This window comes from Sorangium sp. So ce145, assembly GCF_051525985.1.
GTDB lineage: Bacteria > Myxococcota_A > Polyangia > Polyangiales > Polyangiaceae > Sorangium > Sorangium cellulosum_B.
Map to the genome: position 1 here is coordinate 3552672 of NZ_CP150315.1, position 57671 is coordinate 3610342.

Annotated in this window: 39 protein-coding genes and 1 pseudogene (2 of these 40 cut by a window edge); 19 read left to right on the forward strand and 21 right to left on the reverse strand. The window is 71.1% G+C overall.

Annotated features, from left to right (window positions below; genetic code table 11):
* From WMF34_RS13655 to WMF34_RS13665, 3 genes are all read left to right on the forward strand, one after another.
* Positions 1–406, forward strand: partial view of a YifB family Mg chelatase-like AAA ATPase gene (locus WMF34_RS13655; protein WP_437993538.1) — the 3' end only. Its footprint begins 1187 nt before the window's first position; 406 of the gene's 1593 nt are visible here — the last part of the coding sequence; its start codon lies off the left edge, out of view; the stop codon is at positions 404–406.
* A 170-nt stretch (positions 407–576) separates the two neighbouring features.
* Positions 577–1605 (forward strand): recombinase RecA, encoded by a 1029-nt coding sequence (recA, locus tag WMF34_RS13660; RefSeq protein ID WP_012235256.1) that lies wholly within the window; start codon positions 577–579, stop codon positions 1603–1605.
* Between the two features lie 229 nt (positions 1606–1834).
* Positions 1835–2311: a single-stranded DNA-binding protein gene (locus WMF34_RS13665; protein WP_012235257.1), complete on the forward strand. Its 477-nt coding sequence runs from the start codon at positions 1835–1837 to the stop codon at positions 2309–2311.
* 151 nt (positions 2312–2462) lie between these two features.
* Here the strand turns inward: WMF34_RS13665 and WMF34_RS13670 are convergent.
* Positions 2463–2654 (reverse strand): annotated as a pseudogene (locus WMF34_RS13670) (transposase); the annotation flags it as partial.
* Between the two features lie 18 nt (positions 2655–2672).
* Positions 2673–3419 carry a DUF5050 domain-containing protein gene (locus WMF34_RS13675; RefSeq protein WP_157906658.1) on the reverse strand — a complete coding sequence of 249 codons (747 nt, stop codon included), beginning with the start codon at positions 3417–3419 and terminating at the stop codon, positions 2673–2675.
* Positions 3420–4181: 762 nt separating this feature from the next.
* Between WMF34_RS13675 and WMF34_RS13680 the strand changes: the two genes are divergently transcribed.
* Positions 4182–4553, forward strand: a complete 372-nt coding sequence (locus WMF34_RS13680; RefSeq protein ID WP_437994633.1) for a single-stranded DNA-binding protein — start codon at positions 4182–4184, stop codon at positions 4551–4553.
* A gap of 525 nt (positions 4554–5078) precedes the next feature.
* Positions 5079–5834 carry a hypothetical protein gene (locus WMF34_RS13685; RefSeq protein WP_437993539.1) on the forward strand — a complete coding sequence of 252 codons (756 nt, stop codon included), beginning with the start codon at positions 5079–5081 and terminating at the stop codon, positions 5832–5834.
* 88 nt (positions 5835–5922) lie between these two features.
* On the opposite strand, the gene WMF34_RS13690 is transcribed toward WMF34_RS13685, so the two are convergent.
* Positions 5923–6735: a hypothetical protein gene (locus WMF34_RS13690; RefSeq protein WP_437993540.1), complete on the reverse strand. Its 813-nt coding sequence runs from the start codon at positions 6733–6735 to the stop codon at positions 5923–5925.
* A gap of 63 nt (positions 6736–6798) precedes the next feature.
* A complete protein-coding gene (locus tag WMF34_RS13695) occupies positions 6799–7242 on the reverse strand; it encodes a ferritin-like domain-containing protein (protein ID WP_012235262.1) in 444 nt (147 codons plus the stop codon).
* Between the two features lie 317 nt (positions 7243–7559).
* Between WMF34_RS13695 and WMF34_RS13700 the strand changes: the two genes are divergently transcribed.
* Positions 7560–7826, forward strand: a complete 267-nt coding sequence (locus WMF34_RS13700) for a hypothetical protein (RefSeq protein ID WP_437993541.1) — start codon at positions 7560–7562, stop codon at positions 7824–7826.
* A gap of 225 nt (positions 7827–8051) precedes the next feature.
* Here WMF34_RS13700 and WMF34_RS13705 read toward each other — a convergent pair whose 3' ends face one another.
* The 6 genes from WMF34_RS13705 to WMF34_RS13730 form a co-directional block, all read right to left on the reverse strand.
* Positions 8052–9827, reverse strand: a complete 1776-nt coding sequence (locus WMF34_RS13705) for a metallophosphoesterase (protein ID WP_012235264.1) — start codon at positions 9825–9827, stop codon at positions 8052–8054.
* A 96-nt stretch (positions 9828–9923) separates the two neighbouring features.
* On the reverse strand, positions 9924–13739 hold the full coding sequence (mfd, locus tag WMF34_RS13710; protein WP_437993542.1) for a transcription-repair coupling factor: 3816 nt from the start codon (positions 13737–13739) through the stop codon (positions 9924–9926).
* Between the two features lie 486 nt (positions 13740–14225).
* The gene (locus WMF34_RS13715) at positions 14226–15149 is read right to left on the reverse strand and encodes a transposase (protein ID WP_157907603.1); all 924 of its coding nucleotides are present in this window, start codon (positions 15147–15149) and stop codon (positions 14226–14228) included.
* 276 nt (positions 15150–15425) lie between these two features.
* A complete protein-coding gene (locus WMF34_RS13720) occupies positions 15426–16133 on the reverse strand; it encodes a hypothetical protein (RefSeq protein WP_437993543.1) in 708 nt (235 codons plus the stop codon).
* Between the two features lie 161 nt (positions 16134–16294).
* A complete protein-coding gene (locus WMF34_RS13725) occupies positions 16295–16894 on the reverse strand; it encodes a 6-bladed beta-propeller (RefSeq protein ID WP_437993544.1) in 600 nt (199 codons plus the stop codon).
* Entirely contained in the window at positions 16891–17139 is a 249-nt protein-coding gene (locus tag WMF34_RS13730; protein WP_437993545.1) for a hypothetical protein, read from the reverse strand. The genes WMF34_RS13725 and WMF34_RS13730 overlap by 4 nt, the downstream gene beginning before the upstream one ends.
* Positions 17140–17417: 278 nt before the next feature.
* Between WMF34_RS13730 and WMF34_RS13735 the strand changes: the two genes are divergently transcribed.
* Together WMF34_RS13735 and WMF34_RS13740 are read left to right on the forward strand one after the other, a co-directional pair.
* Positions 17418–18281 (forward strand): TetR/AcrR family transcriptional regulator, encoded by an 864-nt coding sequence (locus WMF34_RS13735; protein WP_437993546.1) that lies wholly within the window; start codon positions 17418–17420, stop codon positions 18279–18281.
* Positions 18282–18558: 277 nt separating this feature from the next.
* Positions 18559–22710, forward strand: coding sequence for a hypothetical protein (locus WMF34_RS13740; RefSeq protein ID WP_437993547.1), 4152 nt, complete (start codon positions 18559–18561; stop codon positions 22708–22710).
* A gap of 24 nt (positions 22711–22734) precedes the next feature.
* Here WMF34_RS13740 and WMF34_RS13745 read toward each other — a convergent pair whose 3' ends face one another.
* The 6 genes from WMF34_RS13745 to WMF34_RS13770 form a co-directional block, all read right to left on the reverse strand.
* Positions 22735–24081, reverse strand: a complete 1347-nt coding sequence (locus tag WMF34_RS13745) for a hypothetical protein (protein WP_437993548.1) — start codon at positions 24079–24081, stop codon at positions 22735–22737.
* Positions 24082–24323: 242 nt separating this feature from the next.
* Positions 24324–25385 (reverse strand): hypothetical protein, encoded by a 1062-nt coding sequence (locus WMF34_RS13750; RefSeq protein ID WP_437993549.1) that lies wholly within the window; start codon positions 25383–25385, stop codon positions 24324–24326.
* Between the two features lie 290 nt (positions 25386–25675).
* The gene (locus tag WMF34_RS13755) at positions 25676–27301 is read right to left on the reverse strand and encodes a thrombospondin type 3 repeat-containing protein (RefSeq protein WP_437993550.1); all 1626 of its coding nucleotides are present in this window, start codon (positions 27299–27301) and stop codon (positions 25676–25678) included.
* Positions 27298–28737: an SBBP repeat-containing protein gene (locus WMF34_RS13760; RefSeq protein WP_437993551.1), complete on the reverse strand. Its 1440-nt coding sequence runs from the start codon at positions 28735–28737 to the stop codon at positions 27298–27300. Before WMF34_RS13760 ends, WMF34_RS13755 begins: the two co-directional genes overlap by 4 nt.
* Positions 28737–29804, reverse strand: a complete 1068-nt coding sequence (locus WMF34_RS13765) for a PEGA domain-containing protein (protein ID WP_437993552.1) — start codon at positions 29802–29804, stop codon at positions 28737–28739. The genes WMF34_RS13760 and WMF34_RS13765 overlap by 1 nt, the downstream gene beginning before the upstream one ends.
* Positions 29805–30020: 216 nt before the next feature.
* Positions 30021–31673, reverse strand: a complete 1653-nt coding sequence (locus WMF34_RS13770) for an FAD-dependent oxidoreductase (RefSeq protein ID WP_437993553.1) — start codon at positions 31671–31673, stop codon at positions 30021–30023.
* Between the two features lie 857 nt (positions 31674–32530).
* Between WMF34_RS13770 and WMF34_RS13775 the strand changes: the two genes are divergently transcribed.
* Positions 32531–34372, forward strand: coding sequence for a PE-PGRS family protein (locus tag WMF34_RS13775; protein ID WP_437993554.1), 1842 nt, complete (start codon positions 32531–32533; stop codon positions 34370–34372).
* A 66-nt stretch (positions 34373–34438) separates the two neighbouring features.
* On the opposite strand, the gene WMF34_RS13780 is transcribed toward WMF34_RS13775, so the two are convergent.
* Entirely contained in the window at positions 34439–34825 is a 387-nt protein-coding gene (locus tag WMF34_RS13780; RefSeq protein WP_437993555.1) for a KGG domain-containing protein, read from the reverse strand.
* A gap of 983 nt (positions 34826–35808) precedes the next feature.
* Here WMF34_RS13780 and WMF34_RS13785 point away from each other — a divergent pair.
* Positions 35809–36834: a phosphatase PAP2 family protein gene (locus WMF34_RS13785; RefSeq protein WP_437993556.1), complete on the forward strand. Its 1026-nt coding sequence runs from the start codon at positions 35809–35811 to the stop codon at positions 36832–36834.
* Positions 36835–36966: 132 nt separating this feature from the next.
* On the opposite strand, the gene WMF34_RS13790 is transcribed toward WMF34_RS13785, so the two are convergent.
* Positions 36967–38940 carry an ABC transporter ATP-binding protein gene (locus WMF34_RS13790; RefSeq protein ID WP_437993557.1) on the reverse strand — a complete coding sequence of 658 codons (1974 nt, stop codon included), beginning with the start codon at positions 38938–38940 and terminating at the stop codon, positions 36967–36969.
* Between the two features lie 329 nt (positions 38941–39269).
* Between WMF34_RS13790 and WMF34_RS13795 the strand changes: the two genes are divergently transcribed.
* Positions 39270–42425 carry an ATP-binding protein gene (locus WMF34_RS13795; RefSeq protein WP_012235285.1) on the forward strand — a complete coding sequence of 1052 codons (3156 nt, stop codon included), beginning with the start codon at positions 39270–39272 and terminating at the stop codon, positions 42423–42425.
* A gap of 85 nt (positions 42426–42510) precedes the next feature.
* The gene (locus tag WMF34_RS13800) at positions 42511–42891 is read left to right on the forward strand and encodes a response regulator (RefSeq protein ID WP_012235286.1); all 381 of its coding nucleotides are present in this window, start codon (positions 42511–42513) and stop codon (positions 42889–42891) included.
* Between the two features lie 69 nt (positions 42892–42960).
* On the opposite strand, the gene WMF34_RS13805 is transcribed toward WMF34_RS13800, so the two are convergent.
* The gene (locus WMF34_RS13805) at positions 42961–45489 is read right to left on the reverse strand and encodes a hybrid sensor histidine kinase/response regulator (RefSeq protein ID WP_437993558.1); all 2529 of its coding nucleotides are present in this window, start codon (positions 45487–45489) and stop codon (positions 42961–42963) included.
* 493 nt (positions 45490–45982) lie between these two features.
* Here WMF34_RS13805 and WMF34_RS13810 point away from each other — a divergent pair, with 493 nt between their 5' ends.
* The 7 genes from WMF34_RS13810 to cheB are packed head-to-tail and all read left to right on the forward strand — an operon-like array spanning position 45983 to position 55678.
* Positions 45983–46366, forward strand: coding sequence for a response regulator transcription factor (locus WMF34_RS13810; RefSeq protein ID WP_044964815.1), 384 nt, complete (start codon positions 45983–45985; stop codon positions 46364–46366).
* A gap of 4 nt (positions 46367–46370) precedes the next feature.
* Positions 46371–48473, forward strand: coding sequence for a chemotaxis protein CheA (locus tag WMF34_RS13815; RefSeq protein WP_437993559.1), 2103 nt, complete (start codon positions 46371–46373; stop codon positions 48471–48473).
* Complete coding sequence (locus WMF34_RS13820; protein ID WP_012235290.1) at positions 48470–48907, forward strand: chemotaxis protein CheW; 438 nt, start codon at positions 48470–48472, stop codon at positions 48905–48907. Before WMF34_RS13815 ends, WMF34_RS13820 begins: the two co-directional genes overlap by 4 nt.
* Positions 48897–51446, forward strand: a complete 2550-nt coding sequence (locus WMF34_RS13825) for a methyl-accepting chemotaxis protein (protein ID WP_437993560.1) — start codon at positions 48897–48899, stop codon at positions 51444–51446. The genes WMF34_RS13820 and WMF34_RS13825 overlap by 11 nt, the downstream gene beginning before the upstream one ends.
* Entirely contained in the window at positions 51443–53806 is a 2364-nt protein-coding gene (locus tag WMF34_RS13830) for a HEAT repeat domain-containing protein (protein WP_437993561.1), read from the forward strand. Before WMF34_RS13825 ends, WMF34_RS13830 begins: the two co-directional genes overlap by 4 nt.
* A gap of 10 nt (positions 53807–53816) precedes the next feature.
* The gene (locus WMF34_RS13835) at positions 53817–54647 is read left to right on the forward strand and encodes a CheR family methyltransferase (protein WP_437993562.1); all 831 of its coding nucleotides are present in this window, start codon (positions 53817–53819) and stop codon (positions 54645–54647) included.
* A complete protein-coding gene (gene cheB, locus WMF34_RS13840; protein WP_012235294.1) occupies positions 54644–55678 on the forward strand; it encodes a chemotaxis-specific protein-glutamate methyltransferase CheB in 1035 nt (344 codons plus the stop codon). The genes WMF34_RS13835 and cheB overlap by 4 nt, the downstream gene beginning before the upstream one ends.
* Positions 55679–55711: 33 nt before the next feature.
* Here the strand turns inward: cheB and WMF34_RS13845 are convergent, their stop codons facing one another.
* On the reverse strand, positions 55712–56914 hold the full coding sequence (locus WMF34_RS13845) for a putative sensor domain DACNV-containing protein (RefSeq protein ID WP_012235295.1): 1203 nt from the start codon (positions 56912–56914) through the stop codon (positions 55712–55714).
* A gap of 72 nt (positions 56915–56986) precedes the next feature.
* On the reverse strand, positions 56987–57671 hold the 3' portion of the coding sequence (locus WMF34_RS13850) for a Ku protein (protein WP_012235296.1). It continues 278 nt past the right edge of the window; only the last 685 of its 963 coding nucleotides appear in the window; its start codon lies beyond the right edge, outside the window — the gene reads right to left on this strand; its stop codon occupies positions 56987–56989.

Sequence of the window (57671 nt, forward strand, 5' to 3'; positions counted from 1 at the left end):
CGCTCACCTGTGCGCGCCGCTCGCCGACGGCCGGTCGTCGCTCGACGCGCCCGAGAGCTCCGCGGCGGTGCGGGCGCGCGTGGTCGAGGCCCGGGCCGCGCAGCGGGCGCGCTTCGAGGCGGGGGAGGTGGCGGCGACGCACAACGCCGAGCTCGGCCCGCGCGATCTCGCGCGCGTCGCCATGCCGGACGCGACCGGCGCGCGCGTGCTCGCGTCGGCCGTGGAGCGGCTCGGCCTCTCGGCGCGGGCGTATACCAAGGTGCTGCGGGTCGCCCGCACGCTCGCCGACATGGACAGGAGCTCTGCCGTGCGGGCAGCGCACGTGGCCGAGGCGATCGGCGCGCGACTGTTCGATCGCGAGGCCGCCTGCGGGCCGGCCCCCGCCACCACCGCCGCGGGCGCCTGAGCTCGCCGCAGGGCCAAGGAGCACCGCGCCCGCAGAGATGCGGGCGCGATCGCGGCCGCCCCGACGGCCGCGCTGGATCGTCTGTCTGCGCGCTCGGGGGCGCGCACGTTCAACACGCAACCGTTGAACCGCGACAAGCAACGAACGCACGTCGAAGAGGAGAGACCGAGATGATGACCGAGATCGCTGAGAAGCTCCGCACCGTGAAGACCGTCGTCGGCACCATCGAGAAGCAGTTCGGGAAGGGGGCGATCATGTCATTGAACGACGAGAACGAGACCCGGGACATCGGCCTGATCCGGACCGGATCCCTGTCGCTCGACGCGGCGCTGGGGATCGGGGGATACCCGCGCGGGCGCATCGTGGAGATCTATGGCCCGGAGTCGTCGGGGAAGACGACGCTCACCTTGCACGCGATGCGGGAGGCGCAGCGCGCGGGCGGCGTCGCCGCGTTCATCGACGCCGAGCACGCGTTCGACGTCACGTACGCGCGCTCGGTCGGCGTCGACATCGACAGGCTGCTCGTCTCGCAGCCGGACAACGGCGAGCAGGCGCTCGAGATCGTCGAGATGCTCGCGCGCTCGAGCGCCGTTGACGTGATCGTCGTCGACTCGGTGGCTGCGCTCACGCCGAAGGCCGAGATCGAGGGGGACATGGGCGATTCGCACATGGGGCTCCAGGCGCGGCTGATGAGCCAGGCGCTGCGGAAGCTCACGGGCATATGCCACCGCACCGACACCACGCTCATCTTCATCAACCAGCTCCGGCAGAAGATCGGCGTCGTCTTCGGTAATCCCGAGGTGACGACCGGCGGCAATGCGCTCAAGTTCTACGCGAGCGTACGGCTCGACGTGCGCCGGGTGGGGCCGGTGAAGGTGAGCGACGAGGCCATTGGAAGCAGGACGCGCGTCAAGGTGGTCAAGAACAAGATGGCTCCTCCGTTCAGAGAAGCCGAGTTCGACATCCGGTGGGGAGCGGGCATCGACGGCGCGGCGGATCTCATCGACTTCGCCTGCCAGCTCGGCGTGGTGGAGAAGAGCGGCGCGCACCTGTCGTTCGCGGGCGAGCACATCGGGCAGGGGAGGGAGCGCGCCCGCGAGGCGCTGATCGGCAAGCCGACGCTCGCCACGTCGCTCCGCGCCGCCGTCGACGCGGCGGCGCCGGGGCGGCCCGGAGGCGGCGCGGCGATGGATTCCTGAGGAGACCGGTGAGAGGGCGAGTCCGGCGAACGGGCGCCGCCGGACCCGCTCCTCGTATTCCACGACGACACGGCGCCTCACGAGGAGCGACGCAGCACGGTAGGCAAGGTGACAAGGAAGTCAACGAGAGAAGACGGCAGAGACGACCGAGACGACGGCAAACGATAGTAGACGATAGTTGGCGACGGCAAACGACAGCAGACGACGACACCAAGCACAGGAGCACATCATGAACGAAGGGCTGAACAAGGTGATTCTCATGGGCAACCTCGGCGCGGATCCGGAGCTGCGCTACACCGGCAACGGCACGCCGGTGCTCCAGCTCCGCATGGCGACGAACGAGTCGTTCGTCGACAAGAACAAGGAGCCCAAGGAGCGCACCGAGTGGCACAACATCGTGTTCTGGGGGCAGCGCGCCGAGGCGCTCGCGAAGGTGCTGACCAAGGGCGACGGCGTGCTGATCGAGGGCGGGCTGCGCACGTCGAGCTACGAGAAAGACGGGATCCGCCGCTACCGCACCGAGGTGATCGCGCGGGACCTCCGCTTCACCGGCCGCCGGGCCCTGGCGCAGCCGCCGCCGGGGCTGGAGGACGACGGCGAGGCGACGCAGCCCGGGACGGGGGTGCCGACCACCGCGCGGCTCGGCAAGAACGGCGCGCGGGGGCGGCCGCCGGAGGGGCCCGCGCTGGATGAGCTGCCGTACTGAGGCGGTCAGGCGGGGAGCTCTCGCGAGGCGGCTGTGCGAGCCGCCTCGCGGCGCTTCGTAAGAGCCCTGCTGCGCGCGCTCGCGGGCGCGTGGTGGGTCTGGCGTGCTCTGCCTCGACATGTGCGCCTCGTCGTCGCGCTCGCGGTGCGCGGCGGCGCGACGGGAGGATGAGCGCGGCCAGCCTGGCCATGAACGCGATGGGCTCGAGCGCGAGGTGTGTGGCGCCGTTGCGGCGTGGCCTCCGGCGCCGATATGCGATGCGGCCGTCGGGCAGCAGAGCGAGGCGCCCCACACTGAACGGCGGGCGCGCGCCGTAGCGGGAAAAACCTGCCGAACAGCCCACCAGCGCAGTTCGCCCGGACTACTTCGCCACCTTCATCACCGTGCCGGAATCATCGTAATTCGTCCAGTAGACGTAGGTCGCGTCGACGGCAATGCTAGTCGGATACTTCTGGCCTGCCGCGAGCGTGATGGGGGTTCCCCCGTCCTTCGCCACCTTCATCACCAGGCCCGTATCATCATCGTAGTTCGTCCAGTAGACATTGACGTCGTCGACGGCGACAGCGGACGGGTATTGCCTCTCCGCCAGGATGGTGTGGCCACCGCCGTCCTTCGACACTCTCCGCACCGTACCATCGTCGCTTGCCCAATAGACGTTGTCAGCGTCGAGCGCGATACCCGTCGGGCCAACTTGCCCCTCAGCGAGGGAGGTGGGGATACCCCCTCCAATAGACACCTTCATCACCCTGCCCATGGTGATATCATCATCGTAATGCGTCCAGTAGACGCTGGTAGAATCGACCGCGATGTCCACCGGGTTTTGCTGTTCCGCAAGCGTGGTGGGAGCGCCACCGGCGATCGGTACCTTTTTCACCTGACCGGACGATGTCCAGTAGATACTGGTGGCGCTGACCGCGATTCTGCTGGGGTAATTCCCCCCGTTGGCGAGAGACATGGAGGTACCGCCGCCGACCGGCACCTTCATCACATCCCCCATCTGAGCGTAGTTCACCCAGTAGACACTGCTGGCATCGACCGCGATGTCAATGGGGTGATTCTGCTCCTGCACGAGACTGACGGGGGTACCGCCGCCGATCGGCAGCTTCATCACCTTGCCTTCGTAGACGCGATTCGTCCAGTAGACACTGTCCGCGTCGACCGCGATGGCAGAGGCGTCAGGCTGGCCTGTTGCGAGGACGATGGGTTCGCAGAGGGCCTCTGTGCACGGCTGTTCCAGGCAGCTGCGACCACACACTCCGCAGTTCTCAGGATCGGAGCTCGTGTCAACGCAGGAGCCGGAGCAATCAACCAGACCATCTGGACAGTCAGGCCGGTCCACTCCGCCGGTCCCGGACGGCGCTCCGCCGGACGACGCTCCGCCGGACGACGCTTCTCCACCGTCGCCCGGCGGAGCGTCGTCCGTGAACTCGTCCAGGCCGATTACCGCAGCACACCCACAGATGCCCAATACAGAGCAAGAGAGAGCGACGGCGGCACGTAAGAACATCTGGAATCTGCACGAGGCATACACGAACGCAACTCATATCACGATGAAGGCGCAAAGTCGAGCCGCTGCCCAGCGGGCGTGGGGGCCGGAGAGCGCGGCACGAGCCCCTCATCCCGCGGGCCTCGAGCACGGCAAACACGGCGCGCGCATCGGCCTTATCTCGCACGACGTACCAGGATCACGCTGCGATCAGGTGGCCGGTCGGGCGCGGAGCCCGAGCTTCGACGCGATCCATGAGATCTGCCAGAAGCCGAGATCCGCGGTGTGACCCGGACCCAGAGGATTCGGGGCTGCTGACCGGGCATCCGGCCGCGGCGGCGGCCACCGTGCTAGATCCGCGCGCCGAGCCCGCAGGGGCACGGCATTGGTCACCGGAGACGATCAGGTACCGGTCGCAAGGAGCGCACCGAGTCGCGCTGCATCGTGTTCTGGGGGCTGCGCGCCGAGGCGCTGGCCAAGGTGCTGACGAAGGGGGACGGCGTGCTCATCGAGGGCGGGCTGCGCACGTCGAGCTACGAGAAGGACTGGATCGAGCGCTACCGCACCGAGGTGATCGCGCGGGATCTCCGCTTCGCGGGGCGGCGGGTCGCGTTGACGGAGCCCGTGCCGGGTCCGGAAGACGCCGGCGAGCCGACGCGGCCTGGGGCGGGCGTGCCGACCACGGCGCGGCTCGGGAAGAACGGCGCGCTGGGGCGGCCCCCGGAGGTGCCTGCGCTGGATGAGATGCCGTACTGAGGGGCTCCGTCCGGACGGGCGCGCGGGGCGAGGCGGCTTGTATCGAGCCGCCTCGCGGCGTCCCCCAGCATGCGCCGTCTCACCCTGTTCGCGACATTCCCCTCCTGCGGTCGCCGTCGCGACCCCATCGAGCCCCCCCGCGCTCAGCGCTTGGCGTGTTGCTGGATTCCACTCAGGCCAGTTTCCAGGGCGATGTGTCACGAGGTAGCCCTTCGTGGACGCTGGCGCGCAGCGTCAGCCGCGAGATGACTGATTCGATGACTTCAGGTCACCATCACACGGTGGACAGTATCCGGCAGTGCCGTCTGAAGAACTCTCGTGTCCTACATGAACACAGAAAAGTGATTGAATCGATGGATAACGTGCTCGAAGTGTGTTGACGAATGCCGTGCTTTGGAAGTAAACACTGGATGCTAGGCTCGACGCGACCAGGTGCGATTCTCTTGCTGTACACGATCGACCTCCTCAACCGAATCTGCTCGGCCTGCGGAACGGCAACGTGGTAACCGTCAACCGAGGTACTTCATGCTCAGCAATGCGGTTCGCTTTCTGATGGTGTCTGCTGCTGCTTCTGTCGTCGCGCTCGGCGCTGCGCCGGCCGACGCGTGCTCCCAGCTGTCCAGCGGAGCGCTCAACTTCATCTCTGCCGGTACGCCATCGGCGGCCGGGGCTGTCTTCCTCACGAGCGTTCAGAAAGAGGAGTTCTGGTCCGATCCAGACCCGATCGTGGATGCGGTGAACGACGCGGCCAATATGTCCTACTACTGGGGTTCGACGAGCCCGAGCTCGGAGAAGTACTATACCGAGTTCACCAAGCCCGGGGCCATCGTCTCGCTGATCTCGAACATCTCCAACGTCGCTGCCGGTGACGTGCTCGTCATCAACAAGACGGTGGCATCCGGCGTGCAGACCGCATACGGCGGGCACACCGTGATCGTCACGGGCCCGGCGCAGCAGCTCACGACGGCCCTCAACCCGATCTACTCGGGCACGGTGCAGTGGGCGCTGCCGATCGCCGACTCCACCAGTTCGGTCCATGGATGCAGCACGATCTGGCGTGACAGCCGGTGGACGAACACGTGCAGCGACTTCGTCGCAGGGCCGGGGACGGGCTACATGCGCATCTATACCGACACCTCGGGAGTCCCCGTGGGCCACACCTGGAGCGTCACCTCGGTTTCGGCCGGCAATTATTTCCCGATCACGAGCACGACTGTCCCGGCGCGGCCCTTCGTCATCGGTAGGCTGAACTCCTGCCCGCTGCCCACGCCGACCCCCTGAGCCGGCGCGCCTCCGGCGCAGCGACGCGTTCGCCGGGCGATCCTGAGGGCGCGCGCCCTCAGGATCGCCCTCTCCCCCCCTTCGGCGGTTACGGCGCGCCGCCCTTCTCGGCCGCCGCGGGCACGCGGCAGAGCTGGGCGATGCCCTTTCCGCTCAGCTTCTCGCGCGTCAGCTCGAACTGCGGCACGTACATGCAGAAGCGGCCGCCCTTCTCGGTCGCGATGCTCGTTCGACGCGAGATCATCTCCTCGAGCTCCGAGCGGCTGATGGGCTTGTCCGTCTTCAGCGTGTCCGAGATCTTGAGATCGACCGCGTTCGGGCAGCTGACGCTGGCGGCGACGGTGAGGTTGGGCTTCACCTTCTCCTGACCTTCGCGATAGTCAGCTCCTGGCCCCGTCTGGCCGCCCGCTTGCGCCCTGCCGGCCTGGGCGCCTTCGTGGGGCTGCCTGCCGCCTTGAGCGCCGCCGGCATGGGCCTGGGCCTGGCTGCCGTCGGTCTGGCCCTGCATACCCGCGCCGCCGCTCCGTCCCTGGTTGCCGCTGCCGGTCTGGCCGGGCCGGCCGCCCGACGGCTGCTGCGACTTGCCCGCCGCGACGGGATCGATCCGACCGTTGACGGAGGCCGTGTAGGTGCACCCTTCCTCGACCGGGAACGAGATCTGCTCCTGGAGATTGATCGCCTGTTTCTTCTGACCCTGCCCCTGTTGCTGCTGCGTGCGCTGTGCGCCGCTCGGGCTGGGCTTGTCGCCCTGATGCTGCGCGCCGCCCTGCGCCGCTCCCGGCGAGCCCGATTCGCGATGCTGCGGCGAGCCCGTGCCGCCCGTCTGTGCTGCCGCGAGCGCCGGCACGACCGCGAGCGCTCCCATGGCGAGCGCGAGTTGGATGGACCGATTCGATTTCATATTACCCCCAACCGTAGAATCTGCTTCCGATCGTACTCACCACCGCCGCGGGCCGACCGCCCACTAGGCGGCTTGTTCCCAGACCTTCCTTGACAGCGCGTCCTTGATCCACGCGAGGTGCCGCTGCTCATCAGTGTAGTTGCGCTCGACGATCGCGCGCGCCTCGGCCGTGAGCGACTCGTCCAGCGCCGCCTGGTATTGCCGGTTCGTGAGCTCCTCGTTGCCGCGCATGGCGAGGAGCGCGCTCTGGTCTCCCTGGCTCGTGATCGCCGTGAACCCTTCGATGAGCTTGCCCTTGAGGTCGCGGGTCTGTGCCGCGATGCCGCCGAGCGACGTCACATGCGCGGTCAGATCCACCACGTGGCGCGCGTGATCGTCCCTGAAGCTCGCGAGCCGCTCCTTGGTATGAGCGTGCTCGCACGCCTCGATGGCGCGGTCGTAAGCGACGATCGCGTCGCGATCGAGCTGGATGAGGTCGTTGAGCACGTCGATGACGTCTCTCGCCATGATGGACACTCCTTCCGGGATCCCGCTCCGCTCGGACCCCACCGCCCACCACCTGGGGCATTTGCGTGGGGGCGCAAGCCATGCGCACGTCGTCACCGGAACTTGTGGTCGCCGTTGCCGCGCCCGGCTCGGCCGCCGCTCGAGGCTGCCGATGGCGGCCGTGGCGGGCGGTCCGGCATCCAGAGCGGCCCGGCAACCTCGACCTGGCACGGACCGTGAAGGCCGTCGAGAGACAGGACACGAGGGACGGGAAACCCTGACAGCTTCCGTGGACCGGCGCCGCCAGCGCCGGCGCCGCGGGGAGATGAGATGTGCCTATGAAACGCTCTCTTGGCGGCTCCTCGATGCGCGCCGCGCTCGCGCTGCTCCTCGCCGCCTCCGCGGCTTGCGCCGAGGGGCTCGCGAACGCGCCCAGCATCAACCGCGAATGGACCCCGGAGGACCGTGGTCAGGACGCCATCGCGAATGGCCCGAGCTCCTGCCCCAGGGAAGGCCCCGATCCGCTCTCTCCCCCCGGCGAGCTGCGCGAGATCTGTCCCAAGGCCGCTCCGCCGAGGCTGCCCAGCGCCGCCGTGTCGCCCTGAGCGCAGCCGGCCCGCGCCAGAAAGCCTCGCTGCGCCCATTGACCTCACGTTCGCGCGCGCGGAAGCGCGCGGCGAGCTCGGCACGTAAGGGTCCTTCTGCGGTCGACCGCTTCCACGATTCGACCGACCGGACGTGGTTGTGCCTGCCAGCGAGAAGGCAGAATGTCCCGGCTGAGGCGGACTGCCTCATGGAGAAGGAACGATCATCAGGGCTCCGGTCCGCCTCTACGGCTCGGGCGCGCCAGCTCCCGCCGCGGCGCCCGCCGCGGGGGGGCGACTCCGCCGCTCGCCCGCGGGGCACTCGCGGTGCCCGGCGCCTGCCGCGTCGACCGTGAGTTGGCCGGTCCGGCGCGGCTGCCGCGCGGTCGGGATGGTGATGGGCTCCTCGATGAGCTCCGGCGCCAGGGCGCCGCGGGCGGGGATGAAGCGCGGCTCGCCGGGCTTGTGATCGTCGGCCACCTTCCACGCGCGCGGCACCTTCCTCAGCCCGACGGGATAGAGGGTGAGGCCGTCGCGGTGGACGTGAATCCGCAAGAAGTTCTTGTAGTCCTGGATCCGGAGCGCCGAGAACGCTTCGTTGCCGTGCCGGCGCGCGACGTTGAGCGAGATCAGGAGATAGACGCCCATGATCGTCGACCCGACCACGGCGCCGGTGGCGCCGACGAAGAGCGTCACGCCGAGGAGGCTCCACATGGACATGGACGGGAGGTCCCGGAGGTCGACGCCGAGCAGCGCGCCGCCGAGGTGCGCGAGCCCCAGCGCCGCCCCGAGGTGCGCGAGCGCGTGGAGCGAGCCCGCGAACCGGCGATACCAGGTCTTGTAGGTGTCCGTGAAGACGATGAACACGAGCACGACGACGAGGACCCACCCCACGGCCCCCGGCCCTGGACGGGGCAGCGTCAGGGAGGAGAGCATGTAGACGAAGGCGGCCGCAGGCCAGAAGCCGAGGTTGTGCCGAGCGAACGAGAGGTTGCGCCAGGCGAGCCGGCGCGACTCCGACTCTGATGGAAACGAGGCACGCAACATGTAAGGGCGCTGGTCGGCGCCCGCGCCGGAGCGGACCACGGTGACCGGCTCGCCGTGGGTCGGGTGGAGGAACGCGCCGCCGCCGCCGGCGATGATGTTTTGCCGGCCGTCCGCGGACTCGTGGCGGCGATAGTGGTGCAGATCTCCGGCGATGCGCGCGACGATCTCGACCCCGGGCCGCGCGTCGGCGAGCTGCTTCTCGAAGAAGGCGAGGTTGCTCTGGAGCTCTGGGTTGTAGATGGCGCCCTTCACCCAGTCGGGCTCGGCGGTGCAGAGGATCACGCGATCGCCGTCGCGCATGTCGTGCGTCGCGAGCTTGCAGAAATACTCGATCTGCGGCTGGTCGATGTCGGACTCGAGCTGGATGTCGACGCCGAGCAGCCAGAAGCCGTGGGGCAGCTTCAGCGCGAAGTAGCTCCGCGACTGGAACGTCTTCCAGGCGCCGAGCGTGCGTTTCTGGCCGAAGAGGCGCATGAAGCTCATCAGCCCGTCGTACCAGTCGTGGTTGCCAGGGATGGCGAACAGGTGCGGCGGATCCGTCACATCGGCCTTCGGGAGCGCGGCCGCGTAGGGCTCGACGAGCCGGGTCCAGTACGCCTGACGCGTGGCCGAAGGGTAGACCTGGTCGCCGCCCATGATGAGCACCTCTCCGCGCCTCGTCTCCCGGCCGCCCAGCGAGAGGACCGGCCGTGCGAGGAGGCTCGCGATCGCGTAGGTGGGGTTGAAGCCATCGCCTGTGTCCGCCACGTAGTCGATCCAGAGCTCGTCGCGCATGACGCCGTTTCGGACGGCATAGTCGAAGGGCGGCTGCGGCCCCGCGATCGCCTCGAGGAGGCGGAAATCGCCGCGCGCGCCCATCAGGCGGGAGACGGTCATGTCGAGCGCGGAGCGGGCCAGCTGGAAGGGGCTGTACCAGCACGTCATGACGCTCTGCTGGAGCGCCGCGAGCCGCTCGCGATCCGGGCGATCGATCATCCATCCCTCCGCTCAAGGGAGATTATCACCGCCGGAGCGCCGCGTCGCCTCGGCCGCGCGCTTCAGCGGGGGGCGACGACGTCGTGGGCACTCACGCTATGCTAGATCGCTGCCATCCTTGAGACAGCCGGCGAGCTCGCTCAGGAGCTTGTCGGTCGCCTCGAGACCGCTCGTGAAGGCTTCGCCCTCCTTGGCTCGGCGGGTGAGGCGCATGTCGGGCGAGAGTCGGTAGGGTGAGGCCTTCGGCTGGACCAGCTTGAGCACCTTGGCATGATCGAGCGGGGTGTCCTCGCGCAAGTGCAGCGTCACGCCCTTGGCGCTCGCCTCGCATGCGAGCGCCTTCAGCCGGCGCAGCTCGGTCTTGAGCCGCATGAGGTGCACGAACCGGCGCGCCTCGAGCGGAGGCGGGCCGAAGCGATCCTCCATCTCGACCGCGAGATCCTGCACGTCCTCGGTCGAGGCGGCACCGGCGAGCCGCTTGTAGAGGGAGAGGCGTACGCCTACGTCGGAAATATACTCTTCTGGCAGAAGCGCGTCGGCGTCGAAGGAGAGCTCGGTGTCGACGTCGTGGACCACGGGTTCGCCGCGCAGCTCGTGGACGGCCTCGTCGAGCATCTGGCAGAAGAGCTCGAAGCCAACCTGGGCGACGGTGCCGCTCTGCTCGGCGCCGAGGAGGTCGCCGGAGCCGCGAAGCTCCAGGTCGAGCGAGGCGATCTGGAAGCCGGAGCCGAGCTCGGTGTGGCGCTCGAGGGCCTCGATGCGGGCGCGGGCCTCGTCGGTCATGGCGTTCGGGGGCGGGACGATGAGGTAGCAGTAAGCGCGCTCCTTGGAGCGGCCGACGCGGCCGCGCAGCTGGTAGAGCTGCGAGAGGCCGAACATGTCGGCGCGGTCGATGAGGATCGTGTTGGCGCGGGGGATGTCGAGACCGCTCTCGATGATGGCGGTGGCGCAGAGGACGTCGTAGCGCCCCTCGACGAAGTCGAGCATCGCCTGCTCGAGGCTCTGCTCGCTCATCTGGCCGTGGGCGACGCAGATGCGGGCGCTCGGGACGAGCTCGGCGAGGCGGGCGGCGCGCTCGTAGAGGCCCTCGACGCGGTTGTAGACGTAGAACACCTGGCCGCCGCGGCCGAGCTCGCGGAGGACGGCCTCGCGGAGGACGGCCTCGTCGTGGCGGGTCACCACGGTGCGGATGGCGCGGCGATCGGCCGGGGGGGTCGTGATGATCGACATGTCGCGGAGGCCGGAGACCGCCATCTGGAGGGTACGGGGGATGGGGGTGGCCGAGAGCGTGAGGACGTCGACGTTGGTCTTGAGCGCCTTGATACGCTCCTTGTGGGTGACGCCGAAGCGCTGCTCCTCGTCGACGACAAGGAGGCCGAGCCGCTTGAAGTGGACGTCCTTGGAGAGGAGGCGGTGGGTGCCGATCACGACGTCGACGCTGCCGTCGCGGAGGCCGCGGGAGACCTCGTCCTGCTCCTGCTTGCTCTGGAAGCGGGACATGACGCGGACCTCGATGGGGTAGGAGGCCATCCGGGATCGGAAGCTGAGGTAGTGCTGCTGCGCGAGCACCGTGGTTGGGCAGAGGACGGCGACCTGCCTGCCGGCGTTTGCGGCGCGGAAGGCGGCGCGGATGGCAACCTCGGTCTTTCCGAACCCGACATCGCCGCAGACGAGGCGGTCCATCGGACGGCCGGACTCGAGGTCGGCCGTAACCTCGGTGATCGCCCGGGCCTGGTCGGGCGTCTCGTCGAAGGGGAAGGTCGCTTCGAAGGCGCGGTAATCGTCGTCCGGCGGTGGAACGGGCTCCGCCGTGGCGGCGCGGCGCTCGGCGTAGAGGCGGAGGAGCTCGTCGGCCATCTTGCGGACGCTCTTCTCGACCCGCGCCTTTGTCTTGGCGAACGTCTGCCCGCCGAGCCGGTCGAGCTTGGGGGTGCCTTCGCCGCCGCTGAATTTCTGGATCTGGTTCAGGCGGTAGACCGGGAGGTAGAGCTTGTCGCCGCCGGCGTACTCGACGGCGATGAGATCGACCGTGGTTGACCCGACCTGCTTGTGGACGAGGCCAAGATACCGCCCGATGCCGTGCTCTACGTGGACAACGTGGTCGCCGACGCCGAGGTTGCGGAGGTCCTCGAGGAAGGCCTGCGACGGCTTCGTGGAGGAGGCGGCGGCGCGTGCGGCGCGGCGGTGAGCGCGGGCACCGAAGATTTCCTCCTCCGTGACCAGCGCGAGCCCCTCGGCAGGAGCGATGACGCCGCGCGCAAGAGAGCCCGTGACGACGAGGGCCGTGTCGCGCGGAGAGGCGGAGCTGCTGCCATCGAAGAACGCGGGGTCGAACGGACCCAGGTTGGCCTTCACCCGCACGTCGCGATGGCGGAGCAGGGCGACGAGGCGCTCAACCTGGGTCTGCGCGCGTGCAGCGATAAGAACTCGTAGGCCTGCTTCTTGCCAGGCGACCACGCGACGAACGAGCGGGTCGAGAGCGCCGTGCTTGCCGCGTGACGCGCGAGCCGTCTTGATGGCGCGCTCGAGGTCCGACTGGTCGCGCGTCGCGAGCGACGGGACGTCCTCAGGGACGACCTCGAAGCGCTCCATCGAGTTCCGGTTTTCCGCAGCACCCTCAACCCCGGTGCGGTGCAGGGCAAGCACGGCACGCGCGCCGAGCCACGAGGCAACGTGTGCCTCGTCCTCGTAGAAGGAGGCCAGCGGGAAGTGCGGCTCACGGTCCTTGTGGCTCCGATCGGCCCCAGCGCGACCGAGCTCGTTTCGCACGGCGGCGGTGACGGAGGACGGGTCCTCAAGGAGGATGAGCGCGTCGTCGGGCAGGTACGACGTGAAGGAGGCGAGATCGATGAAGGCAGGCAAGTAGCCTTCGGCCCCGAAGAAGGCGCGGCCGCTCGCGACGTCGTCGACCAGCGCGCGCGCCTTGGTTGAGGGGAAGTCGATGACGTCACACGCGGCGCGTACCCGCTGGCGGGCCCGCTCGACATTGGCAGGCGTGAGGATCGCCTCGCGCGCCGGCGGGATCCAGACCTCCTTCACGTCGGCGACCGTGCGCTGGTCGTCGGGGTTGAAGGTCTTGATCGATGCGACGATGTCCCCGTAAAAGTCGATTCGCACCGGCAGCTCGGCGGAAGGCGCCCAGACATCGAGGAGGGCGCCGCGGACGGCGAAGGTGCCGGGGTCTTCCACGAGGGGGCTGCGGACGTAGCCCGATGCACCGAGGCGGGCCGAGAGCGCGTCGCGATCCATCTCCTGCTCGGCGATGACGAGCTCGGCGTGTTCGGTGATCTCGTCCCTGGGTACGACCTTGCGGATGAGCGCGGTGATGGGGCAGACGAGGACCGACCAGGGAAGGTCCATGCCGAGGTGGAAGAGCGTGGCGAGGCGGGTCTGGGCGCCCCGGCGGTCCGGGTTGACATCCGCGTAAGGGCTGGCCTCGTTCGGCAGGTAGAGAAGGACGCGGCCGAACGTGGTCGAGCCGGCGGCCTCGGCGTCATCGGCATCCCGATCGACGAGCAGGAACGAGGTATCGGCCGCCAGAGCGCGGGCGCTGTCGACGTCGGGGGTGAGGGCGATGAGCCGGCGCCCAGCGACGGCCGCGACGAGGCGGCGGATGACGAGGGCGCCGGCCGAGCCGGCCGAGCCTGTGACATGACGGGTGCCAGGCGGCGCCGCGGCGAGCTCTGCGGCGAGCTCACGGGGCGTGACGACCCGGCGGTCTGCTGGGAGGTCGAACGACGGGAGCGGCTCGAAGTCGGCCGGCGTGGAGGCGGGCGGGCCGCTGGTAGCGGTATCGTTCGAGGCGCTGTCGTCGACGTGGCCTGAGAGCTCGGCGATCGTGGCGCTGAGCGGGGAGCTCGAGGTGGAAGTGAGGGAGCGCTCGGGGGGCATCGGCGCAGCGCGGTCTAGCATAGGCGGCGCGATTCGACCCGCGGTCTCGACCCGACCGTCGCGGTCTCGACCCGACCGTGGTTCGTGCTACGCGGTGGTTCGTGCCACGCGGGGCACCACCCCACCGTGCTGCGGCCGGGGACGTCGTAGCGGGGGCGCTACGCGACGCGCACGCCAGCTCGGTCCGGCCCCGAATCGCCTATCGTCACGATGGTGCTGTAGACTCTCGACTCCACTCCATGCAGACATTTCGACCGCTCGGACTCTGTGCACGCCAAGCCTGGCAACCTCGAGCAAACCCGAGCTGGCGAGCCAGGACGCCTGCCGGCCAGCCGAATCGTCCATTGTTGAGCATGAATCGAGCCTTGAAGGAGATCGAGCGCTTGGTCCTGCCCGTCGCCTGCAACAACGCCATATCCAGGCGTCGGTCGTGTTGTGCGGCGAGCGAACCGATGTTCCCGTTTTTCGATCTTAAGTAAATTGTGTCAACATGGGCTGGTCCTGCATCTATGCGGCTGCAGGCTCGCCCTCGTTGACGGTGACCCCGTGGAACACGCGCATCCACCACGTACCCGCAGGGAAAATTACGCTGCGTACACCTGCACGCCATTGATTCATCGAATGTCGGTATGCGATGCGGAAGGCTTGGACGGCCTCGATGGCGGCGTTCTTTGCGTCTGCCTGCCGGCGGCCGATTGCGAATGTTGGATTGAGATCGCGAAGTGGTTCGATGCTCGTTGCTCGCTTGTAAGGAGAAATGTTTCTCGCGCGCGCAGCCCCGAGGAAACCAAGCCTTTGTCGCTGTAGGGTAGCGTGAGCCTGTCTCTCGTGCAGCTCGATCCGTTCTGTGATCTCGCGGCGAAATTTGTCGGCATTGGAATCGCCGATCGACGGTGGAAGCGTGATCGCAAGTGCTACGTCGGTTGGCCATTCGGGGTTCTGTGGATTGAAGTATATTTCAGGGCGTTGGGCGCGCAGCTCGCCGCAGCCGATGTCGCCGACGAGCACCTTGGCTCCTGGCCACTCATGCGCATGCCGTACGAGACCAGCAGTGACCGGATTTGCTAGGGTGTAAGCGATCTTCTCCACCAGAGCGTCCCGTGTTGCTAGCCGTACCACGCTCGTTGCTCGATCGTCCCACACCGTCCCCTCCCACGCGCGCAAGATCTTGGTCCCGAGAGCGACAAGCCGATGGAATCTCTGCAAAAATCGTGGGAGCTCACCGTGTGTGTCTGTGACAACGATATGAATGTGCGTGGACATCACGCAAAGGGCGTGTACGAGGATGCCATAGCGATGGGCGGAGATCGCCAGGGTATAGATCACGAGCCGTGTGATCGCGGAATCGGGGCGGAAGAGAAAATGCCGTCGCAGTACACGGCGGGTGAGAAGATACGTAGCGCCGGGGACGATCGCACGAGGCTGGCTCATGCCTGACGGGTATGTCAAGCGCCGTGCCAGACTCGAAATAGGCTGATTTTTGAGGATTTGGGTGATCGGGGAGGTGGCGGCCGTCATCCTCTTCGCCACCTGCGCCACCCAGTCGTCAGGTCGGGGGGCAGAGCAGAGCGTGTGCGTAGCGCAACATCAGTCGAGCGCGACGTCGCAATGTGGCTCGGTAGACAGCGGCTGCTGCGAAGACCATGAAGGGGATGCTGGCGATCCATCGTGGGCCGGTAACAGAACCAAAGAAATAGCTCAACAATTCTAAAGGTGGACGCCGCCTCCCAGCGATACCCCCCACGTAGTCGCCCCTCGCTGCCCGGTCAGCCCGGACGGCGCATCCAGGTTGACGGCAACCTGGGAGCGTACGAACACCGGCTCGATTTCGACATTCGCATACAAGATTGCTGCCCATTGTGAGAAATCTCGCCCTGCGAGCGGCGCCGACTGCGCGAGCATCTGCACTCGCACTCCGGGCGTCAGCGGACCCATCCGCAAGCTCGCGTGAGCGGCGGCCACGACCGCCAGCCGAGACGGGTTGGAGTTCACGGAAACGAGCACGGCTGGATCAAACTCAGCGCCAACGATCACCGGGATGGACAGCTCCGCCCGGCTGCGGAGCAACAGCGCGATCGGGATCGCGTTTGGTGCCCACATCCAGTAATCCGCGAACCCGCGCGCGGCCGTAGCTACCGCGTAGTTGTACTCGGCCTCCGTATTCTTCGGGATGGTGCCAGGGAACGTCGTCACTGGCGGTGCAACCCCGACCCCGGCATAGATCGAGCGGTTTCGCTCCTCGAGAAGCGCCGCCTGCACGGTCACGAACGGATTCCCGAAGCGAAACGACGAGCGCCGCGCCTCGCCCTCGATCCGAAACGTAGTCCAGGCCGAGGTGACGTCCGTGGTTGCGAGCAGCCAGCTGTTCAGGCGAACGCCCGCTGCCACCTGCGGCGCGACATGAATAGTAGCCACCGTCCGATCCTGCGGTGAAGCTGTGAAAATACCGTACAGCGCAACATGGCCGCGGCCACCAGGTCGCGACGGAATGTCCCCCGTCGTCTGTGCCCAGCTCGGCGCCGCTCCGACCGAGGCAACCACGGTGACCGTGAGCGCGAGCCCGCGCGCTCTCCTCCTCACTTCGTCCTCCGGAACTTCTGCACGCCGCGACCCCTCAGGCTGGTGACGTAGACGCTGCCGTCGTGCCCAACGGCGATCCCGTGCCCCCAGTCGATCTCCCCGGGACCGTCCCCCGATGTGCTCCACCGGTCCACGATCTTCCCGTCGAGGCTCATCCGCAGCACATGCCCCCGCGGCCGCTCTGGATCCTGATCGCCTCCGTCTACAACGTAGATGTGCTGGTCGGGTCCGAAGGCGATCGCCCACGGTCGCCCCAGCGCTGCGCTCTTCCACTGTGCCAGGTAGTGGCCGTTCGCGCTGAAGACCTGAACACGCGCGTTCTCCCGGTCCGCCACGTAGACGCGCCCCTCGTCGTCGGTGACGATGCCGTGAGGCGTGTCGAGTTGTCCCGGCCCGAAGCCCCTCTCGCCCCACTCCATGACGAACCTGCCGTCCTCGGAGAAGCGCGCGATCCGCGCATGGTTGTAGCCGTCCGCCACGTAGATATCGCCGTCCAGGCCGAACGCCACGTTGGTCGGCCGGTCGAGCTGCTCGGGGCTCGTCGCGCACCCGATATCCGCGAGCAGTACGAGGATCCACGCACCGATGCCCTTCATGGCGCCTCGCCGAGGGTCATGACCACATCCCCCTCCGCCGTCAGCTTGAACACCCGGTTCTGCTCGGAGTCCGTCACCCAGACGAAGTCGTTGCGATCCACCTCGATCCCGTGTGGATAGAAGAACAGCCCCTCTCCCCACGCGTCGAGCAGCTCGCCCGTCTCTGGATCGAACGCCAAGATCGTGGGTTCGTGGATCGGCGCGTCGTTCCCTGACGTGCGCCCGGCCGCATGGCTCACCAGCACGCGCCCTCGCGCGTCAACCGCCACATCAAGCGCTGGGCCGAACACCATCCCGTCAGGGACACGCGGCCACCCATCCACGACCGCGTACGGCCCTGCAGGCGCGTCGTCCGCCGTCGGCGGTCGCGACGTGCACGCCCCCGCAAGCGCCAACCCTACCAGCCAGCGGCCCCCGCGCTGCGCCCCGGAGACCGACGTTGCGTTGCGAAGCAGCCATCCCATGACCAAGGATAACGATGTTATCCTGGTGGCGTCAACGGGCGAGGCGCGGACGTGGCAGAATGGTGGGCATGGGTGTGATGGATGCCGATGAGCCGGTGGGGCGCGTGTTCGTGGCGCTCTGCGAGGGACGGCTGACGCGGGACGATCTGACGGCCCGCAAGATCGCCGCATTCCTGGGCCAGACGACGATGGTGCTGTATCACCACTTCGGCTCGCTCGACGGATTCCTCATTCGCGTCGATGGCCTCGGGTGGCGGCGGCTCGCGGAGCGCCTCGACGCGCGGGCGCGGGCTGGCGCCGATGCGCGGTCGCTTGCCGTCGGGTACGTCGAATTTGCGCTGTGCCATCCGGACCTGTACTCGCTGATGGCTGAGCGCCGCTTCGATCGCGCCCGCCTGCGCGAACAGGGGCGCCTGCGGCTCGCGCGCCCTCTCTGGAGCTCATTCGTCGAGCTCTTGCGCCATCACGGCAGCAGGCGGCCGGAGGAGGATACCTACGTGCTCTTCGCAGGCCTCCATGGCATCGCGATGCTCGCGCTGAGCGGACGCGCCAACCTCGGGCGCGCCAACCTCGCCAACCTCGGGCGCGCCAACCTGGGTGAGGTTTCGTCCGGGGAAATTCCTTCCGTCCTGGTTCCTTCCAGCCTGGGTGGAGCTCCGCGTGGAGCCCCGGCTGGTACCTCCCCACCACTACTCCCACTACTCCCACTCAACCCGGGTGAGGATCCCAACCCGGGTGAGGGGTCCGCCGCCAACCTGGGTGAGGGGTCCGCCGCCAACCCAGGTGAGGGCCCCGTCGGAGATGCGGAGGTGGCCTTCGCCGCGGCACGCCGTCTCGCGGACCTCGTGCTCCCCGCCCGTCCACCCGAGCCGCCCGCCTCCCAGGTGAGCCGCGACTGCGGCGGCCCCGGGCGCCGCGCCTGAGCCGTCCGTCCAGGCGCCTGCCGGCCCCAGGGCGCTTCCAGGACGCTCCCTGCGCGATGCACCGGCTTCCTGGCACACCGTTTGCCATACGGGAAGAAAGAGCGCGTCGACCCGCGCCTTCGCGCCGGGCGCATCCCTCGCGCGGCGCGGGGCTTGCGCTGGCGTCGTGCGAGACCGACCCCAGCACATCGCGTCCGTTCGCCGGACAGGCCTCGCAATGTCGGGGAAATCGGCACGTCCTGCGAGCTCGCGGCATCTATCTCCTTTCGGAGGTGTTATGCGCGCGCGACGCACGGTCGCTTGGTTGCTCAGCGGGGGGCTCCTCACCGCCGGCGCCGGTTGTGGCAGCGACGAACCGGAGGCGCTCGGCGCAGCTCGGCTCGCGGTTGTCGCGAGCGCCGACCGCACCGTGCACGCGGTCGATGCGCTGGGCGCTCAGCACCAGGCCGCGATTGCCGCCAACGCGGACGCGAGCATCCTCGTCGCGACCTACACCGATCCGCGCGGCGCCCTCGCGGATCCGATCAGCCTGTCCGGCGTTGCGCGCTCCGCCGACGGCGGGAGATCCTTCGCCGAGGTCCTCGGCCCGAGCGGCGCGGGGGTGCTGCCCTCGGTCGCCGGCGGCCAGGTGCTCGGCGCCCCGCGCGTCGTCCACGATCCGACCCGCGACGTGTTCGTCAGCTCCTCCACCTACGTTCGCCCCGCCGATGGCCTCCAGGGCCTCTGCCTCCATGCCTCGAACCCCGGCAGCAGCACGGCCGGCTCCTCGTGGTCCGCACCGGTCGAGGTGACCCCCGCGTTCGTCGCGGGGGAGAGCGCCGAGCAGGCCTCCATCGACGTCAACGCGGCGACCGGGCGCCTCTCCGCTACCTGGGTTCAGCGCGGCGGGGTTCAGCGCGGCGGAGCGTCTCCGAGGATCCTCTACAGCCACTCCGACGATCTCGGCCAGACCTGGTCGCCCGCGGCCACGATCGCGCAGGCGCCCGCCGGCGGCGATCTCGACGGGCCGAGCGCGCGCATCCTCCCCGGGGCGACCGACACGGACTCGGTCGTCTATGCTGTCTTTCGCGCCATCGAGCCGGGGACCTCGCTGCGCAACGTCGGTTGCCGCCGGTCGATCGACGGAGGCGTCACCTGGGAGCCGCTCACCCTCCTCGACGAGGCCAGCTACCCCACGGAAGACCAGATCCTCGGCGTCGACCACGGAAGGAGCGCCCCGTCGATCGACGTCGACCAGGCCACGCGGCAGGTCTACGTCGTCTACCAGCGGAGCGGCGCCCACGGCACAGGCGACATCGCCCTGCGCTCCTTCACCGAGCAGTGCACCGCAGGCCCCGCCGTCCTCCTCAACAGCAATCCAGGGCGCGATCGGGCCCAGTTCTTCCCCTTCGTGGCCGTCGACCGAACGACCGGCACCGCGCACGTCGTCTACTACGACCAGGATGTCGAGAGCTCGGGCGACCTGACCGAGATCGTCCACACCGCGTCGAGCGATCAAGGCGCCTCCTTCAGCCCGCCCGCGCCGATCTCGGACCACCCCTTTCACGCGGGCCACGGCAACGACGCCTCCCGGCAGAACCTCGGCGACCGCATCGGCGGCGTCGCGCTCGCCGGTGAGCTCTACAGCGTCTTCAGCATGACGGCCACCCCGCCGCGGTTCGACGAGGGGCAGCCGTCGTCGACCTCCCTGATCGCGCCCAACGTCCACCTCGACGTCCTCGACGAGTTCGCCCGCGTCCCGCCGCTGCGCGCGGCCGGCGCCCGGATCGCGGACACCGCGTGCGGCGCCCTCGCGAACGAGCGCGTCGATCCGGGGGAGCTCGTCGAGGTCGGCGTCTACCTCGAGAACTACCTCGCCAACCCGATCTCCGGCAGGACGACCGTCTCCCGGATCACCGCCACGCTGTCGACGGAGACGCCCTCCGTGACCATCGTGAGGGCGAGCGCGCTCTACCCCGATATCGAGCCCCTTCGGACCGTCGCCGGCGACGCGCCGTTCGTCCTCAGGACGGCCCGGGACTTCGTTCCGGGAAGGCCGATCGATCTGACGCTCACGGTGAGCTCGGCTCAGGGCACGGTCGAGCTGCCGATCCAGCTCGAGACGGGCTCGCCGGGCGCCGCGGAGGTCCTCCTCCGCGAGGATTTCGACGCAGCGAGCGCGCCAGCGCTGCCCTCCGGCTGGCAGTCGGTGCGCGCCGGCGGGACGGCCTCCGCCTCGCCGTGGATCGTCGCGCAGACGCTGACGCCCGGAAACAACGCGGCATTTCACGACGAGGAGGCGGCGACGTCGCTCGTCGCGCTGGTGTCGCCCGCCGTGACCATCCCGGAGAGCTCCGGGAACTCCCACGTCACGCTCGACTTCGATCTCACCTACGAGCTGGAGGACGATCCGCAAAAGCTCATCCAGGCGTTCGACGGTCTGACGCTGCGCGTGGAGGATCTCACGGCCGGCGCCGCGCCCCGGGCGGTGCTCGCGGAGGCGTTCGCCGAGCGGATCGTCACCGGCGGGAGCCACCACTTCCCAAAGCACCTTCCAGCCCGCGACGACCCCGACTACCTGGAGGACAACGCGGTATGGTCCGGCAGCTCCAGCGGGACCAAGCGCGTGTCGATCCGCTTCCCTGGCGCGGGGCTGCGCGGGCGGACCGTGAGGCTCCGCTTCGACTACACGCAGGACGACAGCCGGGTCTGCACGGATATCGGGCGCCCCGGGCCGTGCGGCGTCGCGGTCGACAACATCGTATTCGCGGCGGTGCCGATCGTGTCCGGCGCCTGCGGGGCGGATCTGGCCATCACCCAGACGGCCGCGCCGGATCCTGTATCGCCGGGCGCGCAGCTCACGATGACGATCGACGTCGCCAACGAGGGGCCGGGCGATGCGAGCGACGTCGTCGTGTCGTCCGTGCTGCCCGACGGGGCGAGCCTCGCCAGCGCCTCGGGGACCGGCTGGACGTGCGACCTGGCCGGCGGAGAGCTCGTGTGCCGGCGCGCCTCGCTCGCCGCACGGGAGAGCTCGTCGATCGCGGTCACCATGGTCGCGCCCACGCTCCTGCCGCCCACGGTCGACGAGGAGATCGAGAGCTCGGCGAAGGTGAGCTCGAGCGAGCACGATCCGGCGCCGGAAAACAACGAGAGCAGCGTGCACATCGACGTCTCCGTGCCAGCGCGCCTGGTCGGCTATCTCACGGTCCTCGGCGAGCGCATCGCCGGCGAGGAGCTCGCCTATACGGTGCTCATCAGCAACACGGGGGGGCGCGTGCAGCCCGACAATCCAGGGTTCGAGTTCGTGGACGTGCTCCCGCCCGAGCTCCTGCTGGAAGGCGCGTTCGCGGACAGCGGCGCGGTCTCGGCCGATCCCGCCACCAACACGGTGGGCTGGGACGGCGAGGTCGGGCCGGGGGAGTGGGTGGTGCTCACGATGGAAGCGATTCTCCTTCCCCTGACCGATGGACTCGTCGTCACGAACCAGGGCACGCTCTTCTTCGACGCGGACTCGGACGGCGTCAACGAGTCGAGCGCGATGACCGACGAGCCCCTGTTCGCCGGCGCGGCCGATCCGACGGTGCTCACGGTGAGCCCCGCCGTCTGCGGCGATGGCGAGCTCGGGCTCGGCGAGCAGTGCGACGACGGCAACCTGCGCGACGGGGATTGCTGCTCGGCGCTGTGCACCGCCGAGCCGCCGACCACGATCTGTCGCATCGCGACCTCGCTGTGCGATCCCGCGGAGTATTGCGACGGCGCAGGGAGCTGTCCCGCGGACGTCATCCTGCCGGACGGCGCCAGATGCGATGATTTCGATGTCTGCAATGGCAGCGAGATCTGCTTCCAGGGACTCTGTCTGAACGACATCCCGCTCGACTGCGATGACGGGGATCCGACGACCACGGACGAATGCCATTTCTTCTTTGGCTGCCGGAACACGCCGATCAGCGCCACGGCGGGAGGAGGAGGTGTAGGCGACGACGGTGCAGCAGGCGTGGGCGGCGGCGGCGCAAGCGGCGGCGGCGCAAGCGGCGGCGGCGCAAGCGGCGGCGGCGCAAGCGGCGGTGGGGCGGGCGGCAGCGGACAGGGCGGCAGCGGCGCAGGCGACAGCGGCGCAGGCGGCGGCGGCGACGCCGGAGGACCGGCCGAGGGCGCCGGAGGCAGGAGCGACGGCGCGGGCGGCGATTGCTCCACCGATGCCGGTGGGGCGAGCGGCACAGGGGTAGGCGGTGGCCGAGATGCGGCGGGTGGGGGTGGGGAAGGGGGAGGGGGCCAATCCGAGGGAGGAGCGCCCCCGGGCCACTGCTGCTGTTTGGGCATCCGCTGCGCGTATGCCGTCATCGGCGGTGAGACCGGAGACGCGTCCGGAGCGGCCCGCGCGCTCGCGCTGTGCGGCGTCCTCGTGGCGCTCGGCGGCGCGCGCCGCGCCCGCCGCCGTCGCTGCTGACGGCGGCGCCCGCGCGCCCCGCGATCACCTGTAGACGAAGACCCCCTTCAGATCCTCGGTCTGCGAGATGGGCGTGCCGTCCTTCTTCGAGGTGGTCCTGAACTGGTAGATCATCCCCGGGATCAGCGCGGGACCGTCGTACTCGACGGAGACGTTCTCGCTCCCCGACACCCTGGGCACCTCGAGGTCCTCCCAGATCTTGGCGCCGAGCGCGTCGAACAACCGCACCTCGTACAGATCTTCGCTGGAGTCGTCCTCGAAGACGAACGTCGGTGTCCCGCTCACCTCCTCCAGCGCGCTCGCGCCGGGCGAGACCACGGCGAGCGCGCCCGTCACCTTGAACGACTCCGCGACGGGCAGATCCTGGCCGGAGACCGTGATGCGCACGATCTCGGTCCCGCCAATCGACGTGTCAGGATCCCGCACGAGCGCGTCGTCCTCGAAGGCGGCGAGGACCACGTAATCGCCATCGGGCACCCCGGCGATCGAGAACTCTCCGGTGACGTTGCCTTGCCGGAGCCCTCGCGGAGCCTCGCCGCGCGCGGCCGCCTCGTCAAAGGTATCGGCCACGACGAGGATGACCGAGGTCGCGCTCCCCCCTGGAGCATTCACGATCTCGACCTTGCCGCTCACCACCGCCGTGGCGTCTCCGGTCGCGTGGAGATCCACGCCCGTCGTCTCCTTGCCGGCGCTGACCGTCGCGCTCGCCGTATCGAGCGCGAGGTCGGCGGCATAACCCTTCACCGTGACGTCGCCCGCAGCCACGTTGTAGATGGTGTAGCTGCCGTCGAGATCGGCCGCGCCGGTGGCGCCTCCCGCGACCAGCAGCGTCCCGCCGGGCTGGTCGGCGTGGACGACCCCGGAGATGGAACCGAGCCCCTCGCTGTCCGGGAGCGGCAACAGCGAGATCTCCGTCGCCGCCGACTCGATCGCGGGCGGTTTGCCCGCCGCGGTGGAGAGGTCGATGGGCAGCGCGACCCGCGGCGCCTTCGGGAACGTCTCGTACGCCTGCGCGTCGGCGCGCAGCGTGATGTCGACCTCGATCGGAGCGCCGCTCGCGTCGCGCCGCGCGGGCACGACGAGCTCATAGGTCCCGTCGGCCCCGGTGACGGCCACCCGGGAGATCACCGCGTCGCTCGGGTCCCGGGCGAGCACGCGCGCGCCCGCGATGGCCTTGTCGTCGAGCGAGTCGTAGACGCGCCCCCTCAGGATCACCGGCTCGAAGCAAGCGGGCTCGGCGCCCTCCACCTCCTCGCACACCTGCGGGGCGGCGCACCCTGTCTGCGCGGCCACCGAGCAGCGCTGCGGCTGACCCTCGTCGTCGCCGCCGCACCCCATCCCCATCAAGGCGCACAGCATCCCAACAGACATCGAGCGCATCACCATCGACTCGTCTCCTTTCAAACCACGTCTTGTCGCTGCAAGCTCAGCTTCTCGGCTCGTGAGCGGCCAGCGCCGCGGCCTGCGATCCTGTCGCCGCTCCGAGCAGGCACAGTGAATCACGCAGGCGCGGCGGGCTCCGAGCCGGGGCAATACATCCCTCCGGTTCTTCTATGTCTTTCCTGGTTCAATCCCTGTCCTCGAATCCAGGGAGAACCCGGGCAAGCGTAGGGCTAGTTCAAGATGACCTGGCAGCAGCCGGTGATGCAGTAGTAGCCTGCGGCACAAGGCTCCTGGCCCGAGAGCCCGCACGGCTGGACCCCCGCCGCGCACTGGCCTTGGGGCTCGCCGGTGGGCCCGCCGCCGCTGCCGGTCGCGTCTCCGCCGCCGCCTGTCGCGGCTCCGCCTCCAGCTCCGCCGCCCCCGGCGCCGGCGCCAGACTCGAAGCAGTCGTCTGGCAGCGTGTCCTTGCCAAGGCACAGCTCGCAGCGGCCGCACTCGTTCAGGCAAGCATCCACGGGCGTGCAGGGCTCGCAGCGGGTCGGGTCGGACTCGTGGCCGCGCGAGCACGAGCCTTCACCGGTGCCATCGGCGTCCGAGCCGAGCCAGACGTACTTGCCGCCGCCCGCCGGCAGCTCGCAGCAGCCGAAGCAGTCGCAGCCGTTCGGCGTGAGCGGACCGCAGATCGTATGGCACATATCGGACTGCTCGTCGTTGAGATCGCTGCAGCTCTTGCCATCGGCGCCCGGCGTCGAGGCCCCGCTGTCGTAGGCGCACATCGTCCCGTTGCTCGACTCCGGGTGAAACCCGGGCGCGACCTCGTGCTCATCGCACTTGTGGTTCCAGTGGCAATCGTCGTTGCCGGAGCCGGAGTCCTGGTCGAAATAACAGTCGACGGTGCACGCCGGCCCCGCCTGGCCGGGGATCCCGCCGTAGTAGCTGCCCTCGGTGTTGTCGCACGGGCCGAGGCAATCCGGATCCTGCGCGTCGAGGAGCCCATCGCCGTCGTTGTCGACGAGATCGCCGCACGCGTACGTCTTGCCCTGGCACTCGACGATGCTCGTCGGGGTCGCCATGCCTCCGCCCGCAGCGCCGGTGCCGGCCCCTCCGCCGCTCGCGCTGCCGCCGCCGCTCGCGCTGCCGCCGCCGCTCGCGCTGCCGCCGCCGCTCGCGGCGTCGCCTCCGCCCGCGCCGCCGGATGGGGCGGCGCCGTCAACGGTGCTGTCGCTACAGCCGGCGCTGAGGGTGAGTCCAAACAGGGCGGTCACCAACGAGAGAGAGAGAGCTAGGCGCATGGTGTCTCCAGAGGTGGCTCAGGCGCTCCCGTCCGCAGCGCGAGCTGCGGAGCGGGACCACCGGCGCGTTCATCCGGAGCAGTTCCACCGCGGTCAGGTCACGGCTCAGAAAAATGACCGATCGCGAAAAAAACGCGGAACCATCGCGAAACCGGCGTGTGGTCGTGGGGTGATAACCCACGTTGTGCTCGCGGTTGTCTCTTCTCTTCCAGGTGGCAACCGAGCGGGCACGCTCGTCGCTCTCATGGGGTCGCGTGGCCGCTGCGCGCCAGGGCCGCGCGCGGCGGCGGTCACGCCGCGTGATCGCGCCGCCTTCGCGCGCCCAGGCCCAGCGCGCCCGCGAGGAGCGCCACGAGGCCGACGAGCGCGCCGCCGCGCTCGCCTCGCTGCATCGCGCAGACCAGCCCGGACGAGACCTCCGGCTCCGTGGACCCGCCGCCGCTGCTGCCCGCACCGCCGCTGTCGTCGCAGGCGTCGCCGACCCCGTCGGCGTCGCCATCCCCCTGATCCGCGTTGGCCGCGAGCGGGCAGTTGTCGTCGCCGTCGGGGACGCCGTCATTGTCGTCGTCCGCGTCATCGACGTCGCAGGCGTCGCCTTGATCGTCCTCGTCGTTGTCGGCCTGATCCGCGTTGGGGACGGAGGTGCAGTTGTCCTGCTCGTCCGGGACGCCGTCGTTGTCGTCGTCTTCCTCGCAGGCGTCGCCCTGACCGTCGCCGTCGCTGTCGGCCTGATCGGGGTTGTACTGCTCGTCGCAGTTGTCCGCCGCGTCGCTCAGGCCATCTCCGTCCACGTCCTCGCAAGCGTTGCCCACGCCGTTGTCGTCGGCGTCCGTCTGATCGGGGTTCGGCACGTGCGGGCAGTTGTCCGTCTCGTCCGGTATGCCGTCGCGGTCGCCGTCGACATCGGCCCCGAGGTCGCAGGCGTCGCCGCGGCCGTCGCCGTCGCCGTCGGTCTGATCCTGGTTGGGCACGTGCGGGCAGTTGTCCTCCGCGTCCACGACGCCGTCGTTGTCGTCGTCGTCCTCGCAGGCATCGCCGGTGCCGTCGCCGTCCGTATCTTCCTGGAACAGATTGGAAACGACGGCGCAGTTGTCCTCCACGTCGACCACGCCGTCGTCGTCGCTGTCGGGATCGCAGGCGTCCCCGAGGCTGTCCCCGTCCGCGTTCTCCTGGCCGGGGTTCTGATCCGCAGGGCAGTTGTCCTCTCCGTTGCGCAGCCCGTCGCCGTCGGCGTCGATGTCGGGCTCGCAGAAGTCGCCGATGCCGTTGCCGTCGCTGTCCTCCTGGTTCGGATTGCGCGTGGCAGGGCAGTTGTCGCAGAGATCGCCGATCTTGTCGTCGTCTCTGTCCTGCTGGAGCGAGTTCGGGACGTCGCGGCAATTGTCGACGTCGTTGTCGATGCCGTCGCCGTCGTCGTCCCCGGCCTCACAAACGTCGCCGGTGCCGTCTCCATCGGAGTCCACCTGATCGTCGTTCGCCGTGAAAGGACAGTTGTCGTCGGCATCCAGGACACCGTCGTTGTCGTCATCGTCGTCGCAGGCGTCGCCCGTGCCGTCCGCCTCCGCATCCGACTGGTCCGGGTTCATCGCGACAGGACAGTTGTCGCACGCGTCGCCGACGCCGTCGGAATCCGAATCCCGCTGATCCTGGTTGCGAACGGACGAACAGTCGTCGCACGCATCGCCGACCTTATCGCCGTCGGCATCCGCCTGGTCCGGATTCTGAGTCTGCACGCAGTTGTCCAGGGGATCCACGACCCCATCCAGATCGGTATCAGGGTCCTCCGCCCAGCCGGTCGCTGGCAGGATCAGCCCGAACAGGGCCGCCACGAGCCCCACGGAGAACCGTCGCCCGCGCGACCGCACGCCCCTCGTCCCCGCACGTTTCATCGCGCCTCCGTCCTTCATGGCCTTCATGGCGACAGCTTGGTCACGAACACATCCGTGCCCTCGCCTCCCTCGATCCGCTTTTCCCCGAACGTCACCTTCCCGGTGAACGCGCCGGTCACGTAGACCTGCCTGTCGCGGTCGATGGCCACGCCCGTCGCCCGGTCCGCGCCGGCGCCGCCGAAGCGGTGGCTCCACCGGTAGCCGCCCTCCGGATCGAGCTTGGCCACGAACACGTCGTCGTCCCCCGCGCTCGTCACCGATCCGTCCGCCAGCGTCGTGTCTCCGCGGAACCCCCCCGCGACGACCACGTCCCCCGCGCCGTCGACGAGGAGCTGCCCCAGCGACGCGCCGTCCTCGCCGATCACCCGGCTATAGATGTGCTCGCCCGTCGAATCGAGCTTGGCCACGAACACCGCCTGGTGCTCTCCGGCCGTCCGAGGGCCCCCGCCGAGATCGATCGTCGCGCCGAACTCCCCGCCCACGATCACATTGCCCGCCCCGTCCACCGCGACCGCCTTGGCCCGCTGCGGCCCCGCGTCGCCGAAGCGCTTGCTCCAGCGGTGCTCGCCGAGCGCGTTGAAGCTCGCCACGAACACATCGAAATCCCCGGCGCTCTCCAGCGGCTCGCCGCCCAGATCGAGCGTGCCGGCGAAATCTCCGATCACGATCGCGTTGTTGCGCGCGTCCATCGCCACGGCGCGGGCCTGCTGATCGAAGCCGTCGCCGAAGCGCTTGCTCCAGAGCAGCACGCCGTCGTTGTTGAAGCTCGCCAGGAACACGTCGCTGCCCCCGGCGCTCTCGAGCCGGTCCTTGCCGACGTGCAGCGCGCCCGAGAAGCGGCCGGCCACGACGAGGAGCCCCGCCGCCGTCGCCGCCACGCTCGTCGCCGCCTGGAAGCCGATGCCCCCGAGCGGCTGCAGCCACAGCTCCTTCCCCTCCGCGTCGAGCCTCGCGACGTAGCCGTCTCGCCCGCCGGCGCTCGTCCGCGGCTCGCCGCCGAACTCCAGCGTGCCGGAGAACTCCCCCGCGACCAGGAGGCCCTCGTTCCCGTCCGGCGCGAGCGCGTTCACCGTCTGCGGATCGAACGCACCGAAGCGTTTCAGCCCGAGCCCCGACCCGTCGCTCGCCGCGAGCCGCGCCCAGAAGACGTTCTCCTCGCCGATCGGGGTCACGCTCTCGTCGTCGAGGGCCACGTCCTCCGCCTTCGTGAGCCTGCCAACGAGCGCCGCGGTGCGGTCGTCGAAGACGGCCACGCTCGTCCCTGCACGCTCCCCGTCGCCCCCGAGCGCGCGCGCCCACTGCACCTCGCCGCCCGACCGCGGCGCGCCACCGCCGCCTTCGCCGCCGGCCCCCACAGGGGTCGGCAGGCTGAGCTCGGGAGCGCAGCCGAGGACCGCAGCGCCGACCATCACGACGCCGAGCGCCGCGCCGGCTGTCGCCGAGTAGAACCGCCGCACCCTCATCAGAACACCCCCTGCCACGCCAGGCCCTGCGTTGTGGGCGTCGCGATCGGCACGAGCGACGACGCCTGGTCGCCGCCCGCCTTGGGCCGCAGGAGGATGCCGCCCAGCGCCGCGCCCACGCCCGCGAGGCCGACCGCGCCGAGCGTCACCGACAGCCCCAGGCTGCGGTTCCACCGCGCCCGGAGCGCCTCCATGCTCTCGAAGTCGTGGACGCCCCGATCGCATACGGACCCGGGGCACTCGTCCTCGACCCGAGCCCGCGCGGTCAGGTGGTCGGCAGCGAACACCGCGCCCCCCGCGAGCGCCGCGAGCCCCACGCCGCCCGCCGTCCATGCCCACAGCGGCACCGGCGCGCGGGGCTCCGCCGGCGCATCCGCGGGCGGCAGCTGCCCTCCGCCCACGTTTGCGCCCATGCTCCCACCTGCGGCAGCGCCTGCCTTCGGCTCGGTCGACTGCCCCGGTACGAGGCGGATGCGGACCTCCACCGGCGCGCGCTCCGCCTGCTTCAGCGTGACCTCGCGCCGCGCCGTCTGGAAGCCAGGCGCCGTCACCACCACCTCGTGCCGACCGGGGTTGAGCTTGCGCGGGTAGGGGAGCGCCGCGCGGGGGATCGGCTGGCCGTCCACGCGCGCCTCGAGCTGGTCCAGCGCCGCGCCCTCGATCCGGAGCTGGAGCGACGGGATGCGCGCCTCGAGCTGCTCGACCATCGCCGCGGCGGCCGCCCGCGCCTGCGTGAACACCGGCGGCTCGTCGCTCCCGAGGGGCAGGTGGACGACCTCGTAGGCCGTCTCCCGGGCCTCGATCAGGCGACCGAGCGCCTCGTCGGCGCGCGCGAGATCGAGCCCCGTCGTGGGGACGCGCACGAGCGCATGGGCCGCCTGGAAATCGTCGCGGGCGCCGGCGACGTCCCCCGCGTCGCGCTTCTTGCGCCCCTCGATGAGGAGCGTCCGCGCGGTCTGCCGATCGGCCGCCGAGGGCTCGGCCCGCGCCGGAAGCGCCCCGGCGACCGAGAGGACAGCCAGGGCTATGCCTGCGGCGCGGGAGGCACGGGGGCGCAACAATTTCATCTCATCACCAAGCCGTCCGGGACAGTCCCGGACTACTCGATCATGATCGCACGCCGCTCGCGCGGGGGTCAACTACGCCAGCGCGCGCGCATCGTGCTCATGGGGACATGGCGCGCGCATCGCGGTTGGCGTCGATCGTGTTGATCATGTCGAACACGTCGATCCACGCGCATTGCGCTCATCGGTTGTTGGCGCTCGCGACGCGCTCCGTTCACGTCACGTGGCCGGGCGACTCTGGGGCAGGGGCACGGCCGCCGGCTGACCGGCGACCCCCTCCCGCTCCCTCGGCGGCGAAACCGATCCTCCGGCGCCGAGAGGCGCCTCGCTCGGCGCGCTCGGCGTGAGATCGGCCGTCGCCGGGCCTCGGAGGACGCGGCCCATGGCGTCGAAGCGGGCGCCGTGACAGCGACAGTCCCAGCTGCGCTCCGCGGAGTTCCACGAGACCACGCCGCCGAGGTGGGTACACATGGCCGACATCTCGTGGATCTGTCCTTGCGGATCACGGTAGACGGCGAGCTTCTTCAGGCCCCTGCGCACGACGGCGCCGGCGCCGGGCGCGATCTGCGCGACGTCCGGGACATCGCCCTTGCCGAGCCACGAGGCGTACTGGCACGCGACATTGAGGTTCTCCTTCACGTACTCGGAGACGGCGGCCAGGCTCAGGTTGACGCGGGTGGGATCGAAGAGCGACGCCATCCGGCTCTCGCGGCCCTGCACGAGGTCGGAGATCACGAGGCCCGCAATGGTCCCGTGCGTCATGCCGTTGCCACAGTCGCCCGTGGAGATGAGGATCCTCGATCCCTTCTTGATGCGACCGATGTACGCGAGGCCGTCGACCGTCTCCATCACCTCGCCGGACCAGCGGTGCAGCACCTCGCCGGCCTGCGTGAAGCGCTCTCTCGCCCACGCCTCGAGCCGCGCGTGGCGCTGGTCCGCGTCGCTGGCCTGTCCGGTCTTGTGGTCCTCTCCTCCCACGAGGAGCACCTCGTCCGGGCCGTCCGCGCCGTTGATGTCGGCGAGGCGCACGTAATGGAACGGCTCGGCCGTGTCCCAGTAGAGCCCCGGCGGGACGGCGCCCCGCGGGATGCGCAGGCCGACGACATAGGTCCGGTAACCGGCTTGCTTCAGGTGGACGGCGATGCGCGGAAGGAAGGGGGAGTTCGTGGCGAGCACGGCCTCGCTGGCGATCACCCGGTGCCCGCGCGCCGTCTTGACGACCACCCCGTGAGGCACGGTGTCCTCGTCGACGTCGACCACGTGCGCGAGCGTGTAGAGCCTGCCGCCGTCGCGCTCGAGCGCCCGCGCGAGCCCCGCGAGGTACCTGCGGATATGGAACTGCGCCTGATCGGGGAAGCGGACCGCGGGCCCCGTATCGAAATCGAGCAGCGGCGCGCGGTCGACGTAATGGGTCGAGCCGAGCCCGGCGCGGTGCGCGGCCTCGAGCTCGTCCCGGAGGGTGGCCGGGGGCGACCCAGGGGCTGTGAAGAGATAGCCGTGGACGCGCCGGAAGTCGCAGTCGATCTTCTCTTCCGCGACGATCCGCTCGATCGTCTCGATGGCCGCCGTGTGGCTCCTTGCGGCGAGGCGCAGGCGTCCTTTGCTGTGCAGCTTCGCGAGCGAGGCCCAGCGCCGGTCGAGCGCGTGCGTGATGTGCGCGGTGGTGAGCCCTGACTCGCCCCCGCCGATGGCGCCGTTGTCGAGGACGACGACGCGTTTGCCGGCCCTCGCGAGGAGATACGCCGTCGTCAGCCCGGCGATCCCCGCGCCGACGACGCACACGTCCGCCTCGTGGTCGGCCGCGAGGGGGGTCATCGGAGGGATGACGGCGTGGGTCCAGGCGGTGTTCTTATCGTAGGCTCGCTCCGTCATAGGCGCTCCGCGTCTGGACGCCGAGCGCTTTGGCCCGGCGCTTCGTCTCGGTGATCGGTCGTGGGATCCGCCGTCCGGGAGGCGTGATGATCCGCCGCGCCAGATGCCCTGGATGCGGCCTCCATGGCCGCCGCGCCGCCGGCGCGCGCGGGGGGACGCGCGCCGGCGGCGCTCATCGTTCGCGCGCGAATGCGCGCCCGGGTGAGCTCGTCAGGCCCCTCCCGCAGGTCGGCGGAGAGGTGGTTGAAGCGAGCGGGCGACAGGCGGGTGAGCGGCCGAGCGCCGTGCCGACGCTCGCCCGCGCGGCCCCTGTCACCGCTGCACGCGAAGGGCGTGAGCGTGAAGAGAGCCGTGGCGCTCCTGAGCCAAGCCACCCACATCACTCGCGGGACGATGCAGATCGCATACCGCGCCCACCGCCGCCTGGCGCGGCTTGTATGTTGGACGTGCCGCGGGGCTCACGGTGGGGCATTCTGCCACGATGAGGCAACCCTGCGCCGCGCGCGGCGCGCGTTCGAGGCCATCGCGGGCCGCGTGCAAGAGAACGGTTGGTCAGCGGGGAGCCCCGTCCAGGCGAGGCGCGCCGTCCAGGCGGGATGCGTCGTTCCGGCGGATCCAGGGGTAGCCGATCGTTGCCACGAATTCGCCGCGACAGCTGCTTGATTCGATCCGCGCGCACGCGTACTTGACGTCCACGACACAGCAGATTGAGGACGTTCGACAGCCCACAGCGAGGGGGTGCCGGACCGGCCTTGGCTCCACCGAGCGCCCGCGGCTCGGGCTCTTCGTCGAGACATGGAGGATGGATGAAAGCGCACCTGGTGACGAACGTGGCTCGGATTGCTCTTCTGACGAGCATGGGACTCCCCCTGGGCTGCAACGGCTGCGACTCGGAGCCTGAGGACGGCGTCACCTCGTCGGCGAGCGGCGTCGGAGGCGGCGGCGGGCAAGGCGGTGAAGGCGGCGTCGCCGGGCAGGGCGGGTCCGGAGGCGGCGGCGGGCAAGGCGGCGAAGGCGGCGTCGCCGGGCAAGGCGGTGAAGGCGGCGTCGCCGGGCAGGGCGGGGCCGGAGGCGACGGCGGGCAAGGTGGTGAAGGGGGGGCCGGGGGACAAGGCGGGGTCGGAGGCGCCGGCGGCAGCGGTGGAGTCGGAGGCGCCGGCGGCGGTGGAGTCGGAGGCGCCGGCGGCAGCGGTGGAGTCGGAGGTGCGGGGGGGCAAGGTGGCGAAGCGGGCGCCGGTGCATCAGGCGGGGTGGGGGGTGCAGGCGGCCACGGCGGCGCGGGCGGCAGTGGCGGCGGCGAGCCTCCGGCGTTCCTCGGAGATGCCCTGTGGGGGCTCGGCGCCGGCGAGGCGAGGAACGAGCGAATCGAGGCGATCGCGGCGGATCCGCACGACAACGTCGTCCTGGTCGGCGGCTTCGAGACGGCGATCAACTTCGGTGGCGAGGCGGACGCCCTCGCGAGCGACGGTGGTCTCGACCTCTTCGTCGTGAAGCTCGACGCGGCGGGAGGCCACGTCTGGAGCAGGCGTTTCGGGGGCAAGTCCGATCAGGTCGCGTTCGCGGTGGCCACGGACTCGATCGGCAACGTCGTCGTCGCGGGGGAGTTCGAGGGAACCCTCAACTTCGGCGCGGACGCGAGCACGGAGCTCGTGAGCGCCGGTGGGAAGGACCTCTTCGTCGCCAAGCTCGACGGCGACGGCAACCACCTCTTCAGCAAGCGCTTTGGCGGCGAGCTCGACCAGGGCGCCACGGCCGTGGCCGTCACCGAGGCGGGCGAGATCGTCGTCCTCGGCATGGTCGACGGCAGCATCAATTTCAGCGAGGCGCCCGGGACCGCGCTCGAGGGGAGCGGCGGTCCCAACGTCGTCGTGGCGAAGCTCGACGCCGGCGGCGGCCACCTCTGGAGCCGGCGGTTCGGGTCCGCGGAGAGCTGGCAGCGCTTCCGCAGCATCGCGGTCGGCGGGTCGACCCTCTACGCGGCCGGCGCCTTCGGCGGAAAGCTCGAGATCGACGGCCACGTCGTGGAGAGCACCGTCGACGGCTCGCGCGACGACGAGCCGATCCACGGCATCGATGGGCTCGTCCTGAGGTTCGATCTCGCATCGGGGAGCCTCGTCTGGGGTCGGTCGCTGGGCGCCGCCGGCGAACAGTTCGCCAAGTTCATCAGCCTCGGGCTCGACGGCCATCCGGTCGTCCTCGGCAACTACCGCGCGCCGTTCCGCGTCGGGCCCACGGACATCGAGCGCGCCGCCGTCGGGGATTACGACCTCTACCTGGCCCGGCTCGACGCAGAGACCGGTGAGCCGCTCGCCGCCCGTGGGCTCCCGTCCGCGGGCGACGAGTTCGTCTGGGGCTTCTCGCAGGACCCCTGGGGCAACCACGTGCTGAGCGGTTACTTCACGGAGGCGCTCGAGCTCGGCGGGGCGCCCGTGGAGATCGAGCCGCCCGAGTCGGGCGACGCGTTCGTCGCGAAGCTCAGTCCGGATTTCTCCGAGGAGCTCTGGTCCGACGTCTACCGCGATGGGGTCTTCTGCTTCACGACGGCCCAGGCCGTCACCGGCAGCGGGAACACCGTTGCCGCCGGCCTCTTCCACGGCCAGCGGATCGAGCTCGGCGGCGGCCTCCCCGCCATCGAGCACAGCGCGCCTGTGGGCGATCGCCGCAACGGCGACGTCTTCCTCGTCACCCTGTCGCCGTGACGGACGATCGGGCGCGCAGGCACCCCCGCGCGCCCGATCACCGGCGGCGATGTGCCGCAGCGCTGCTCAGTTCGTCTCGTGGCGCGGCCCGACGGCGTCGGCGCGCTGTGCGGCGCTGCTGCCCTGCTCGCCGTCGCGCTCGCTCTCCCCCGGCGCGCCGCTCTGTCCGTCGCCGCGCGACTCGCCGCCCTTGCGGCCGATCTGCGCCATGTGTCCGCGGTTCTGGCTCACGGCTGCGCCGCCCTTGCGGCCGATCGCGGCCATGTGCTCGCGATTCTGGCTCACGCTCGCGCCGCCCTTGCGGCCGGCCGCGCGGGCCTCCTCGGAGCTGAACTCGTGGGCCGTGCCCTTCTCGTGCGCGGCCTTGCCGCCCATGCTCGCGATCGCGCGTTGCTGCTTCTGGTCCATCGCGGCGAACCCACGACTGCTGCTCTGACCGTGTTGCTGTGCCATGAGTCGTCTCCTTGGTGTCTGGGCGCATCGCTTCAGCGCCCTCACGGGGCGACCCAGGCGTGGTGCCCTGTGGGATCGTCGCTGAACGATGTCGGCTCCTCCGGGGGACTGCAACGTGAGTGCCATGAAGAGGGATCCATTGCCACGCGACGTCACCGGCGCGGATCCAACGAGGCTTCCGTGGGTTCTCGCGAGCGCTCGGGAGCGTCCCGGGTGCGCTCCAGCAGGGTGAGGTGGCCGCGATCCTCCGCGCGCGCCCGGGGAAGACGCGGTTTCTGCGCCGACGTGCGCGGCGCCGATCGCGTCGCGTTGCGTCCAGCGCCGCTCAGCCCGGCCGAGACCGGCGCTCCAGCGGACGCCCCGCCGCGCGGCAGACTGCCCCACCGATCGTGAGCGCGCGGGCCATCGCGCCTCGTCCGCGCCGCGCGGTCGAAATCCACGGCGCCCTCTCGTGTGGACGACTCCAGCGCTCGCGACGTCGCCGACGTCACGGCCGCCGGGCCGCCGCGAGGATGAGCTCCGGAGCCCTGCGTGCTTGACGGCGCGCGTCCTCGATCGCCATCGCCGATCCCCCCACCGGCGTTGTGGGCGCAGCCGTTTCGCAAATCCAGGGCGCTGCCGTCACGCAGATTCTGCGCGTCCGGAGCCCGGCAGCCCAACCTGGGACACGACAGCGTCGTGGTGACGCGTAGACCCTGCGCCGCTGCGTCGCCGCGTTCGCACGCGCGCGGTCCGGCGAGGCGGCGTTTGGGCCGTCGCACGAGCGCCATGCCGGGGGCGTGGAGGCCCCTGCCGCTGTCGAGCGGCGCGAAGCGGCCCGTCAAAAACTCGACATCCGTGTGGCCCCCGAGTTGCTCCGTCTGTTGCCTCCCGGTCGCTGGATCGTCACCGATGTCACGGTGACGCCACGCGCGAACACGTGATACAGAGCGGCCCGGCGTCATCAGCCCATGCGCACCATGCCATCCCTGGAACATCCCCGAATGCAAGAGAGGATCACGACGGACTGCGACGAGGTCGCCGGCTCCGGCGGGCTGGTCGACGTCGAGCCCGAAGGCGCGCTGTTGAAGGACGCTCTGCGCGGCCTGGTCGGCGTGTTCGCTCTCCACGACGCGATCCTCATCGGCTATCTCGCCTTGACGACGATCGTCCTGCTTGGCGCGCCGCCGACGGAGCTGCGAGCGCAGTGCATGAACCGCAATCTGGCGGGCATCGCCGCCCTGGTGTCCGTCTGCGTGCTCGTGCGCCGGGCGACGTTCCTGGCGCCCTTGCTGCGGAGCGTCCTTTACCGACTCTCGCTCGTCGGCGCCTTCCTCCTCAACTACCTGTCGCTCCGGACCCTCTTGCCGGCGGTCCGGAGCGACAGCGTCGACGCGCAGCTCCTCCACATCGATCTCCTCCTCTTCCGCGTCGAGCCGGCGCTCTGGATGGAGCGCTTCAACACGCGCCCGATCGTGGAGTGGTTCTCCTTCTTCTATTTCAGCTACTTCTTGATCTGTTTCCTCTCGATGGTGCTGGCGGTATGGGTCGCCCGCCCGGGGCGGGGGACGACGGAGTACGCGGTCGGCTCCACGATCGTCTACTGTGTTGGCCAGCTCGGTTACATGGCGGTCCCTGCGTACGGCCCCATCCAGGCGCTGAGCCACCTCTATCAGGGGCCGCTGGACGGCGGCTTCTTCTGGGGCTGCGTGAGCAGCGTCGTGCAGGCCGGCGGCGCGATGAAGGACGTCTTTCCCTCCCTGCACACGGCCGCTCCGCTCTGGTTCGCCCTGTACACGTTCCACCGCGCCCGCACCGACCGGCGCCTCTTCTGGCTCGCCGTGGTGGCCGCGTTCTTCTCCATGAACATCATCGTCTCCACCATGCTCCTCCGCTGGCACTACGCGGTCGACGTCGTCGCCGGCGTCTTCTTGGCCGTGGGCACGGCGTGGCTCACGCCGCGGCTCGTCCGCTGGGAGGAGGGGCTCCGCGCCCGCATGGGCCAGCCGCAGCCGTGGAGCTTCCGGTAAGCACGCCTCGCGGGCGCCGGCGCGCTCCAGTCCCGCGCGCCTTCGCGTCGGGGGAAGCTGGCCTCAAGGAGCCGGCCTCGGCCTGAGCTCGGTGAGCACGAGCGCCCGCGGCCTGCTCGATCTCGCGGCCGCTCAGGCGAGCGGTGCCTCCCATGCCTTCAGCGGAGTACCCCGCGGGAGCTCGTCGGCGCGGTCAGCCGCCGGCTGGAGCCGCGGTGCTTCGTGGACGCGGGCCGGCGGCGCCTCCATCGCCGCAGGCGCCTCGGCGGCGCTCTCCGGCAGAAATCCGTCCGACTGCTTGCTCCAGAGCCGCTTGTAGGCCCCGTTTCGCGCGAGCAGCTCGGCGTGCGTGCCGTCCTCGATGATCCGGCCGTTCTCGAACACCAGGATGCGGTCGAGGTGCACCACGGTCGAGAGGCGATGGGCGACGACGAGCACCGTCTTCCCCTTCATGACGCCGTCCATCGTGTCCTGGATGGCCTGCTCGGTGATCGAGTCGAGGCTCGAGGTCGCCTCGTCGAGGAGGAGGATCGGCGCGTCCTTCAGGATGACCCGCGCGATGGCGATGCGCTGCCGCTGGCCGCCCGAGAGCTTGACGCCGCGCTCGCCGACCATGGAGTGATACTGGTCCTTCATCTGCACGATGAACTCGTGCGCGTGCGCCTTGCGCGCGGCCTCGACCACCTCTGCGTCGGTCGCGTTCAGCCGGCCATAGCGGATGTTCTCGAGGAGCGTCCGGTGGAAGAGGCTCGGGTCCTGCGGGATCAGGCTGAGCTGCGCGTGAAGCGCGTCCTGCGTCATGTCTCGGATGTCCACGCCGTCGATCAAGATGTGACCGGAGTCGATGTCGTAGAGACGCAGGATGAGGCTGACGAAGGTGGATTTGCCTGAGCCGGAGAAGCCGACGAGCCCGACGCGCTGGCCGCGCGGGATCGTCACGTCGAGGCCCTCGAAGATCGGCTGACCGGGCGTGTAGCCGAAGGTCACGTTCCGGAGCTCGATCCGGCCGCGCTCGAGCGTCGGGGCGACGGCCTCGGGGCGGTCGACGAGCTCGTGGGAGCGGACGATGGTGTTCACCCCGTTCGCGACGTTGCCGACGAACTCGAAGAACTCGAGGAAGCGGCGGCTGAGGTTGCGCGCCTCGTTGATGATGAGGAGCGACAGGCTCGTCGCCATGACGAACTCGGCGACGCCGATGTCGCCGCGCTCCCAGAGCCTGAGCGATTGGTAGAGCGTCCCCACCTTGAGCAGCGCGGCGGACGCGAACTGGAACCAGCGCACGCGCTCGGAGTACCAGTTCGATCTGCGCACCGCGCGGAGCTCGTGCTTGAGCTGCTCGTCCAGGTACGCGCGCTCGAAGCCGAACCGGGCGAAGAGCCGCGCGCTCGTGAGGTTCGTGACGGAGTCGACGAGCTTGCCTGTGGTCTCGCTCCGCGCGGACGCGGCGCGCACCGCGTGGGGCTGACACCGGGTCGCGAGCCAGTAGGAGATGCCGACGAACAGCACCGCCCAGGCCGAGACGACCGCGGCGAGCGCCGGGTGAGCGCGGTAGAGCAGCCCTATCGAGACCGAGAAGACGATGGCGATGGGCCAGAAGTCGAAGAGGATGGCCCACAGGGTCTGCGAGACCCCCATCGACGTCTCGCTGATCCGGTGGGCGAGCGCCCCGGCGAAGTTGTTGCTGAAGTAACGATGGGAGTGGTGCTGGAGGTACGCGTACAGATTGCGGGTCACGTTCTGGCGCTGCCACGGCCCGACGAGGATCTGGCAGAGGCCGGCGATCCGGCTGAACAGGAACTCGCCGGCGATGAGCGCGACGAACAGCGCCAGCGCGTCGCGCAGCCGTCCGCTCAGCACGGCGCGGCCAGCGCCCGACGCCTGCGTCACCCCCTGGATGACCTGCCCGATGGCGTACGGGATCATGATCCCGCACGAGGCGTGGGCGGACTCGAACACGAACATCGCCAGGTACCAGGCGCGGTAACGACCGACGAAGTGAATGATGAATCGAAAGGGCGTGTCCGGAAGCACCGGAGCGCCGGGGGCGCGCTGCAGAGAGGTCTTGGGTTCCACCGAGATGTCCTGGGGCGCCCAGCGCGCCCTCATGAGCTGACGGTCACCGCGCGCTCCGCCCTCACATGCCAAATGCACTAACCGGGCCAGCTCTGCCTTGGCCGTGACCGCGCCATGACCGTGCCATGACCGTGGAGGAGCGGTGGGAGAGGGCTGCTGCCTCAGCAGCAGCCGGTGGTGATCGGCTGCTGCAGCGCGCGCAGGGGTGGTCGTGCGCTCGAACGATCCGGATCGACGCGCGGGCCCCGTGGAAGTTCAAGGGGGGTTGTCGCTCGGCCCTTGCGTGGTCGGCGATCTCCACTAAGCGCTTCAGGATGAGCTGTTCTCTGCCGCGAGCAGCCGCGAGCGTGATGCGAGAAGGGATGAAACAGCGGTCGAGCGAGGAGCGCGCAGAAGGGAGCGACTTCATCGAATGCCTGGAAGACCTTGCGATCGTGCGACCTGTGGACGACTCCGAAGAACATCTCCTCTGGGACACCGAGCTCCTGAAGCAGGAGCTCGCCCGCGCGAGCCCTGGCCGCGAGTCGGGGCTGATGCGGCTCCTCGCGGCGCGGGTCGCGATGAACAGCTCTTTTCAGTTCTTCGGCCTGCTCGACGCGCACGGTACGAGCTGGGAGTCGAACCATACCTCGACCCGCGGCGCCGGCGTGGAGCGGAGGGAGGTGCACGGCGTGCCCTTCTGGGAGTGCCGCTGGTGGCAGGGCTCGCCGGAGATCCAGGAGCGTCTGAAGGACGCCGTGCGGCGCGCGGCGCGCGGCGAGTTCGTCAGGTACGACGTGGAGGTCCTCGGGGGGAACGAAGGTGAGAAGCGCATCACGATCGATTTCAACCTGAACCCCGTGAAGGATCGGCAGGGCAAGGTGGTCTTCATGATCGCCGAGGGGCGGGACGTCACCGAGCAGCGGCGGCTCGAGCGCGAGGTCGCGCAGCACCGGGACGAGCTCGCGACGCTCGATCGCCTCAAGACGGAGTTCGTGGCCAACGTGAGCCACGAGTTCCGCACCCCGCTCACGCTCATCCTCGGGCGCGTCGAGGACGCGCTGTCGAGCCCGGCGAGGTCGCTCGCGGGCGACGGCCTCGCCGCGGCCCACCGGAGCACGCTCCGACTCCTCCGGCTCGTGAACACGCTGCTCGATTTCTCCCGCATCGAGGCGGGGCGCCTCCAGACGTCGTTCGCGCCCACCGATCTCGCGCGGCTCACGGCGGAGCTCGCGAGCTCCTTCCGCTCGCTGATCGAGGGCGCGGGCCTGTCGCTCGTCGTGGACTGCCCGCCGCTGCCCGAGCCCGTCTACGTCGACGCGGCGCAATGGGAGAAGGTCGTCATGAACCTCCTCTCGAACGCCTTCAAGTTCACGTTCGAGGGGGAGATCGCGGTCTCGCTGCGCGCTCACCCGGACCACGTCGAGCTGACCGTGCGCGACACCGGCACCGGGATCCCCTCGGAGGAGCTCCCGCGCATCTTCGAGCGGTTCCACCGCGTGCACGGCGCGCGCGGCCGGAGCATCGAGGGCACCGGGATCGGGCTCTCCCTCGTCCAGGAGCTCGTCAAGGCGCACGGGGGCTCGCTGCGCGCCTCGAGCACGGTGGGGCAGGGGAGCGCGTTCACCGTGGCGATCCCGAGGGGCCGCGCGCACCTTTCGCCGGAGCGCGTGGTCGCCGCCGGGGAGCCGGCGCCCTCGGCGGCGAGCGCGAGCCTCCACGTGCTCGAGGCGTCCCAGTGGTCTTCACCCCAGTCACCCGGGCGCGAAGGAGCGGCGCCAGCGGGCCCGGAGCCGCGCGCCGACGCCGCGCCCGTGCAGGTCGTCCCGGGCGGCGGAGAGGGCCGGATCCTCGTCGCCGACGACAACGCGGACATGCGGGAGTACCTCGTCCACCTGCTCACGCCGAGGTGGAGCGTGGAGGCGGCCTCGAACGGGCGGGCGGCCCTCGCGGCCGCGCTCGCGCGCCCGCCCGACCTCGTGGTGAGCGACGTGATGATGCCCGAGCTCGACGGCGTGGAGCTCCTCCGGGAGCTCCGCGCGGACCCGAGGACGAGCAGCGTCCCCGTGGTGCTCGTGTCCGCTCGGGCGGGGGAGGACGCCGTCGTCGAGGGCCTCGACACGGGGGCGGACGATTACCTGGTGAAGCCGTTCTCGCCGCGCGAGCTCCTCGCCCGCGTCCGGACGCAGATCGAGATGGCGCGGATGCGGCGGCGCGCCGTCGAGGCCGCGGAGCGGGAGCGCGCGCAGGAGCTGCCCCGCTTCCTGGACGCGGCGAGCGTGGTGCTGGCCGAGTCTCTCGACTATTCCACGACGCTCGCGCGGGTGGCGCAGCTCGCGGTGCCCGTCCTCGCCGACTTCTGCGTCGTCGACGCGCTCGACGAGGAGGACGGCACCTTCCGGCGGGTGGGCGTGGCGCACTCGGACCCTTCGCTCGCAGCCGTGGCCGAGGAGGCGAAGCGCTTCGCGCCCAAGCTCGACGGCAACCCGGAGCACCCGCCGACCAAGGTGCTCCTCGAGCAGAGGTCGGTGCTCGTCGAGCACTTCACGGACGAGCTGATGCGCGCCATCGCGCAGAACGAGGAGCACCTCCGGGTGATACGGACCATCGGGGCGCACTCGTTCATGTGCGTCCCGCTGGCGCGGCGCGGGCGGCTCTTCGGGACGCTGACCTTCATGGTCGTGCGATCCGAGCGCCGGTACAGCCGGGCGGACCTCGCGGCGGCGGAGGAGCTCGGGCGCCGCTGCGCGCTCGCGGTGGACAACGCGCGCCTGTACAGGGACGCGCAGAGCGCGATCGCGCTGCGGGACGAGTTCCTCTCGATCGCCTCCCACGAGCTGAAGACGCCGCTCACCCCGCTCGCGCTGCAGATCCAGACCCTGATGCGCCGCGCGCCCGAGCTGTGCCCCGACAGCGAGCGCCTCCCGTGGCTCATGGACCGGCTCGGGCTCGTTCGCCGGCAGAGCGAGCGGCTGAGGCGGCTCGTCGAGAACCTCCTCGACATCTCCCGCATTTCCGCGGGGCGCCTCGCCCTGGAGCTCGAGCAAGTCCGGCTGTCGGACATCGTCCGGCAGGTGGTGTCTCGCTTCCAGGAGGGCGGCGAGATCGCGGAGGCGGGCTCGCGGGTCACCGTGAGCGCGGCGGACGACGCCGCGGGGAGCTGGGATCGGGTGCGGCTCGAGCAGGTCGTCGAGAACCTCGTCTCGAACGCGCTCAAGTATGGTCAGGGAAACCCGATAGAGATCACCGTCGCCTCGATGGGCTCGATGGCCACGTTGACGATCGCGGACCACGGCATCGGGATCGCGCAGGAGCACATCGGCCGGATCTTCGGGCGGTTCGAGCGCGCCGTGTCGGCGCGGCACTATGGTGGTCTGGGCATGGGGCTCTACATCACGACGCAGGTGGTCGAAGCGCTGGACGGTTCGATCGAGGTGAGCTCTGTCCTGGGAGAGGGCTCGACCTTCAAGGTGACCCTGCCGCTCGCCGGCCCTCGGGCCTCGGGCCGGCAGGGGCTGCCGGGATTCGAGGGCGCCTGAGGCGCCCGGCGCGAGGGGGCCCCGCGGGCCGGCTCGAGGTCGTGACGCCCTGGTCGCTGTCACCCTGCGGAGGGAGCGAGTGCGCATGACGATGAGCCGTCCCAGCAAGCGCATCCTGATCGTCGATGACGACGCCGCGATCCGCCGCACGTTGAGCGAGCTCCTGGAAGAGGAGGGGTATGCGGTCGCCTGCGCCGCGAACGGGCGCGAGGCCCTCGCGTGCCTGCGGGACGACCCCTCGTCCATCGCGCTCGTCCTGCTCGACCTGATGATGCCCGTCATGGATGGGTTCCAGTTTCGCGCCGAGCAGAAGCGCGACCCGACGCTCGCCGCCACGCCTATCGTGGTGATGACCGCGCGCGGCGCGACGGAGCGCGCCGGCATCGACGCGGACGCGATCCTCAGCAAGCCGTTCGACGTGCTGAAGCTGATGGACACCATCGAGCGGAGCTGCCGGAAGGGGTGAGCCGGCGGCGCGCGGCGCCGAGCCGCTCGCGCGAGCGGCGCGATGGCGCGATCGCGCGCCGCAGGCGACCTAGGAGCCCGCCCTCGTGCCGCACATGGTCGAGAGCACCGCGAGCAGCTCCGCCGGCTCGATGGGCTTCGGGACATGGGTGTTGAACCCCGCCCGCAATGCGCGCATGCGATCCTCCGTGCGCGCATAGGCGGTGAGCGCGATCGCCGGGGTCCGCCCCCCGCTCGCCGCCGGGAGCGCGCGGATCTTGCGGATCAGCGCGTAGCCGTCCTCGCCGGGCATCGCGACGTCGGACACGAGCACGTCGGGCTGCAGCGCCTTCACCGCGAGCAGCGCCTCGGCCGCGGACGACACGGCCGTCACGCGCGCGCCGCACTGCTCGAGCATCGTGACGAGGAGCTCGCGCGTGTCGTCCTCGTCCTCGACCACGAGCACGTTCAGCGCCGCGAGCTCCGGCGGGCGGTCGCTCCCGGCGGAGGCGGACGGCAGCGCCGCCAGCCGGCGCCCCCGGTCGTGGCTCGGCGGCGCCGCGAGCGGCAGCTGGACGACGAACGTGGCGCCCCGCCCCTCCCCGTCGCTCAGCGCGTGGGCCGTGCCGCCGTGCATCTCCACGAGGCTCTTCACGATCGTGAGCCCCAGGCCCAGGCCGCCGTGCCTGCGGGTCGTGCCGCTCTCGGCCTGCCGGAACTGCTCGAACACGTAAGGCAAGAACGCGGGCTCGATGCCCTGGCCGGTGTCGGACACGGTGATCTCGGCGGACCCGTCGGCGCGATCGAGCCGGATGCGCACCACGCCGCCCCGCGGCGTGAACTTCACCGCGTTGTTGAGCAGGTTCCAGACGACCTGCTGCAGCCGGCCCGCGTCGCCCGCGACGGCGCCCACGCCGGGCTCGAGGAGCGACAGGAGCCGCACCCCCTTGGCGTCGGCGGCAGGCCGCACGACCTCGAGGGCGGCGTCGATCACCGGCACGAGCTCGATCCGATGGACGTCCAGCCGGAGCTTGCCGGCCATGATGCGCGAGATGTCGAGCAGATCGTCGATGAGCTGCGCCTGCGCCTGGGCGTTGCGCTCCACCGTCTCCAGCGCCTTGTCGCGGCGCTCCTCGGGGAGCTTGCCGGTGCGCAGCATCCGGACCCAGCCGAGGACCGCCGTGAGCGGCGTGCGGAGCTCGTGGCTCATCGTCGCCAGGAACTCGTCCTTCAGGTGGCTCGCGGCCTCGGCCTCCTGCCGCGCGGACTCCGCCGCGGCGAGCAGGCCTTGCCGCTCCTCCTCCGCCCGCTTCCGCGCGGTGATGTCGAAGAACGAGGAGACGACGCCGGCGACCGAGCCGTCGGTGCCGCGGAGCGGCTGCGCGTTCACCGAGAGCCACAGGACCGAGCCGTCCGGCCGCTCCAGCCCGAGCAGGACGCCCGACTGGGGCGCGCCGGTCCGGAGCGCGATCTGCGAGGGGACCATCTCGAGAGGGAACGGCGAGCCGTCCTCGCGGACGAGCCTGCACGACGGGCCCATCATCGTGGACCCGACGAGCTGGGCCATGGGCAGGCCCAGGATCCGCTCGGCGCTCGCGTTCGCGGTGCGGATGACGCCGCGCTCGTCCTGGAGCGTGATGCCCTCCTCGAGCGCGCTGATGATCACGCGATAGCGCTCCTCGCTGTCCCGGAGCGCCCGCTCCGCCTCGATCGCGTCGGTCTCGTCGCGGGTGATCAGAACCGCGCCCGCGGGCGAGCCGTCGGCGTGCCTGAGCGGCGATGCCGTCCCGGAGAGGGCGCGGATCGAGCCGTCCGGGCGGGTGACGAGCCAGCGCGCGTTCTCGACCTTCTCGCCCCGGAGCGCGCGGTGGAGCGGGTCCTCGTCGGGGCGCAGCGGCCGGCCGTCCAGCGCGAGCAGCCCGCGGTTCCGGAGCGACTCGAGCGCGTCGCGCGCGTCGCGCTCGTACACGCCGTGCTGCCGCTGGGCCTCGCCGTTGCAGATGCGGAGCGCCCCGCACGCGTCCGCGGCCATGATGCCGTCGCCGCTCTGCTCGATGAGCGCCCGCAGCAGATCGCGCTCCACCGCCGCGATCCGCTCGGCCCGCTCGGCCCGCTCGCGGAGCCGCTTCGAGCGAAGGAGCGCACCGACGCGCGCCGACAGCGCGGCCGCCGGGCAGGGCTTGACCACGTAGTCGTCGGCGCCCGCGGTGAGCCCCTCGACGAGGTCCTCCTCCTGCCCGGCCACGGTCAGGATGAGGATCGGGAGCCCGACCGTGGCGGCGCGCGACCGCAAGAGGCCACAGATCTCGGTGCCGGACATGCCCGGCATCACCTGATCGAGCACGAGGACATCCGGCACATCGCCCCCCGCCACGCGCTCGAGCATCGCGGCGGCGTCCGTGAAGACCTGGGCCTCGTACCCCGGCGCGAGGGCGCGCGCGGCCATCTCGGCCTCCAGCAACGAATCGTCGAGGATCCACACCGCCCCGCGCTGCGCGTGCTCGCTCGGCGGAGGCTCCAGGCTCCCCTCCCGGACGCCTCGCCCCGCGGCCGGCGCCGGGCGCCGGGGCGGGCCGTTCGCATCGCGCGCGGCGTCGGCGAGCGCGAAGTCCATCGTCATTGGCCGATTCATGGTTCTCCAGGAGCAGCAGGGGCCGTGAGGCATATCGCCACAGGGGAGCGCCTCTCGGGGCGGGACGGGGCGCGGAGACCCGTTGGTCCCGCAAGCATCTTTACCGCCCAGTCTCATCTGAGGGAGAGCCCTCGACGATGCAAGCCTAATACGATGAAAGGCGCCCTGTTGCCCTCTTCTGCCTGTCTGCGTCGGTTGCTTCCGGTCGCGTCTGGCGCGTCAGGTCGCTTCTGGTCATCGCGCCACGCATCATCCAGCGCTCGCCGGGTTCCATCGACGTCTGTCATGGCGATGGCGTTCGCGCCCGCCGACGTCGCTGGCGCACTGGCGTTCCTCGACGTGCGGGCAGCGCCTGGACGCTCGAGCGTGGCATCCGCGGTTCGGGACGTGTCTGACGGGAGTTCCCTGATTCTGGCAAGGACGCACAAGCGCGATTGACACCCCGCATTCGGAAAGGCTATTCCCTCGATCGAGCACCGCTGTGGCAGAGATCCTCGTCGTCGATGACAGCCGGGTGATGCGCGAGATGGTGGTGGCCTGCCTGCGTGCAGAGCAGCACGGGTTCGCGCACGCGGCGAGCGGGCTCGAGGCGATTGAGACGCTCTCGCTCAGGCCGTTCGATCTCGTGGTGCTCGACCTGAATATGCCCGATATCGGGGGACTCGAGGTGATCGAGTTCATCCGGGGTCAAGACAGGCTGCGGAGCCTGCCGATCCTGGTGGTGACGACCCGGGGTGATGAGGAGTCCCGCGCCCGCACGCTCGCCGCGGGGGCGTCGGAGTTCATGACGAAGCCCTTCACTCCCGACGCCATCCTGGCCAGCGTGCGCGCGCTCCTGCAGGACAGCGGCGCCAGCGCCGGATGATCGGATGGGCGGGGCGCTCGATGTGAACGAGTTCGTGGCCGGCTACCTCGTCGAGGTGGAAGAGCACCTCTCGGCGTCGACGGCCAACCTCCTCGCCGTCGAGGCGGCCCTCCGCGGCGGCGAGTCGAACCCCAAGGCGATCCGGGAGCTCTTCCGCGCTCTTCACACCATCAAGGGCCTCTCCGCCATGGTCGGCGTGGAGCCGATTGTGGATCTCGCCCACGCGATGGAGACCGTGCTCCGGGCGGCGGACCGGTCGGCCGGGAGCCTCTCCGCCTCGTCGATCGAGGTGCTGCTCCGCGGGCTCCGGTCCATCGAGGAGCGGGCGCGGGCCCTCGCCGAGGGCAAGCCGGTGCTGCCGGCGGCGCCCGAGCTCCTCGCCGCGCTCACCGCGCTCGATCTCGCCGCCGCGCCGTCGCCGCCCGTGCCGATCATCGGCGCCGATCCCGAGATCCTCGCGAAGCTCGGGCCCGGCGAGCGGGTGCAGCTCGCGCAGGGCGTGGCCGGCGGGCGGCGCGCGCTGCGGGTCGACTTCGTCCCCTCGCCGGCGCGCACCGCCGAGGGGGTGAACATCACGACCGTCCGCGAGCGCGTCGGCAAGCTCGCCGAGATCGTCAAGGTCATCCCGCTCTCGGTGCCGGCCAGCGATGGCGCGCCGGGCGGCATCGCCTTCGCGCTCCTCGTCCTCACGAGCGCGCCCGACGAGGAGGTCGCGCGCGCGGCGGCGGCGGATGGCGCCCGCGCGCTCACCGTGGAGCCCCCCGTCCCGCCGGCCGTGGCGGCGCTGGCGGAGCGCGAGCCGGACGAGCCGGCGGACCGGGAGCCTCAGCTCCGAGGCGTCGTCCGCGTCGAGGTGGCGCGCCTCGACGACGCGCTCGACAAGCTGTCGGCGCTGGTCGTGACGCGGTTCCGGCTCGCTCGGGCGGCCGCCGAGCTGCGCGCCCGCGGGGTCGACATCCGCGATCTGTCGGAGATCCTGCGCGAGCACGACCGGACGCTGCGCGACCTCCGCGGCGCCATCATGCGCGCGCGCATGATCTCCGTGGCGGAGCTCCTCGAGCGCGTGCCGCTCGTCGTCCGCGGCCTCGGTCGCGCCACCGGCAAGCAGGTCCGGCTCGAGATCGACGCCGGCAAGGCCGAGCTCGACAAGGCGGTCGCGGAGCGGGTCTTCCCTGCGATCGTGCACCTGCTCCGCAACGCCGTCGATCACGCGATCGAGCCGCCCGCCGAGCGGCGGCGCCTCGGCAAGCCCGAGGAGGGCGTCGTCCGGGTCTCCTGCTTCGAGCGCTCCAGCAATCAGCTCGAGCTCAGCGTCGCCGACGACGGCCGCGGCATCGATCGCGCGCTGGTCGCGAGGCGGGCCGGCCGCCCCGCGCCCGAGAGCGACGCGGCGCTGCTCGACCTCATCACGCTCCCCGGGCTGTCGACGCTCGACCAGGCGACGAAGACCAGCGGCCGCGGGCTCGGGATGGACATCGTGCGCCGCATCGCCGTGGAGCAGCTCAGCGGGGAGCTCTCGGTGAGCACGTCCCCCCGCGCCGGCACCACCTTCACCCTCCGGATCCCGCTCACGTTGACCATCGTGGACGCCTTCTCCTTCCTGTGTGGTGATCAGCTGTTCGTGACGCCCATCGCGGGCGTCGAGGAGGTCGTGGAGATCGACGCCGCGCGCGTCCTCCGCGGCCCAGCGCCGGGCGAAGCGCGGGGCGGGGCGATGTTGCCAGCGCCGGGCGAAGCGCGGGGCGGGACCATGTTGCCAGCGCCGGGCGAAGCACGGGGCGGGACCCTGTTGATCGAGCGCCGCGGCGAGGTCGTGCCCCTCGTCGATCTCGGCGCCCTCTTCGAGCTCGGGGCCTCGCCGGCGCGCAGGGCGCTCGTCGTCCGCCGCCACGGCGCGCCCTTCGCGTTCGGCGTGACCCGCGTGATCGGCCAGCAGGAGGTGGTCGTGCGGCCTCTCGAGGACCCGCTCGTCCGGGTGCCGGGCGTGTCCGGCGCGACGGATCTCGGCGACGGGCGCCCCACGCTCGTGCTCGACCTCGTGACCCTCAGCGGCAGGCTCTCCGCTGGCCGCGGCGGCCGCGGCGCGCTCGCCCGGGCGGCCTCGTGAGCGATCTGCACGTGGTCCTGAAGGTGGCGGACACCGAGTACGTCATCTCGGCGGCGGACGTGCTCCACATGGAGTCGTTCGCCGGGGCGACCCGGGTGCCGGGGGCGCGATCGTACGTCGGCGGCCTGGTGCAGATCCGGGGCCGCGTGGTCCCGGTCGTGGATCTGCGCGTCCGCTTCGGGCTCCCGAGCGCGGAGCCGACGCTGGACTCGCGCGTCATCGTCGTTCAGCGCGGCGGCCGCACCGTGGGCCTCCTCGTGGACAGCGCGCGCGAGGTGGTCAACATCGCCGAGGGCGAGCTGAGGCCGCCCCCCGAGGTCATGGCGGAGGAGAGCGCCGGGTTCGTCAGGGCCGTCGCGAAGCTCGGGGAGCGCCTCGTGATGCTCGTCGACGTCGGCAGGATCATCGGTGAGGAGCAGGATCATGGCATCTGATGCAATCGCGGACATCGACGGCGCGCTCGCGCGGGCGGAGCAGACCGAGCGCGCGCTCCGCCAGGCGGTCGCGACCGTCGCCGGCGTCGAGCAGGCGGCCGCGCGGCTCGCCGCCCTCGGCGCCGAGCAGGCCGCGGCCGGCAGGGAGCAGGGGGCCATGGCGGTGGCGCTCGCGGGCGAGATCGAGGAGGCCGGGTCGACCGCGCAGGGGCTCGCCCGCACCGGGCAGCGGGTGGGCGACGTCGTCATCGACGTCGTGAGGGCGACCGAGGGCATGGCGAGCGGCATCGGCGCGCTCGCCCCCGCGCTCGCCAGCGTGAAGGGCGACGCCGAGACGCTCGCCACCTCGGCGGACACGACCGCGGCGGCGCTCGAGGAGATCGCCCGCTCGGTGAAGGCGGTGAGCACCAGCGCCGAGGAGCTCGCGTCCTCCAGCGAGGAGCTCCTCGGGTCGGTCTCCGTGACGAGCGGATCCGCCGACGAGGCGGCGGCCCGCGGCGAGAGCAACGCCGCGGCCATCGAGGAGATCGGGGCCACGATCGAGGAGATGTCGAAGGGCGTCGCGCGCCTGTCGACCGACGCCAAGGGGGTCGGGGCGCAGATCTCGACCATGGCCGGGACCGTCGCGGGCGTGAGCGGCTCGCTCGATCGCGTCGCGAAGGACGCGACCGAGATGGCGAGCGCGGTCGAGGAGACCGCGGCGACCGCCGAGCAGATGGCGCGGTCGATCCGCGGGGTGGCCGAGAGCGCGAGGGCGCTCGACTCGAGCGCGTCGACGACCGCGAGCACGATCACGGAGATCGCGAGCTCGGTCGAGGAGGTCGCGGCCACCGCCGAGAAGAACGCCGCGACCATCGAGGCGAACGCGGTCGCCGCCGAGCAGCTCGCGCGGACCGCGCAGCAGGTCGCGCAGAGCGCCGAGCAGATCAGCGGGCTCGCGGCCGGCAACGCCGCCACGTCGTCGCAGGTCGAGGCCTCGACGCGGCGGATCGTCGCCATCGTCGAGACCGCGCGCGCGACCGCCGAGCAGGGGATCGCGACCGCGCGCCAGGGCGCCGCGACGGTCGGCAGGTCCATCGCCGGGCTCGGGAGCATCCGGCAGGCGATGGCCGACTCCGCGTCGGTCATGAAGGAGATGGGCAAGCGGGCGGAGGAGATCGGCGACATCGTCCAGACGATCAACCTGATCGCCGACCGCACGAACCTCCTCTCGCTCAACGCCAGCATCGAGGCCGCGCGCGCGGGGGAGCACGGCCGCGGCTTCGCCGTCGTCGCCGAGGAGATCCGCAACCTCGCCGATCGGGCCGCCGTCTCGAGCGCCGAGATCGCCAAGATCGTCCGCGCGCTCCAGGCGAGCGCCCGGGAGGCGGTGGCCGCCTCGAGCGAGGGCGTGAAGGTCGCGGACGAGGGGACCCGGCTCGCGAGCGACGCCGATCGGGCGCTCGCGTCCATCCTCCAGGGGGTCGAGGAGCTCGGCCGCTCGATCCGCGACATCGACCGGGCGAACGCGGAGCAGGTGCAGGCGGTGGCCTCCCTGACCCAGACGGCGTCGCGCATGAGCGACGAGGGCAGGGCGGTCGCGCGCTCCGCGGCCGAGCAGACCAAGGCGATCCAGTCGCTCGCGCAGGGCAGCGCGGAGATGCGGCGCATGGCGCGGCAGACGAAGGACGCGACCGCCGAGCAGGCGCGCGCGCTGCGGGACGCCGTGAAGGCCAACGCGCAGCTCACGTCCACCGCCGAGCGGGTGTCGCGGGCGATGGACGAGCAGGCGACGGGGGCGTTGCAGCTCGCCAAGGTCGCCGCGCAGATGCGCGCGCTGACCCAGCAAACCAGCGCCGCGATGGTCGAGCAGACCCGCGCCCTGGCCGGGATCTCCGCGCTCACGCAGGAGGTCTCGGGCGCGTCGCAGCGCATGGTCGCCGGCCTCGCGGAGCAGGCGGGCGGCGCGAGCGAGATCGCGCGCGCCATGGACGACATCCGGCGGCTGTCGGTCCAGTCGGCGCGGGGAACCGGCGAGCAGGCGCGGGCGGCGAAGCAGCTGGAGGCGTCCGCCCGCCAGGTCGCGCGGCTCGCGGCGGCGGTGACCGCCGCCACGGCGGACCAGGGCAAGGCGACGGCGTCCCTGGCGAAGGAGGGGGATTCCGTGCGCCGGATCGCCAGGCAGACGGCGCGGGCCGTGGCCGATCAGGCGGAGGCGATCGCGGCCCTCGCGTCGGGCGCGAACCGGCACACGTCGTCGCTCCAGGCCGCCGAGAAGGGGGCCCTCGAGCTCTCGACCCGGAGCGAGCAGCACGCCGCCTCGCTCTCGCGGCTGCGCGACCCGGTCCGGGAGCTGCTCGCCTCCACGGCCAGGCACGCGAGGGACACCGGCGCGATCGCGAGCGACGCAGGCCAGGTGCTCGAGCAGCTCGGCAGGATCCGGCTGGCGAGCGCGGAGCACGCGGACGCGGTCGCGGGCGTCGTCGCGACGGTCGCGCACGCCGTCGCCCACATCAAGGTGAACGGGACGCAGCACCCCACGCCGCCGGAGACGCCATGATCGCTCGTCGACCCGCGCCCGCGCTCGCCGTCTCGGACGCGGAGCGGCAGCGCGTCGAGCAGGTCGAGCGGCTCGCCGCCTCGGGGCCTCCGGGGGCGCCTGGGCTCATCGAGATGCTCGCGGATCCGAGCTGGACCGTGCGGCGGGCGGTCGTCGCGTCGCTCGCCGCGCTCGGCGACGCGGCGGTCCACCCCCTCTGCGCGTGCCTCTCCGCCCGGCGCGACAGCGAGGCGCGCCTCGCCGCCACGGTCGACGCGCTCGTCGCGTCGCTGGGCGACGTCGACGCCGCCGTGCTCGCGCTGACGCTGGATCCTCGCCCCGCGCTCGTCGCCGACGCGGCGCAGATCCTCGGCCGCCGCGGCAGCGCGAAGGCCGTCCCCCGGCTCGCGGAGCTCACGTCGCACCCCGACGACAACGTCGCGGTCGCCGCGATCGAGGCGCTCGGCCGGGTCGGCGGCAGGTCCGCTGTCGACTCGCTCGTGGACGCCGTCTCGAGCGGAAATTTCTTCCGTGTCTTCCCGGCGATCGACGTGCTGGGGCGGAGCGGCGACCCGCGCGCGACCGGCCCGCTGGCGGTCCTCCTCGAGGATCCGCGCTACCTGCTCGAGGCGGCGCGGGCGCTCGGCCGCACCGGCAGCCGCGGCGCCGTGGCGCCGCTGGTGCGCCTCCTCGGGCGGCCGAGCGACGGCGTCGTGCGTGTCGCCGCGGCGGCGCTCGCCGAGCTGCGCGAGCGGTACCGCGAGCGCTACGGGACGGTCGCGCCGATCGACGAGGCACTCCGGAGCGAGGCCCCGGCGCCCGGCGTGGCGCGGCGGCTCTCCCAGAGCCTCGCGGGCGCGGATCCGGCCGAGCAGGCCGCCCTCTGCAGCGTGCTCGGCGCGATCGGTGGCGACGAGGCGCTGCTCGAGCTGACGCGCCTGCTCGACGCCGATCCTCCCGTCGCGAGCGCCGCCGCGGAGGCGCTCGGCCAGCTGTCGCGGAGCGCGGACCCCCGGGTGCTCGCGGCGCTGCGCGACGGCGACAGCGCGCGCAGGCTCCTGCTCCTGCCGCTCGTCCGGGGCACCGCGGCCGCGGGCGACGTGGAGCGCTGCCTCGCCGATCCGGACGCGGAGGTCCGCGCCGCGGCGTGCGACGCGCTCGCGCGCATCGCGGAGCCCGGCTCGGCGCGCGCGCTGTTCCAGGTCCTCGACGACCCGAGCCCCCGCGTGGTCCACGCCGCGACGACCGCGATCCAGGGCCTCGGCGGCCCGGAGGTCGAGGCCCTCGCGCTCGCCGCGGCCCGCGACGGGGCCCCGGCCGCGCGGAGGACGGCCCTCCGGATCCTCGGGCACCTCGCGCCTCCGTCGGCGCTGCCGGTCTTCCTCGACAGCCTCGGCGACCCCGACGCGCGGGCGCGCGAGCAGGCGATCCATGGCCTCGCGTGCCTCGCGGCGCCGGCGGCGCTCGACGCGCTCGTCGCGGTCGCGGCCGATCCCGCGGCGCGGATCCGGGCCGTGGCGATGCGGGCGCTCGGGCAGTCGCGCCGGGATCCCCGCGTGATCGACGCGCTCCTCGCGGGGCTCGGCGACGGCGACGCGTGGGTCCGGTACTACGCCTGCCAGTCGCTGGGAAAGCTCGGGTGGGAGGCGGCGGCAGGGGTCATCGCCGAGCGGCTCCGGGACGAGAGCGGCCAGGTGCGCGTGGCGGCGATCGAGGCGCTGTCGGGGATCAAGGGCGATCTCGCGCTCGCGGCGCTGGAGCAGGCGGCCCGGGACGGCGACACGGACATGCGGCGGTCGGCGCTGATCGGGCTCGGCATCGCGGGGCGGGAGGCGTCGCTGCCGACGTTGCTCGACGCGCTCTCGTCCCCGGACGTGGCGACCCGGCTGGTCGCGGTCTCGGCCGTCTCCGGCTTCTCGTCACCCGAGGTCCTGCCTGCCCTCGTGCGGGCAGCGGGCGACCCCGACGAGAGCGTGCGGGCGGCCGCGACCAGCTTCATCGCGGGGCGGCCCGGCGCCGAGGCGACGAGGGCCCTGGTCGCGCTGCTCGTCGCGTCGCGGGCGCAGGGCCCGCTGCTCGCCGCGCTCTCGACGCCCGTGCCGGGCCGCATCGAGGGCATCCTCGACGCGCTGGGGACGGCGGACGACGAGCTCTCGCCGCTCCTGACCGCGGCGCTCGCGCGGATGCGGCTCCCCGGGGCGCACGCCGCGCTCCTCGAGGCGCTCCGGATGCCGCGCGCGCCGGCGCGGAAGGCGGCCGCCACGACGCTCGCCGCGGTGGCCACCCGCGAGGGCTTCGCGGCGGTCGAGCGCGCCGCGCGGACCGATCCAGATCCCGAGGTGCGGCGCGTGTCCGCGTCCGTCCTCGCGCAGTGGGCCTGATCCCGTGGGCATGACGAGCCGCCTCCCCATCTCTCCGCAGGTCTTCGCGATCTTCAGCGCGCTCGTCGCCGAGAAGATCGGCTTCCACTACGACGCGGCCGATCGCGAGCTGCTCGGCGACAAGCTGTCGGCGCGCGCCCTCGACGCCGGCTTCGACTCGCTGCTCGATTACTACTACTTCCTCCGCTACGACCCGGGGGGCGCGGCCGAGATGGACGCGCTGATCGACGGGCTGGTCGTGGGCGAGACGTACCTCTTCCGCGAGCTCGCGCAGCTCGAGCTCGCGGTCTCGGAGTTCGTCGCGCCGCGCGTGGCGGCGGGCGGCCGGCCGCGGATCTGGTCGGCGGCCTGCTCGAGCGGCGAGGAGCCGTTCACGCTCGCGATGCTCCTGGCCGAGCGGGGCCTGCTCGACAAGGTCGAGATCATCGCGAGCGACATCAGCGCGCGGGCGCTCTCGCGGGCTCAGGCCGGCGTTCTCGGGCCCCGCTCGCTCCGGAGCAACGCCCCGCCGCCTCCGTTCGCCGAGCGGTGGCTGCAGGTGACGCCCGATCGCGTCGTCGTGAGCGCCGAGCTGCGGCGGGCGATCGACTGGCGGCGGATCAACCTGCTCGACGCGTCGCATGTCGCGTCGCTCGGGCAGCTCGACGTCGTGATCTGCCGCAACGTGCTCATCTATTTCCACGACAACACGGCGCGGTGGGTGGTCAAGAACCTCTCGGGGGCGCTCTCCGCGGGCGGGATCCTCCTGGTCGGGGTCTCCGAGTCGCTCTTCAGGCTCGGCACCGCGCTCGCCTGCGAGGAGCGGGGCGGCGTGTTCCTGTACCGGAACGCGGAGCCATGAGGCGCCCCCCGGTCCGCGTGCTCGTGGTCGACGACTCCGCCTTCGTGCGCAAGGTGCTGCGGCAGGTCCTCGGCGCGAGCTCCTCGATCGAGGTCGTCGACACGGCCATGGACGGCTTCGACGCGCTGGAGAAGATCGCGCGCTACAAGCCGGATGTCGTCACGCTGGATCTCGTGATGCCGAACCTCGACGGCCTCGGCGTGCTCGCGTCGTTGCCGCGCGAGGGCGCGCCGCGGGTGATCGTCGTCAGCAGCGCCGACGCGGACAGCGATCTCGGCGTCAGGGCGCTCCAGGAAGGCGCGACCGATCTCGTCGAGAAGCCGACGGCGCTCGCGACCGATCGCCTCTTCGGCCTCGCGGACGAGCTGGTCCGCAAGGTGCTCGCCGCCGCCGAGGCGAAGGTCCACCGCGTGGAGCCGCCGTCCGCGCCGCCGCCCGCGCCTTTCGCTATCCCGGCGCTGTCGCGCACGCGGCTCGTCGTGATCGGCGCCTCGACCGGCGGCCCGCTGGCGCTGACGCGGCTCCTCGCGGCGATGCCCGCCGGGTTCCCGGCCCCCATCGTCGTCGCGCTGCACATCCCTCCTGGCTACACGGAATCGCTGGCGCGCCGCCTCGACGACGGGAGCGCGCTCTCGATCGTCGAGGCGTCGGACGATCTCCCGCTCCGGCCCGGGCTCGTGGTCATCGCGCGCGGGGGGACGCACATCGAGGTCCGGCGCAACCTGGCGCGCGCCAGCGTCTGCTTCCCGGCGACGGCCGGCGCGTCCCTCTATTGCCCGTCCGTGGATCTGCTCTTCGCGAGCGCCGCGGCCGAGTTCGGGCCCGGCGTCCTCGGGGTCGTGCTCACGGGCATGGGGGACGACGGCCTGGAGGGCTCCCGGGCGATCCGCGCGGCGGGCGGGAAGGTCCTCGCGGAGGCCGAGTCGTCCTGCGTCGTTTACGGCATGCCCCGCCGCGTGCTGGAGGCCGGGCTCGCCGCGGCCGCGGTGCCTCTCGATCAGATGCCTGCGGCCATCCTGCGGCATCTTTGATATCGCACGTCGCACCTCGCGCGCTGCGCCTCGTCAAAGCGGCCAGTAGACCACCTTCCCCTCGATCTCCTGGAACGTCGCCGCGTTGCCGTCCTGGGAGACGATGAAGGCGATCCGCTCCGGGTACCCCGCGACGAACGCCGCGGCCGCGCGGTGGCGGGTGCCGCGCGCGTCGAGGCTCAGGCTCGCGTCCATCCGCTGGTCGGGGGTTGCGGCGAAGACCTCGGAGATGATCGCCCTCGGAGGCGGCAGCTTCGCGCCGAACGCGAGCACGTCGAGGGCGTGGCTCATCACGACCGCGCCGTCGACGGTCGTCAGCCGCACGATGAGCTCGAGCAGCCGGCTGACGCGCTCGGATCTCTGCAGCGCGTGCTCCGAGTCGCGCGGCGCTGGCCTCCCCCTGGACGGCGGGCATGGCCCGTCCGGCAGGTGGGTCTCGTGCGCGCCGGCGAGGTCGAGGATGGCCGAGCCGAGGCACAGGGCAGGGGCCAGCCGCTTGACCTCGGTGTCGAGCTGATTGCCCTCTTCCCCGAAGAGCTGCGGCAGGCCCTCGCCCGGCCCCAGAACGACGAGGAGCCCGCCGCGACCGAGCTCGACCATCCCCTCGACGATGCGCAGCAGATAGCCGCGCACGTTGCGGGCGAGCGCGCTCGCCTGGTCCCGCGCGACGGTCCGCTCGATGGAGTCGAGCAGCGGCCGGTTCTTGGGCATCCACGTCCGCACGGCGCCGCGCTCGTAACGGACGACCTCCCATTCGCCGCGGTACACGGCCACGACGCCTGGCTTCGGGGCGACGACGCGCACGAGCTGATCGAGCGCGAACGACGGCCGGCCGTGCGGCACCGCGATGCCGGCGACGGCGAGCGACCCATCGAGCGGCACCACGGCCAGGAAGGCGCGCGGCCACGCGCTCGCCGGGCCCAGGTTGGCCAGGTGCTCCGCGTCGAACGCCACCGGGGACCCGAACCGCACGAGATCCCACGCGGGCTCTCCGGACTCGAACTCGGCGAGGCGCTCGGCGAACACGACGCCGATCGGGTTGAGCCGCCCCTCCTCCGTCGCCATGGAGGCGAAGAACAGCGTCTCGATCAGCTGCGTCAGGATCGCGGCGAAGGAGGGCGGCGCCTCGTCGGCGGCGACGCGGGCGCCCGGAGCCAGCTTCTGCGCCGCGAGCGGGGGCTGCCCTTGCAGCTCGAGGAAAGCCGCGGTGACGTCCGCCGGATACTTGGGGCGCATGAGCTCGCTCTACCCTCCTCTGCGCCCCCGGTCAGACCGGCGGGCGGCGTGCAGGCCGCTTCTCCGTGCGGGCTACGCGGCCCGACGCGAGCTGCCGCCCTTCCGCTTCGCGGCCTCCGCCTTTCGCACCCTGGATTTGCCGCCTTCTTCCGGCGCGTTTCTGCCGTTCTTCGCGCCGTTTTTCGCGCGGTCTTTCGCTTCGTCGTTCGCGGCCTTCTCGCCCTTCTGTCCGAGGCTCTTCTTGAGCAGCGCGATGAGGTCCACCGTGCCGGTGGCGCGGCGGTGGCGCTCTTCCTCCACAGGCTCCGTGGGCGCCGTCGTGCGGCCGGATTTCACCTTCTTCTCGATGAGCTTCATCACGTCGTCGCGGTACTCGTCCTTGTATTTCTCCGGCTCCCACGCGGTGGCCATCTCGGCCACCAGCCGCTCCGCCATCTCCAGCTCCCGCTTGCCGAGCCCCTTTCCCTGGGCGTCCATCTCGGGCAGGTCGAGCTCCTCATCGGAGCGGAGCTCGTGCGCGAACCGGAGCAGGTTCAGCACGAGCCCTCTGCCGTGCGGCCTCACCGCGGCGATGTGCTCGCGCGTCCGGATCACGACCTTCGCGATACCGACCTTGCCTGTCTTCCGCAGCGCCTCGCGCAGGAGGACATACGCCGTCACCGGCGATCGCTTCTTGCCGTTCTGGGACGCGGGAGCGAGGAAATACGGCTTGTCGTAGTAGATCGGGTCGATCTCCGAGGCGTCGACGAAGTCGAGG

What these genes read in the sequence shown, in the direction of transcription:
- WMF34_RS13800 (WP_012235286.1), top strand. Translation starts at nt 42,511, where the DNA reads ATGACGATGAGCCGTCCCAGCAAGCGCATCCTGATCGTCGATGACGAC.
- WMF34_RS13765 (WP_437993552.1), bottom strand. Translation starts at nt 29,804, where the DNA reads ATGAAATTGTTGCGCCCCCGTGCCTCCCGCGCCGCAGGCATAGCCCTG.
- WMF34_RS13695 (WP_012235262.1), bottom strand. Translation starts at nt 7,242, where the DNA reads ATGGCGAGAGACGTCATCGACGTGCTCAACGACCTCATCCAGCTCGAT.
- WMF34_RS13835 (WP_437993562.1), top strand. Translation starts at nt 53,817, where the DNA reads ATGACGAGCCGCCTCCCCATCTCTCCGCAGGTCTTCGCGATCTTCAGC.
- WMF34_RS13775 (WP_437993554.1), top strand. Translation starts at nt 32,531, where the DNA reads ATGGGACTCCCCCTGGGCTGCAACGGCTGCGACTCGGAGCCTGAGGAC.
- WMF34_RS13815 (WP_437993559.1), top strand. Translation starts at nt 46,371, where the DNA reads ATGGGCGGGGCGCTCGATGTGAACGAGTTCGTGGCCGGCTACCTCGTC.
- mfd (WP_437993542.1), bottom strand. Translation starts at nt 13,739, where the DNA reads ATGCTAGACCGCGCTGCGCCGATGCCCCCCGAGCGCTCCCTCACTTCC.
- WMF34_RS13665 (WP_012235257.1), top strand. Translation starts at nt 1,835, where the DNA reads ATGAACGAAGGGCTGAACAAGGTGATTCTCATGGGCAACCTCGGCGCG.
- WMF34_RS13675 (WP_157906658.1), bottom strand. Translation starts at nt 3,419, where the DNA reads ATGAAGCTGCCGATCGGCGGCGGTACCCCCGTCAGTCTCGTGCAGGAG.
- WMF34_RS13745 (WP_437993548.1), bottom strand. Translation starts at nt 24,081, where the DNA reads ATGTCTGTTGGGATGCTGTGCGCCTTGATGGGGATGGGGTGCGGCGGC.
- WMF34_RS13795 (WP_012235285.1), top strand. Translation starts at nt 39,270, where the DNA reads ATGAAACAGCGGTCGAGCGAGGAGCGCGCAGAAGGGAGCGACTTCATC.
- WMF34_RS13740 (WP_437993547.1), top strand. Translation starts at nt 18,559, where the DNA reads ATGCGCGCGCGACGCACGGTCGCTTGGTTGCTCAGCGGGGGGCTCCTC.
- recA (WP_012235256.1), top strand. Translation starts at nt 577, where the DNA reads ATGATGACCGAGATCGCTGAGAAGCTCCGCACCGTGAAGACCGTCGTC.
- WMF34_RS13690 (WP_437993540.1), bottom strand. Translation starts at nt 6,735, where the DNA reads ATGAAATCGAATCGGTCCATCCAACTCGCGCTCGCCATGGGAGCGCTC.
- WMF34_RS13705 (WP_012235264.1), bottom strand. Translation starts at nt 9,827, where the DNA reads ATGATCGATCGCCCGGATCGCGAGCGGCTCGCGGCGCTCCAGCAGAGC.
- WMF34_RS13715 (WP_157907603.1), bottom strand. Translation starts at nt 15,149, where the DNA reads ATGAGCCAGCCTCGTGCGATCGTCCCCGGCGCTACGTATCTTCTCACC.
- WMF34_RS13725 (WP_437993544.1), bottom strand. Translation starts at nt 16,894, where the DNA reads ATGAAGGGCATCGGTGCGTGGATCCTCGTACTGCTCGCGGATATCGGG.
- WMF34_RS13845 (WP_012235295.1), bottom strand. Translation starts at nt 56,914, where the DNA reads ATGCGCCCCAAGTATCCGGCGGACGTCACCGCGGCTTTCCTCGAGCTG.
- WMF34_RS13825 (WP_437993560.1), top strand. Translation starts at nt 48,897, where the DNA reads ATGGCATCTGATGCAATCGCGGACATCGACGGCGCGCTCGCGCGGGCG.
- WMF34_RS13700 (WP_437993541.1), top strand. Translation starts at nt 7,560, where the DNA reads ATGAAACGCTCTCTTGGCGGCTCCTCGATGCGCGCCGCGCTCGCGCTG.
- WMF34_RS13770 (WP_437993553.1), bottom strand. Translation starts at nt 31,673, where the DNA reads ATGACGGAGCGAGCCTACGATAAGAACACCGCCTGGACCCACGCCGTC.
- WMF34_RS13785 (WP_437993556.1), top strand. Translation starts at nt 35,809, where the DNA reads ATGCAAGAGAGGATCACGACGGACTGCGACGAGGTCGCCGGCTCCGGC.
- WMF34_RS13685 (WP_437993539.1), top strand. Translation starts at nt 5,079, where the DNA reads ATGCTCAGCAATGCGGTTCGCTTTCTGATGGTGTCTGCTGCTGCTTCT.
- cheB (WP_012235294.1), top strand. Translation starts at nt 54,644, where the DNA reads ATGAGGCGCCCCCCGGTCCGCGTGCTCGTGGTCGACGACTCCGCCTTC.
- WMF34_RS13790 (WP_437993557.1), bottom strand. Translation starts at nt 38,940, where the DNA reads ATGAGGGCGCGCTGGGCGCCCCAGGACATCTCGGTGGAACCCAAGACC.
- WMF34_RS13805 (WP_437993558.1), bottom strand. Translation starts at nt 45,489, where the DNA reads ATGACGATGGACTTCGCGCTCGCCGACGCCGCGCGCGATGCGAACGGC.
- WMF34_RS13780 (WP_437993555.1), bottom strand. Translation starts at nt 34,825, where the DNA reads ATGGCACAGCAACACGGTCAGAGCAGCAGTCGTGGGTTCGCCGCGATG.
- WMF34_RS13755 (WP_437993550.1), bottom strand. Translation starts at nt 27,301, where the DNA reads ATGAAGGCCATGAAGGACGGAGGCGCGATGAAACGTGCGGGGACGAGG.
- WMF34_RS13750 (WP_437993549.1), bottom strand. Translation starts at nt 25,385, where the DNA reads ATGCGCCTAGCTCTCTCTCTCTCGTTGGTGACCGCCCTGTTTGGACTC.
- WMF34_RS13735 (WP_437993546.1), top strand. Translation starts at nt 17,418, where the DNA reads ATGGTGGGCATGGGTGTGATGGATGCCGATGAGCCGGTGGGGCGCGTG.
- WMF34_RS13760 (WP_437993551.1), bottom strand. Translation starts at nt 28,737, where the DNA reads ATGAGGGTGCGGCGGTTCTACTCGGCGACAGCCGGCGCGGCGCTCGGC.
- WMF34_RS13830 (WP_437993561.1), top strand. Translation starts at nt 51,443, where the DNA reads ATGATCGCTCGTCGACCCGCGCCCGCGCTCGCCGTCTCGGACGCGGAG.